This is a genomic window from Streptomyces sp. Inha503 (assembly GCF_047215865.1).
Lineage (GTDB): Bacteria > Actinomycetota > Actinomycetes > Streptomycetales > Streptomycetaceae > Streptomyces > Streptomyces lycopersici.
Window position 1 is genome coordinate 9,983,419 of record NZ_CP178360.1, and the last position, 56,269, is coordinate 10,039,687.

Annotated in this window: 55 protein-coding genes (2 of these 55 running past the window's edge); 41 read left to right on the forward strand and 14 right to left on the reverse strand. The window is 70.8% G+C overall.

Annotation, left to right across the window (positions count from 1 at the left end; genetic code table 11):
• A protein-coding gene (locus tag ACJX2R_RS41815) for a glycoside hydrolase family 172 protein (RefSeq protein ID WP_413104314.1) crosses the window boundary here: on the reverse strand, positions 1–124 show its start. Its footprint begins 968 nt before the window's first position; the window shows 124 of its 1,092 coding nt (coding positions 1–124); the start codon lies at positions 122–124; its stop codon lies beyond the left edge, outside the window.
• Between the two features lie 276 nt (positions 125–400).
• Between ACJX2R_RS41815 and ACJX2R_RS41820 the strand changes: the two genes are divergently transcribed.
• From ACJX2R_RS41820 to ACJX2R_RS41840, 5 genes are all read left to right on the forward strand, one after another.
• Positions 401–1,879 carry an FGGY-family carbohydrate kinase gene (locus ACJX2R_RS41820; protein WP_413104315.1) on the forward strand — a complete coding sequence of 493 codons (1,479 nt, stop codon included), beginning with the start codon at positions 401–403 and terminating at the stop codon, positions 1,877–1,879.
• A 149-nt stretch (positions 1,880–2,028) separates the two neighbouring features.
• On the forward strand, positions 2,029–3,666 hold the full coding sequence (locus tag ACJX2R_RS41825) for a fucose isomerase (protein ID WP_413104316.1): 1,638 nt from the start codon (positions 2,029–2,031) through the stop codon (positions 3,664–3,666).
• Positions 3,667–3,824: 158 nt separating this feature from the next.
• On the forward strand, positions 3,825–4,934 hold the full coding sequence (locus ACJX2R_RS41830; RefSeq protein WP_413104317.1) for a DUF4185 domain-containing protein: 1,110 nt from the start codon (positions 3,825–3,827) through the stop codon (positions 4,932–4,934).
• 34 nt (positions 4,935–4,968) lie between these two features.
• The gene (locus ACJX2R_RS41835) at positions 4,969–6,675 is read left to right on the forward strand and encodes a hypothetical protein (RefSeq protein ID WP_413104318.1); all 1,707 of its coding nucleotides are present in this window, start codon (positions 4,969–4,971) and stop codon (positions 6,673–6,675) included.
• A gap of 133 nt (positions 6,676–6,808) precedes the next feature.
• A complete protein-coding gene (locus ACJX2R_RS41840; protein WP_413104319.1) occupies positions 6,809–8,161 on the forward strand; it encodes an FAD-binding protein in 1,353 nt (450 codons plus the stop codon).
• Between the two features lie 81 nt (positions 8,162–8,242).
• On the opposite strand, the gene ACJX2R_RS41845 is transcribed toward ACJX2R_RS41840, so the two are convergent.
• Genes ACJX2R_RS41845 through ACJX2R_RS41855 form a run of 3 tightly spaced genes read right to left on the reverse strand, consistent with a single transcriptional unit; the run spans position 8,243 to position 11,286 of the window.
• The gene (locus ACJX2R_RS41845) at positions 8,243–9,013 is read right to left on the reverse strand and encodes an SDR family NAD(P)-dependent oxidoreductase (protein ID WP_413104320.1); all 771 of its coding nucleotides are present in this window, start codon (positions 9,011–9,013) and stop codon (positions 8,243–8,245) included.
• Between the two features lie 45 nt (positions 9,014–9,058).
• On the reverse strand, positions 9,059–10,087 hold the full coding sequence (locus ACJX2R_RS41850; RefSeq protein WP_413104321.1) for a phosphotransferase family protein: 1,029 nt from the start codon (positions 10,085–10,087) through the stop codon (positions 9,059–9,061).
• Entirely contained in the window at positions 10,084–11,286 is a 1,203-nt protein-coding gene (locus ACJX2R_RS41855) for an acyl-CoA dehydrogenase family protein (RefSeq protein ID WP_413104322.1), read from the reverse strand. Before ACJX2R_RS41855 ends, ACJX2R_RS41850 begins: the two co-directional genes overlap by 4 nt.
• A 221-nt stretch (positions 11,287–11,507) precedes the next feature.
• Here ACJX2R_RS41855 and ACJX2R_RS41860 point away from each other — a divergent pair, with 221 nt between their 5' ends.
• A complete protein-coding gene (locus ACJX2R_RS41860; RefSeq protein ID WP_413104323.1) occupies positions 11,508–12,809 on the forward strand; it encodes an MFS transporter in 1,302 nt (433 codons plus the stop codon).
• Between the two features lie 39 nt (positions 12,810–12,848).
• On the opposite strand, the gene ACJX2R_RS41865 is transcribed toward ACJX2R_RS41860, so the two are convergent.
• Both ACJX2R_RS41865 and ACJX2R_RS41870 read right to left on the reverse strand, forming a co-directional pair.
• The gene (locus tag ACJX2R_RS41865) at positions 12,849–13,592 is read right to left on the reverse strand and encodes an SDR family oxidoreductase (RefSeq protein ID WP_413104324.1); all 744 of its coding nucleotides are present in this window, start codon (positions 13,590–13,592) and stop codon (positions 12,849–12,851) included.
• Positions 13,593–13,663: 71 nt separating this feature from the next.
• Positions 13,664–14,704: an NAD(P)-dependent alcohol dehydrogenase gene (locus ACJX2R_RS41870; protein WP_413104325.1), complete on the reverse strand. Its 1,041-nt coding sequence runs from the start codon at positions 14,702–14,704 to the stop codon at positions 13,664–13,666.
• A gap of 95 nt (positions 14,705–14,799) precedes the next feature.
• Here ACJX2R_RS41870 and ACJX2R_RS41875 point away from each other — a divergent pair, with 95 nt between their 5' ends.
• From ACJX2R_RS41875 to ACJX2R_RS41965, 19 genes are all read left to right on the forward strand, one after another.
• Entirely contained in the window at positions 14,800–15,603 is an 804-nt protein-coding gene (locus ACJX2R_RS41875; protein WP_413104326.1) for an SDR family NAD(P)-dependent oxidoreductase, read from the forward strand.
• A 130-nt stretch (positions 15,604–15,733) separates the two neighbouring features.
• Complete coding sequence (locus tag ACJX2R_RS41880) at positions 15,734–16,882, forward strand: acyl-CoA dehydrogenase family protein (RefSeq protein WP_413104327.1); 1,149 nt, start codon at positions 15,734–15,736, stop codon at positions 16,880–16,882.
• A gap of 141 nt (positions 16,883–17,023) precedes the next feature.
• A complete protein-coding gene (locus ACJX2R_RS41885) occupies positions 17,024–17,812 on the forward strand; it encodes an enoyl-CoA hydratase/isomerase family protein (RefSeq protein ID WP_044568256.1) in 789 nt (262 codons plus the stop codon).
• 5 nt (positions 17,813–17,817) lie between these two features.
• Complete coding sequence (locus tag ACJX2R_RS41890) at positions 17,818–18,210, forward strand: Zn-ribbon domain-containing OB-fold protein (RefSeq protein ID WP_413104328.1); 393 nt, start codon at positions 17,818–17,820, stop codon at positions 18,208–18,210.
• Positions 18,207–19,355, forward strand: a complete 1,149-nt coding sequence (locus ACJX2R_RS41895; RefSeq protein WP_413104329.1) for a thiolase family protein — start codon at positions 18,207–18,209, stop codon at positions 19,353–19,355. The genes ACJX2R_RS41890 and ACJX2R_RS41895 overlap by 4 nt, the downstream gene beginning before the upstream one ends.
• Before the next feature lie 67 nt (positions 19,356–19,422).
• Positions 19,423–20,625: an acyl-CoA dehydrogenase family protein gene (locus ACJX2R_RS41900; RefSeq protein WP_413104330.1), complete on the forward strand. Its 1,203-nt coding sequence runs from the start codon at positions 19,423–19,425 to the stop codon at positions 20,623–20,625.
• Entirely contained in the window at positions 20,622–21,596 is a 975-nt protein-coding gene (locus ACJX2R_RS41905; protein ID WP_413104331.1) for a phosphotransferase family protein, read from the forward strand. Before ACJX2R_RS41900 ends, ACJX2R_RS41905 begins: the two co-directional genes overlap by 4 nt.
• Positions 21,597–21,634: 38 nt before the next feature.
• Positions 21,635–22,867 (forward strand): acyl-CoA dehydrogenase family protein, encoded by a 1,233-nt coding sequence (locus ACJX2R_RS41910; RefSeq protein WP_413104332.1) that lies wholly within the window; start codon positions 21,635–21,637, stop codon positions 22,865–22,867.
• On the forward strand, positions 22,864–23,640 hold the full coding sequence (locus ACJX2R_RS41915) for an SDR family oxidoreductase (protein ID WP_413104333.1): 777 nt from the start codon (positions 22,864–22,866) through the stop codon (positions 23,638–23,640). Before ACJX2R_RS41910 ends, ACJX2R_RS41915 begins: the two co-directional genes overlap by 4 nt.
• Positions 23,637–24,464 carry an SDR family NAD(P)-dependent oxidoreductase gene (locus ACJX2R_RS41920; RefSeq protein WP_413104334.1) on the forward strand — a complete coding sequence of 276 codons (828 nt, stop codon included), beginning with the start codon at positions 23,637–23,639 and terminating at the stop codon, positions 24,462–24,464. The genes ACJX2R_RS41915 and ACJX2R_RS41920 overlap by 4 nt, the downstream gene beginning before the upstream one ends.
• Positions 24,461–25,252: an enoyl-CoA hydratase/isomerase family protein gene (locus tag ACJX2R_RS41925; protein WP_413104335.1), complete on the forward strand. Its 792-nt coding sequence runs from the start codon at positions 24,461–24,463 to the stop codon at positions 25,250–25,252. Before ACJX2R_RS41920 ends, ACJX2R_RS41925 begins: the two co-directional genes overlap by 4 nt.
• 29 nt (positions 25,253–25,281) lie before the next feature.
• Positions 25,282–26,430 carry an acetyl-CoA C-acetyltransferase gene (locus ACJX2R_RS41930; protein ID WP_413104336.1) on the forward strand — a complete coding sequence of 383 codons (1,149 nt, stop codon included), beginning with the start codon at positions 25,282–25,284 and terminating at the stop codon, positions 26,428–26,430.
• 90 nt (positions 26,431–26,520) lie between these two features.
• Positions 26,521–27,144: a TetR family transcriptional regulator gene (locus ACJX2R_RS41935; RefSeq protein WP_413104337.1), complete on the forward strand. Its 624-nt coding sequence runs from the start codon at positions 26,521–26,523 to the stop codon at positions 27,142–27,144.
• 168 nt (positions 27,145–27,312) lie between these two features.
• Positions 27,313–27,699, forward strand: coding sequence for a nuclear transport factor 2 family protein (locus tag ACJX2R_RS41940; protein WP_413104338.1), 387 nt, complete (start codon positions 27,313–27,315; stop codon positions 27,697–27,699).
• Positions 27,696–28,073, forward strand: a complete 378-nt coding sequence (locus tag ACJX2R_RS41945; RefSeq protein ID WP_262702490.1) for a nuclear transport factor 2 family protein — start codon at positions 27,696–27,698, stop codon at positions 28,071–28,073. Before ACJX2R_RS41940 ends, ACJX2R_RS41945 begins: the two co-directional genes overlap by 4 nt.
• Before the next feature lie 26 nt (positions 28,074–28,099).
• The gene (locus ACJX2R_RS41950) at positions 28,100–28,420 is read left to right on the forward strand and encodes an EthD family reductase (protein WP_317259575.1); all 321 of its coding nucleotides are present in this window, start codon (positions 28,100–28,102) and stop codon (positions 28,418–28,420) included.
• A 56-nt stretch (positions 28,421–28,476) separates the two neighbouring features.
• A complete protein-coding gene (locus ACJX2R_RS41955) occupies positions 28,477–29,997 on the forward strand; it encodes a class I adenylate-forming enzyme family protein (protein WP_413104339.1) in 1,521 nt (506 codons plus the stop codon).
• Positions 29,994–31,034 (forward strand): MBL fold metallo-hydrolase, encoded by a 1,041-nt coding sequence (locus ACJX2R_RS41960; protein ID WP_413104340.1) that lies wholly within the window; start codon positions 29,994–29,996, stop codon positions 31,032–31,034. Before ACJX2R_RS41955 ends, ACJX2R_RS41960 begins: the two co-directional genes overlap by 4 nt.
• A gap of 157 nt (positions 31,035–31,191) precedes the next feature.
• Positions 31,192–32,439: an SGNH/GDSL hydrolase family protein gene (locus ACJX2R_RS41965; RefSeq protein WP_413104341.1), complete on the forward strand. Its 1,248-nt coding sequence runs from the start codon at positions 31,192–31,194 to the stop codon at positions 32,437–32,439.
• 78 nt (positions 32,440–32,517) lie between these two features.
• Here the strand turns inward: ACJX2R_RS41965 and ACJX2R_RS41970 are convergent, their stop codons facing one another.
• On the reverse strand, positions 32,518–33,255 hold the full coding sequence (locus tag ACJX2R_RS41970) for an SDR family oxidoreductase (RefSeq protein ID WP_413106085.1): 738 nt from the start codon (positions 33,253–33,255) through the stop codon (positions 32,518–32,520).
• Between the two features lie 93 nt (positions 33,256–33,348).
• Here ACJX2R_RS41970 and ACJX2R_RS41975 point away from each other — a divergent pair, with 93 nt between their 5' ends.
• From ACJX2R_RS41975 to ACJX2R_RS41995, 5 genes are all read left to right on the forward strand, one after another.
• Positions 33,349–34,188: a LysR family transcriptional regulator gene (locus ACJX2R_RS41975; RefSeq protein ID WP_413104342.1), complete on the forward strand. Its 840-nt coding sequence runs from the start codon at positions 33,349–33,351 to the stop codon at positions 34,186–34,188.
• Between the two features lie 59 nt (positions 34,189–34,247).
• Entirely contained in the window at positions 34,248–34,961 is a 714-nt protein-coding gene (locus ACJX2R_RS41980) for a GntR family transcriptional regulator (protein ID WP_413104343.1), read from the forward strand.
• Between the two features lie 39 nt (positions 34,962–35,000).
• Positions 35,001–35,522: an aminotransferase class I/II-fold pyridoxal phosphate-dependent enzyme gene (locus ACJX2R_RS41985; RefSeq protein ID WP_413104344.1), complete on the forward strand. Its 522-nt coding sequence runs from the start codon at positions 35,001–35,003 to the stop codon at positions 35,520–35,522.
• Positions 35,523–35,845: 323 nt separating this feature from the next.
• Complete coding sequence (locus tag ACJX2R_RS41990; RefSeq protein ID WP_413104345.1) at positions 35,846–37,213, forward strand: hydantoinase/oxoprolinase family protein; 1,368 nt, start codon at positions 35,846–35,848, stop codon at positions 37,211–37,213.
• Positions 37,131–38,450: an MFS transporter gene (locus tag ACJX2R_RS41995; RefSeq protein ID WP_413106086.1), complete on the forward strand. Its 1,320-nt coding sequence runs from the start codon at positions 37,131–37,133 to the stop codon at positions 38,448–38,450. The genes ACJX2R_RS41990 and ACJX2R_RS41995 overlap by 83 nt, the downstream gene beginning before the upstream one ends.
• On the opposite strand, the gene ACJX2R_RS42000 is transcribed toward ACJX2R_RS41995, so the two are convergent.
• Both ACJX2R_RS42000 and ACJX2R_RS42005 read right to left on the reverse strand, forming a co-directional pair.
• Complete coding sequence (locus tag ACJX2R_RS42000) at positions 38,369–39,484, reverse strand: AI-2E family transporter (protein ID WP_413104346.1); 1,116 nt, start codon at positions 39,482–39,484, stop codon at positions 38,369–38,371. The two genes, ACJX2R_RS41995 and ACJX2R_RS42000, sit on opposite strands and share 82 nt — an antisense overlap.
• A gap of 73 nt (positions 39,485–39,557) precedes the next feature.
• On the reverse strand, positions 39,558–40,499 hold the full coding sequence (locus ACJX2R_RS42005) for an EamA family transporter (RefSeq protein WP_413104347.1): 942 nt from the start codon (positions 40,497–40,499) through the stop codon (positions 39,558–39,560).
• A 42-nt stretch (positions 40,500–40,541) separates the two neighbouring features.
• Between ACJX2R_RS42005 and ACJX2R_RS42010 the strand changes: the two genes are divergently transcribed.
• The gene (locus tag ACJX2R_RS42010) at positions 40,542–41,057 is read left to right on the forward strand and encodes a MarR family winged helix-turn-helix transcriptional regulator (protein WP_413104348.1); all 516 of its coding nucleotides are present in this window, start codon (positions 40,542–40,544) and stop codon (positions 41,055–41,057) included.
• 45 nt (positions 41,058–41,102) lie between these two features.
• Here ACJX2R_RS42010 and ACJX2R_RS42015 read toward each other — a convergent pair whose 3' ends face one another.
• Both ACJX2R_RS42015 and ACJX2R_RS42020 read right to left on the reverse strand, forming a co-directional pair.
• On the reverse strand, positions 41,103–41,525 hold the full coding sequence (locus ACJX2R_RS42015; RefSeq protein ID WP_413104349.1) for a RidA family protein: 423 nt from the start codon (positions 41,523–41,525) through the stop codon (positions 41,103–41,105).
• Positions 41,526–41,598: 73 nt separating this feature from the next.
• Entirely contained in the window at positions 41,599–42,273 is a 675-nt protein-coding gene (locus ACJX2R_RS42020) for an HD domain-containing protein (RefSeq protein ID WP_413104350.1), read from the reverse strand.
• A gap of 71 nt (positions 42,274–42,344) precedes the next feature.
• Here ACJX2R_RS42020 and ACJX2R_RS42025 point away from each other — a divergent pair, with 71 nt between their 5' ends.
• Complete coding sequence (locus tag ACJX2R_RS42025) at positions 42,345–43,322, forward strand: GlxA family transcriptional regulator (RefSeq protein ID WP_413104351.1); 978 nt, start codon at positions 42,345–42,347, stop codon at positions 43,320–43,322.
• Positions 43,323–43,410: 88 nt separating this feature from the next.
• Entirely contained in the window at positions 43,411–43,629 is a 219-nt protein-coding gene (locus tag ACJX2R_RS42030) for an EF-hand domain-containing protein (protein WP_317259574.1), read from the forward strand.
• 14 nt (positions 43,630–43,643) lie between these two features.
• Here the strand turns inward: ACJX2R_RS42030 and ACJX2R_RS42035 are convergent, their stop codons facing one another.
• A complete protein-coding gene (locus tag ACJX2R_RS42035) occupies positions 43,644–45,344 on the reverse strand; it encodes a GntR family transcriptional regulator (RefSeq protein ID WP_413104352.1) in 1,701 nt (566 codons plus the stop codon).
• 134 nt (positions 45,345–45,478) lie between these two features.
• On the opposite strand from ACJX2R_RS42035, the gene ACJX2R_RS42040 reads away from it, so the two are divergent.
• The 7 genes from ACJX2R_RS42040 (at position 45,479) to ACJX2R_RS42070 (ending at position 52,626) form a co-directional block, all read left to right on the forward strand.
• Positions 45,479–46,870, forward strand: coding sequence for an MFS transporter (locus ACJX2R_RS42040; RefSeq protein ID WP_413104353.1), 1,392 nt, complete (start codon positions 45,479–45,481; stop codon positions 46,868–46,870).
• A gap of 1 nt (position 46,871) precedes the next feature.
• Complete coding sequence (locus tag ACJX2R_RS42045; RefSeq protein ID WP_413104354.1) at positions 46,872–48,053, forward strand: mandelate racemase/muconate lactonizing enzyme family protein; 1,182 nt, start codon at positions 46,872–46,874, stop codon at positions 48,051–48,053.
• The gene (locus ACJX2R_RS42050) at positions 48,050–50,023 is read left to right on the forward strand and encodes an NAD(P)-binding protein (RefSeq protein ID WP_413104355.1); all 1,974 of its coding nucleotides are present in this window, start codon (positions 48,050–48,052) and stop codon (positions 50,021–50,023) included. The genes ACJX2R_RS42045 and ACJX2R_RS42050 overlap by 4 nt, the downstream gene beginning before the upstream one ends.
• Positions 50,024–50,102: 79 nt before the next feature.
• The gene (locus tag ACJX2R_RS42055) at positions 50,103–51,068 is read left to right on the forward strand and encodes a MerR family transcriptional regulator (protein ID WP_413104356.1); all 966 of its coding nucleotides are present in this window, start codon (positions 50,103–50,105) and stop codon (positions 51,066–51,068) included.
• 26 nt (positions 51,069–51,094) lie between these two features.
• Positions 51,095–51,373 carry an FMN-binding negative transcriptional regulator gene (locus ACJX2R_RS42060; protein WP_413106087.1) on the forward strand — a complete coding sequence of 93 codons (279 nt, stop codon included), beginning with the start codon at positions 51,095–51,097 and terminating at the stop codon, positions 51,371–51,373.
• Positions 51,316–51,936, forward strand: a complete 621-nt coding sequence (locus ACJX2R_RS42065; RefSeq protein WP_413104357.1) for a flavin reductase family protein — start codon at positions 51,316–51,318, stop codon at positions 51,934–51,936. The genes ACJX2R_RS42060 and ACJX2R_RS42065 overlap by 58 nt, the downstream gene beginning before the upstream one ends.
• A gap of 27 nt (positions 51,937–51,963) precedes the next feature.
• On the forward strand, positions 51,964–52,626 hold the full coding sequence (locus ACJX2R_RS42070) for an HAD family hydrolase (protein ID WP_413106088.1): 663 nt from the start codon (positions 51,964–51,966) through the stop codon (positions 52,624–52,626).
• A gap of 221 nt (positions 52,627–52,847) precedes the next feature.
• On the opposite strand, the gene ACJX2R_RS42075 is transcribed toward ACJX2R_RS42070, so the two are convergent.
• On the reverse strand, positions 52,848–53,720 hold the full coding sequence (locus ACJX2R_RS42075; protein ID WP_164431385.1) for an undecaprenyl-diphosphate phosphatase: 873 nt from the start codon (positions 53,718–53,720) through the stop codon (positions 52,848–52,850).
• 318 nt (positions 53,721–54,038) lie between these two features.
• Here ACJX2R_RS42075 and ACJX2R_RS42080 point away from each other — a divergent pair, with 318 nt between their 5' ends.
• A complete protein-coding gene (locus tag ACJX2R_RS42080; protein ID WP_413104358.1) occupies positions 54,039–55,583 on the forward strand; it encodes an MFS transporter in 1,545 nt (514 codons plus the stop codon).
• On the opposite strand, the gene ACJX2R_RS42085 is transcribed toward ACJX2R_RS42080, so the two are convergent.
• A protein-coding gene (locus tag ACJX2R_RS42085) for a TVP38/TMEM64 family protein (protein ID WP_413104359.1) crosses the window boundary here: on the reverse strand, positions 55,561–56,269 show its 3' portion. Its footprint extends 32 nt past the window's final position; only the last 709 of its 741 coding nucleotides appear in the window; its start codon lies off the right edge, out of view; the stop codon is at positions 55,561–55,563. The genes ACJX2R_RS42080 and ACJX2R_RS42085 overlap by 23 nt on opposite strands.

Sequence of the window (56,269 nt, forward strand, 5' to 3'; positions counted from 1 at the left end):
CCGCTCCGGTGCCCTCCGTGGCGCGGCCGCCACCCGACTTGGCGCCGGTGGTGTTCTCGGCGCTGATGGAACGGCTCACGGCACGCGTCCTGCGGGAGATGCCGTCGAGTCCAAAGGTCGTCATCGTGTCTTGCCCTCATGGGTGGGGTACGGGACGCGCGCCGACGGGCCGGAAGAGGCGCCGTGGCGCGCGGAAAACGGCGTCACCGGCGGTGCGGCACAGCACGTCTGAAATCCATTTCACCGCAACGTAGAGCGGGCTCCAAGGAGTGTCAAGGGGTGAGACCTGCGGTCGATCGCGGGGTGTCGATGCGCGCCGCTGATATGGCTTTTCGCCAGGGCAAGGCCATTCGCGTGGCCTCCCTTGACGCTGAAATCGTTTTCTGCCAGCGTGCTCGCCATGCCTCGCAACGCAGTCATCGGAGTGGACATCGGCACTTCGAGCACCAAGGGCGTCCTCGTCGGTCTGGATGGCGCACTGATCCGCTCGGCCACCCGGGAGCACACTCCGGCGAGACCGGGTCCCGGCCACTTCGAGATGGACGCCGCCGTCTGGTGGCGCGAGTTCACCGAACTGGCCCGCGAGCTGACCGCCGCGGAGGACACCACCGTGGTCGCCGTCGGGGTCAGCGGCATGGGGCCCTGCGTCCTGCTGACCGATGAACACGCCGCCCCGCTGCGCCCCGCCGTGCTCTACGGTGTGGACACCCGCTCGGTCCACCAGATCCAGCGCATCGAGGCGCGGCTCGGCGCCGACGAGATCATCCGTCGCGGCGGCTCCGCCCTGACCACCCAGGCCGCCGGGCCCAAGATCGCGTGGATCGCCGAGGAGGAGCCCGAGCTCTACGCGCGGGCCAAGCGCCTGTACATGCCGAGCTCATGGCTGGTCGACAAGCTCACCGGGAACTACGTCCTGGACCACCACTCGGCCAGCCAGTGCACTCCGCTGTACGACACGCTCGCCGGCGAGTGGTACGCCCCCTGGGCCGCCGAGGTGGCCCCCGGGATCGAACTGCCGCCGCTGCGCTGGCCCGGCGAGGCGGCCGGCACCCTCACCCCCGAGGCCGCCACGGCGACCGGTCTGCCCGCCGGAATCCCCGTCACCACCGGCACCATCGACGCCTGGGCCGAGGCCCTGAGCGTGGGTGCGCAGAACATCGGCGATCTGATGCTGATGTACGGCACCACCATGTTCCTCATCCACACCGTGCCCAAGCCGCTGACCAGCCCGTCCCTGTGGGGCACCGTCGGCGCCCTGCCCGGCACCCGGAATCTGGCCGGTGGCATGGCCACTTCCGGCGCGGTCGCCAACTGGCTCAAGGACCTGTTCGCCGACGGCGGCCACGCCGAACTCACCGCGCTGGCCACCGAGTCGGGCGTCGGCGCCAACGGCCTGCTGATGCTGCCGTACTTCTCCGGCGAGCGCACCCCGATCATGGACCCCGACGCCCGTGGAGTGATCGCCGGGCTGACCCTGTCCCACACCCGTGGCGACCTCTACCGGGCCGCACTCGAAGCCACCGGGTTCGCCGTCCGCCAGAACATCGAGGTCATCGAGGCGGCCGGCGGCGACATCCGCAGAGTGGTCGCCGTCGGTGGCGGCACCCAGGGCTCGTTGTGGACACAGATCGTCTCCGACATCACCGGCCGCCCACAGGAGTTGCGCACCATCACCATCGGCGCGGGCTACGGCGACGCGCTGCTGGCCGCCCAGCTCGTCGGGGACGCCTCCATCGACGACTGGAACCCGGTGCGCGAGACGGTGACGCCGCGCGCCGGGCACACCGGGCGCTACGACGAGCTGTACGCCCTCTACCGGCGGCTGTACCCGGACACCGCCGCGACCGTCCACGCGCTGGCCGCACTCCAGGAGCGCTGAGAGCCCACGCGCTTCCAGTGCCCCAGCGCTCCCAGCGCCTTGAGCGCCACCGCGCCCGCAGCCACCCCCAGCACCCCAGCACCCCCCAGTGCCTTCAGCGCTACCCGCGCCCCTCAACACCCCACCGACGCACCACCAACGGAGACCGCATGACCGCGTACACCCTGCCCGAGCTCCACCGGCCGCCCGCCGCCGAGCCTGCCACCGTCCACACCGTGGCCAGCGGCGACCTGCGTCCCGCCGCCAACGTCACCTGCTGGCCCACCCAGGAGAAGCTGGAGAGCGACCTCGCCGCGGCCCTCACGGACCTCGGCTGGCAGGTCCGCCGAGGCCACGCCGTGGACGAGGCCAAGGGGCACGGGTTCATCGACAGCCAGCGCGCCGGTATCGAGGTCTTCAAGCACATACCCAGGGACGCCCCGCTCATCGTCGTCGAGGCCGTCTGGCAGTACAGCCACCACGTCCTCGCCGGATTGCGCGACCACCAGGGCCCGATCCTGGTGGTGGCCAACTGGAGTGGCGAATTCCCCGGTCTGGTGGGCCTGCTGAACCTCGCCGGGAGCCTCACCAAGGCGGGGCGCGACTACTCGGTGCTGTGGAGTGCCGACTTCACCGACGAGTGGGCACGCGAGTCATTGCGCACCTGGCTGGAGACCGGCACGCTCACCCACGACACCAGCCATGTCCGGCCCCTGCCGCCCCTGCCGGGCGCGGACCCCGAGACCGAACTGGGCGTGGCCCTCGCCCGGCAGCTGCGCGAGGAGAAGGCGATCATCGGCGTCTTCGACGAGGGCTGCATGGGCATGTACAACGCCATCATCGACGACGAGTTCCTCAACCCGCTCGGCATCTACAAGGAGCGCCTGTCGCAGAGCGCCCTGGTGGCCGAGATGAGGAACGTGTCCGACGCGGAGGCCCAGGAGGTCCGGGCCTGGCTCGACCGCGCCGGGATGACCTTCCACACCGGCACCGACGAGGCCACCGAACTCACCGACGCCCAGCTGCTCAGCCAGTTCAAGATGTACATCGCCGCGGTGCGCATCGCCGACGACTTCGGGCTCGACGCGGTCGGCATCCAGTACCAGCAGGGCCTGAAGGACACCGTCCCGGCGAGCGACCTCGCCGAGGGCCTGCTCAACAACGTCCAGCGCCCGCCGGTACGGAGCCGCGACGGCGCCCGCGAGCTGTACGCGGGCGCGCCGCTGCCGCACTTCAACGAGGTGGACGAGGGCGTCGCCGTCGACTCCCTGGTCACCAACCGCATCTGGACCGCGATGGGCCTCGACCCGGCCACCACACTGCACGACATCCGCTGGGGCGAGGAGTACGACGGCCGGTTCGTCTGGGTCTTCGAGATCTCCGGCTCGGTGCCCGCCTCGCACAACGGCGGCTACGACAAGTCGTACAGCATGCGCCAGCCCCCGATGTTCTTCCCGCTCGGCGGCGGCACCCTCAGCGGTGTCTCCAAGCCGGGCGAGATCGTCTGGTCGCGGGTGTTCCTGATGGACGGCAGGCTGCACGTCGACCTCGGCCGCGCCACCTCGGTCGAGCTGCCCGAGGAGGAGACCCGGCGCCGGCTCGACGCCACCAACCACCAGTGGCCGATCATGCACGCGGTCCTGCACGGCGTCACCCGCGACCAGTTCATGGCCCGCCACCGCGCCAACCACCTCAACGTGGCCTACGCCCCCGACGCGGCGACCGCCGACAAGGCGCTGCGCGCCAAGGCCGCGCTCTTCGCCGAGCTGGGCGTCGAGGTGCATCTGTGCGGAGACGTGGCGCTGTAGCCGCCTCCGCGGGCCCGGGTGCCGTATGCCCAACCTGTGTGCCCGCACCGGAACTTCGCGGTGTTCCGCCCATCCCCGGCACGGGCGGAGCACCGCGAACCAGCAAATGAACGACTGAGCAGGCGAACCAGGAGCCCCACGATCCCGAGGAGTTCAGCATGGCCCGTTCACAACCACCCACTCCCGCCGACGCGGCCGACGGCCCCCGCCGCCGCGTGCTGCTGGCCGCAGGCGCGGGCCTGGCGGCGGCGGCCGTCGTGCCGAGTGCGGGGGCGGCGCGGGCGAACGCCGTCACCGCCCGGGCCGCCGCCGTCACCGGTACGAAGGTCAGAAACCTCACCGGCCCGGCCGAGACGGGCCAGTTCGCCGCGCCCTGGACCGACCTCGGCATCCCCGCCCGCTGCCCCGACGGCACGATGCTGTTCGTATGCGGCGACACCTTCGACGGCGATGGCGTGGGCGGCCCCAACTGGCGGGCCCCGGTGGGCCTGCGGGCACGCCACCCCGATCTGAACGCCCTCGTCATCGACGACAGCGTGGGCGGTTCACAGGCCGTGGGCCTGGTTCCGGAGAGCCACGAGAACAACACCACCGCCATACCGTCGGACGTCTTCACCGTCGGCAACACGATGTACATGCACCTGATGCGGGGTGTCCTCTACCAGACCCACCACTCCGACTTCTGGCGCTCGACGGACAACGGCCAGACGTGGCAGTACCTGTGCCAGTGGCCCGGGGACCAGTACGGCGGCCAGTTCCAGCAGAAGACCTACGCGGTGGCGGACGACGGCTACGCTTACGTTCTGTCCAGCGTGTTCAACCGGGATGTGCCCTCCGACCTGCTGCTGCACCGCGTCCCGCAGGACCGGCTGGGCGACCCGGCGGCGTACCAGCCGTGGGGCTACGCGAACGGCGCCTGGGCCTGGGGCAACTACCCGACCACCATCACCGCCCGGCGCCGGTTCGGTGAGATCTGCTTCCGCGCGATGGCCGGGAAGTACGCCCTGACCTGGCTGAACATGGAACCCGTGGACATCCGCGCCCAGGTCTTCCCCCTGCCGACGAGCGACTTGTTCGCCACCCCGGAGCAGACCCTCATCGTCCCCACCACTCCCGGCAACGAGTCCGGCAACGCGGTGGCCAATCCCTACGGCGGCTTCATCGTCCCCGGCTCGACCTTCGGCGACTTCCACATCGCCGTGAGCCAGTGGTACGACGACCAGAACTACCGGGTGATGCAGTACCGGATCAACGGCCTGACCGCCTGAGCCCGCCGCCACCGACACCCGCGAGGAGCACACCGTGCGACGATCCAGACTCCTGATCACCCTGGCGGCCGGGCTGGCCGTCGTGACGATGGCGACCGTACCCGCCGTCCAGGCGGACACCACCGGCACCCGCCACACCGAGCGCGAATCCGCCGCGGCCGCCACGGCCACCGAGGCCGCGAACGCCCCGGAGAGCGACTACTTCTCCACCGTGGACATCGCCCCCGGCGCCACCATCGGCGCCCCCGCGATCGGCGACAACAAGGAGCACGGCGACCTGTGGCCGTCGTGCTGGTCCAACGACGACAACGTGTACGCCGCGTACGGCGACGGCGTGGGCTTCGGCGACACCTGGCAGGACATCGGCGTGGCCCGGATCAGCGGCTCACCCGGCAACCTGGCGGGCGCCCAGCGGGCGTCGGGCGACGGCATCGGCCGGATCTGGGGCGCCCCCCAGGACTACTACCGCAAGCCCACCGGCATGGTCTGTGTGAACGGGGATCTCTATCTCGCCGTTCAGGACCTCAAGAAGGGCACGCTGGACAACGCGCCCAGCGCGACGGTCGTGAAGTCCACCGACAAGGGCGAGACCTGGACATCGGACAAGGTCAAGCCGATGTTCTCGGACCAGAAGTTCACCACGGTCATGTTCCTGGACTACGGCAAGGACAACGCGAACAGCCCTGACGGATACGTCTACGCCTACGGCCTGGACTACAACTGGCGCGACACCTTCGACCCCGACCCGGACCCCACCGACCTCTATCTGGCCCGGGTGCCCGCCACGTCCATCATGGACCGCTCCACCTGGCAGTTCTACGCCGGTGACAGCGGCGGCACCCCGCAGTGGTCCTCCAGCATCGACCAACGGGTGTCGGTGCTCCACGACGACCACCGCGTCTACCAGAACGTGGGAACCGCGGGCCGGGTCAAGGACCTCAGCGTGATCAGCCAGGGTGGCGTGGTCTACAACAAGGCACTGAAGCGCTACATCTACACGTCCTGGACGGAGTACACCTACGAGTTCTACGAGGCGCCCACGCCGTGGGGCCCGTGGAAGCACTTCACGCCCAAGGACTTCGGCGGCTACCCCTGGACCCACACCAAGCACGGCGGCTACGCCACCACCATCCCGTCGAAGTACATCAGCGCGGACGGCAAGTCGATGTGGCTCCAGTCCAACGTCTGCCCCTGCGGCGGCGGTTACCCGGCCGGCGACTTCTGGGCGTACACCTTCTCACTGCGCAAGATGTCCCTGACCCCCTCGGTCCCCACCACCCCGGACAACCCACCGGACGCCTCCCGCAACCTCGCCCGCGAACCCGGCACCGTGCCCATCGAACGCGCCACCCACTTCGGCCGCGCGATCTACAACGACGGCGACACGACCCAGAACGAGGACGACTGGAACGACGAGCGCAAGCCGACCAGCTGGTGGGGCTACACCTGGCCACGTACCTACCGTCTCAACCAGGTGGCCTACACCACCGGCACCATGTTCGGCGACGGCGGCTGGTTCAGCGACCCACCCAAGATCCAGGTCCGCCGCGACGGCACCTGGACCGATGTCACCGGCCAGCGCGTCACACCGTCCTACCCGACCTCCTCGGCCGCCGGCTCGAACAAGACCTACGTCTTCGACTTCGACACCACAACCGGTGACGGCGTCCGCGTCATCGGCGGCAGCGGCGGAACGCAGACCTTCACCTCGATCGCCGAACTGGCGGCCCACTACCGCTGACGCGCTCATCAAGCGAATCCACTTCGGTCATGGTGATAACGGTTCTCGCAGGAAGAACCCGTTCCAGGTGCTTGCTCTTTGAACTGGATTCGGTTTTCCTAGGAGGGCCGTCCCAGGACCGGAGGGGAGTCGCGTGCGCGCGGAAGAAGTCGATCTGCTCATCATCGGCGCGGGCATGGCGGGATTGACCGCCGGTGCCCGCGCGGTTCGCAACGGTCTGTCCGTCACGGTCGTGGAGATCGGTGAGGACGTCGGCGGTTCCGCGCTCTTCGCGGGTTACGCATGGACCGCGCCGAGCCACGAGATCATGGACCAGCACAATCCGCGTGGAGACACCGCGCTCAAGCGCGCCCTCGTGGATCGGTTCCCCGAGGGCATCTCATGGATCCGTTCCCTCGGCGTGGACATCAAGGACGCGCAGCGCGTTCTCAGTTTCGGTCGCGGGCACCAGTTCGACACCCATCAGTACGTCGCCACCTGTCGACAGGTCATCCGCCGGGGCGGTGGCGCGCTGCTGTTGGAAACGCGCACCGAAAGGCTGGTGGCCGAGGACGGTGTCGTGACGGGGGCGGAGCTGCGACTGGCCGATGGCACCCGCACACAGGTGCGCGCCGGGTCCACGCTCATCGCGACCGGCGGGTTCCAGGGCGATGCCGAACTCCGCGCCACGCATGTGCACCCCCGCGCCGGGGGCATGCAGCTCCGCTCCAACCCCTTCAGCCGCGGTGGTGGCTACCGTCTGGCCACCGGGGCCGGTGCCGCCACCGGCCACGATGACGCGGGCTTCTACGGCCATCTCATCCCCAGTGGCATCCCCTTCGCCGACCCGGCGGACTTCGTCGACCTGTCGCTCTACTACAGCGAGCACGCCCTCCTGTTCAACGTGGACAACGACCGGTTCGTCGACGAGACGCTGGGCGACCACCTCACGGCCATGGCCCTGCTGGAGCAGCCCGAAAGCCGGGGCCTTCTCATCGCCGACGCCCGGGTGTTCCGGGACTGGATCGTCGGCAGCTACGTCGAGGGCGCGGTCGCCGTGGACAAGTTCGCTCTGGCCGGTAAGCGGGGCGGCCGTGTGGGACTGGCCGAAGACCTCGACGAACTGGCCTACCTCCCGGAGGAATGGGGTTACCGGGGCGATGCCGTGCGCGACGCGGTCAAGCTGTTCAACGAACACGCCGCGGCGGGGCTGGAGCCGGTGCCCGGCCGGAAGCTGGACCGCCTCCCGCTCGACGAACCGCCGTACTACGTGATCGAGACGGTACCGGCCATCACCTTTCCCTTTCACGGGATCCGCGTCGACGACCGGGCCCGCGTGCTGCGCGGGGACGGTGAACCGCTCCCCGGGCTGCTCGCGGCCGGGTCGGACACCGGTGGCCTGTGGCACCGCGCCTACGCCGGTGGCATCGCCTCGGCCCTGGTGTTCGGACTGACCGCCGCGGACACCGCCACCGCCACCGCGACCGCGTCACACGCGACGGACTGAGCATGTGGCGGCCGGGCACCCGGCTCGTCCGCCCTGCGCTCGTCCGCCCTGTGTTCGTCCGCCACCGCGGGTGGTGCCCCGTCAGCGTGCCGTCCAGCCGCCGTCCACGTACAGCTCGGAGCCGGTCACGAAGCTCGCGTCCTGGGACGCGAGGAAGGCGACGGCCCCCGCCACCTCTTCCGGCCTGCCGAGCCGCCCCATGGGGGTGCCCTCGACCATCGCGGTGTGCCGGGGCGTGCCCTGCCACAGTTCCCGCGAGAGCGGGGTCTCGATGAAGCCGGGGTGGATCGAATTGACCCGGACGCCGCGCGTGGCCCAGTGCAGCGCGGCGTTCTTCGTCATCAGCCGGACCGCGCCCTTCGCCGCGTGATACGAGAACTGGCTGCCGAAGCCGCCCACCGTGCCGAAGATCGACGCGATGTTGACGATCGAACCGCCACCGGAGCGTTCGATCGCGGGGCCACCGTGCTTCATACCGAGCCAGACACCGCCCTGGGTCACCGCGATGACCTTGTCCCAGGACTCCTGGGTCTCCGTCTCCACGGTGCGCATCTGGGCGACCCCCGCGTTGTTGACGAGCACGGACAGGCCGCCCAGTTCGGAGACCACGCGCTCGACCGCGCCGCGCCACGCCTCCTCGTCGCTCACGTCCAGCGCGAGGCCGAGTGCCCGCGCTCCGTCGGCCGCCGACTCCTTCGTCAGCTCCTCCGCCAGGTGGCCGCAGCGATCGGCGTCCACGTCGGTCACCACCACCGTGGCGCCCTCGGCGGCCAGCCGCCGTGAGACGGCGGTTCCTATGCCGCCGGTGGCGCCGGTGACCAGGGCGATCCGTCCGGACAGTCGGTCTCGCACGGGCACTCCTTCGTCTCGTTTGTCAGTGGTCACGTGTGTCGGTGGTCACGGCAGGAGCTCCAGCCCCGAGCGCAGCAGCGCGGGCACCGCGGATCCGACCCGTTCGAATCCCGCCCCGACCGTCTGCCCCGCCGAAAAGCGGGCGTGGATGCCCTCCGCGATGACGGCGAGCTTGAAACAGCCCAGGGCCTGGTAATACGGCAGGGCGCCGATGTCCCGTCCGGACTTCTCGGCGTATCGCTCGGCCAGTTCGCGCCCCGATCGAAAACCGGGGTTGGCCGTCGGGACATGCCGCGCCGCGAGGACCGGTTCGCAGGTCCGGTCCCAGTACATGAGCAGCATCCCGAGGTCGGCGAGGGGATCGCCGAGCGTGGCCATCTCCCAGTCGAGGACCGCGGCGATCCGCCCGAAGTCGCCGGGTGCCAGGATGACGTTGTCCAGGCGGTAGTCGCCGTGCACGATGGCCGGGGGGCCGCTCGCGGGCAGCGAGCGGGCCAGTCTGCCGTGCAGTTCGTCGAGGTCGGGCAGGTTCCGCGTGGCGACCTTGTCCCACTGCCCACGCCATCGCCGCACCTGGCGCTCCAGATAGCCGTCGGGCCGGCCGAAATCGCCGAGCCCGACGCCGGCGGCGTCCACCGAATGCAGCGTGACCAGGGCGTCCACCAGCGTGTCAGCTGCGCGCCGCGCGTCGTCCGGCGGGAGTACGGCGGCCTCGTCGCCGTCGCGCAACACCGTGCCCGCCACGAAGCCGACGACGCAGAACGGCGCTCCGATCACCTCCGGGTCCGTGCACGACAGCACGGCCCGGGCGACCGGCACCGCGGTGTCGGCGAGCGCGGCGACGACGCGGTATTCGCGGTCCATGTCGTGCGCGGTCGGTGTCAGCACCCCCAGCGGCGGTCGGCGCAGCACCCACCGGTGCGTCCCGTCGGTCACCGCGTAGGTGAGATTGGAGCGCCCGCCCTCCAGGAGCGTGACCTGGAGCGGGCCCGCGCACTCGGGCACGTGGCGTGCGAAATAGCGCTCCAGCGCGGCCACGTCGACCCCGGCCGGCGTCGTCCCGGGGCGGGTCACCGAGCGGCCCCCCGCTCCCGCGCCGCCCGCACCGCGCGCTTGGCGATGGCCCAGCGATGGGTTTCGGAAGGGCCGTCGTAGATACGGAACGGACGCACCTCGCGGTACAGCCGCGACAGCGGGGCGTCCCCCGAGATGCCGAGCGCACCGCATATCTGGACGGCCCGGTCGACCACCCGGTGCACCGCCTCGGAGACGTATGTCTTGGCGATGGAGGTGTGCTGGGCGGCCGGGCGGCCCTGGTCCAGCTCCCAGCAGGCCCGCCAGAGCACCGCCCGGCTGGTCTCGATGTCGATCTCGGAGTCGGCCAGCATCTGCTGCACCATGCCCAGTTCGGCCAGCGGCTTGCCGAAGGCCGAACGGTCCGCCGCGCGTTCCAGGGCGATGTCCTGTGCCCGCCGAGCCACTCCGAGCCAGCGCATGCAGTGGGTCATCCGCGCGGGCCCCAGGCGTACCTGGGCGTACGCGAAGCCCTGGTCCACCTCGCCCAGCACGGCCTCGTCCGCGACCTCGCAGCCTTCGAAGGCGACTTCGCTGTGGCCGCCGAAGAGGCCCCGGTCCAGGGTGTCGATATTCCGGACGATCTTCATGCCGGGGTTGTCGGCGGCGACGAGGAACATCGTCGCGCCGCCCGGGTCGCCGGGGCCGCCGCTGGTGCGGGCCATGCAGATGGCGAAGGCCGCCCCGTCGGCGCCGCTGATGAACCACTTGCGGCCGTCGATCCGCCAGCCGCCGTCGATCCGCGTCGCGGTCGTGGTGAGCGCCCGCGGGTCGGAGCCGGCGCCCGGCGCCGGCTCGGTCATCGCGAAACACGAGCGCGTCTCACCGGCCGCCAGCGGACGCAGATACCGCTCCTTCTGCTCCTTGGTGGCCACCACCTCGAGCAGGTGGGTGTTGCCCTCGTCGGGAGCCGCGCAGTTGAGCGCGAGCGGCCCCAGCAGCGAGTATCCGGCGGCTTCGAACACCACCGCCTGCCCGCGCAGATCCAGTCCGAGTCCGCCCCATTCGGCGTCGATATGCGGGGCGAACACCCCCGCCTCGCGGGCCGCGTCCTGAAGTCGGCGGCGCAGCGGCTCCGGCCCGGCATGGACATCGCCGTCACACGCCCGTTCCTCGGGTATCACCACGTCCCGTACGAACTCGGTGGTGCGCCGCGCGATCTCCGCGACTCTTTCCTCGATCTCGAACCCGATGGGCACGTTGCACTCCCGAACTCGGTACTGCCGACCAGTGCGGCGCCATGGCGCTCCGCCTGCTACGAGTAAACCGAATCGAATTCAGATCCTCAACCCGTGTCCACGGCCTTCGCGGTGCTTCGTGAGAAAACCCTGTTCGATGGCTAGCTGTACTGAGTTCAGTTCTGTAGCGTCCCGGGCGTCGGCAGGGGACCGGACCATGCCGCCAGGAAGGGAGCCGGATCATGAGCACCACACACCAGCCCGCGCCGCCGGGGGAGGAGTCGGCGTCGTACGATCCACGTACGGTGCGCCGCGCGATGCTCGCCGGGAGCATCGGCACCTTGATCGAGTACTTCGACTTCAGCGTCTACGGCTATCTCGCCGTGGCGATCGCTCCGCAGTTCTTCCCGGGTGACGATCCGGCGGCCTCGACGCTGGCGGCGCTCGCGGTGTTCGCCACGGGCCTCGTGGTGCGGCCGGTCGGCGGTATCTTCTTCGGATGGATCGGCGACCGCTGGGGGCGCCGCAAGGCGCTGGTCTCCTCGGTGCTGTGCATGGGGGTGGCCAGCAGCCTCACCGGACTGCTGCCGACCTACAGCCAGATCGGCGTGTTCGCCGCGGTGCTCCTGTTCATCACCCGGCTGGCGCAGGGCGTCTCCTCGGGCGGCGAGTCGGTCGGCGCCTACACCTATATCTACGAGTCGGCGCCGCCCAAGCGCAGGGCGTTCCTCGGTTCTGTCACGCCCATCGGGTCCAATCTCGGGTTCATGTTCGCGGCCGCCACGGCCGGGGCGATCTCGGCCCTCACCACCAAGGACCAGATGGCCGACTGGGGCTGGCGGCTGCCCTTCCTGATGGCCGTGCCGCTCACCCTGATCTGTCTGTGGGCCCGGCTGCGGATCGAGGACACCCCGGAATTCAAGGAGGCCGCACAGCGCGCCGACATCCCCGCGGCTCCGATCCGAGAGGTCCTGGCCACTCACCGTACGGCGCTGCTGCAATCTGTCGGCCTGGCCATGGCACAGGGCGGCGCCATCTTCCTCGGGCTGACGTACATCGGCATCTATCTGACCACCAACCTGGGATACGACACCACGCTGGTGTACTGGCTGTCCGCGGGTGTCGTGCTCTTCACCGTGCTGCTCATGGTGCCTGCCGGGCGGCTCGCCGCCCGATTCGGCTGCCGGCGCGTCCTGATGGGCGGGCTGCTGGGCTTCCTGGTGACCGCCTACCCCGCGATGATGCTGATGGGCCAGAAGAGCCTGGCACTGGCCGGTCTGGCGTATCTGCTCCTGATGCTGAGCAGTGCGTTCGTGCAGGTCCCGGCGGCGAGTTTGTGGCCGCATCTGTTCGAACGCCGGGTCCGCTACACCGGTATGGCGATCGGGTACAACATCGGCACCGTCCTCGCGGGCGGTACGGCTCCGTACATCGCGGCCTTCCTGGTCGACCGGACCGGGAACCTGCTCTCCCCGGCGTTCTTCGTCATGCTGGTCTGTCTGATCGGGATCGGTTCCCTGCTCACCGTCCGCAAGGACGTGTAGGGGCGTCGGCGTGGTGGCCGTAGGCCTCCACGCCGCGCTCTAATCCGCGGAGGAATGGCCGCCGAGGCCGATGGTCTGGCCGCCGTCGATGAGGAACTCCCCACCGGTGGTGTAGGAGGCGTCGTCGCTCGCGAGGAAGAGCACCATGCGGGTGACCTCCTCGGGCTCCCCGATGCGCGTCACGGGCTGATGGGCGAAGAGTTCGGGTGGGGCGGTCTCACCCATGGGCGTGCGGATGACTCCGGGGTGTACGGAGTTGACGCGTACCCCCGTGCCGGCCATGTCCAGCGCGGCGGCTTTGGTCATCCCGCGCACCCCCCACTTGCTCGCCACATAGCCGATGCCATTGGCGAAACCCGTCATACCGGCGGCCGAGGAGACGTTGACGACGGCCCCGTGGCCGCGCTCGCGCATACCGGGGAGGACGGTGTGCATGCCGAGGAAGGCGCCCACCAGATTGACGTCGACGATCCGGCGGAAGTGCTCGGGCGACTGCTCCTCCACCCCGCCGTAAGTCATGATCCCCGCGTTGTTGACCAGGACGTCCACGGGGCCGAGGGTGTCCTCCACCGTGCGCACGACGGACCGCCACTCCGCTTCGTCGGTGACGTCGAGGTGGCAGTAGCGCGCCTGGGGGAGTTCCCCGGCCAGGGCCTCCCCCTCGTCGTCCAGCAGGTCGCAGACGGCGACCCGGGCGCCCTCCGCGACCAGCCCCCGTACATGCGTGGCACCCATGCCCCGGGCGCCGCCGGTGACGATCGCCACTCTTCCGTCGAAGCGCATGCTGAACTTCCCTTCCGCATCCATGGGCCCGGCGTCCATGAGCCGGAGCCGTCAGTTCACCGCGAACGTGATCAGTCGGGGACGAGCACGGTCCGGCCCCGGGCCGCGCCCCGGCGAAGCCGGTCGATCGCCTCCGGAGCGGCGGACAGCGGCAAGCTTTCCGTCTCGACGCGCAGCGCTCCCGAACGTGCCAGCGTGACGACCCCGGCCAATTCGTGGCGCGTTCCCCAGAAGGGCAGCGAGAGCCGGAAGCCGGCCGGGAGGACACCCGGCTTGGACACCGTCAGGCTGCCGCCCCCGCTTCCGACGAGGGCGAGTTCGCCACCGGGGCGCAGGACGCCGATCGCGAGCTCCAGTGTCTGTGCGGTGCCGACGAAGTCGAGCACGGCGTCCGCCCCCACGTCACCGCTTCGCGCCCGCAGCGCGCGGGCGGTGTCCGGCCGCATCAGGGTGGAGAAGTCCGCGCCGGAGCGGTCCGCGAGAGCCAGGGCGTCCTCCCGGACGTCGACCGCCAGCACCCGGCTCTCGGTGGTGGCGCGGAGGATTTGGACGGCCAGGTGGCCGAGCCCGCCGACACCGATGACGACGGCGGTGGTGCCCTCGCCGAGTGCGGACCGCAGCCCGGACACGGCGTGGTAGGAGGTCAGGCCCGCGTCGGAGAGCGGAGCGGCCTGGTCGGCCGGCAGATCGCCGATCGGCACCAGGGGGCGGGCGGACGGGACGAGTAGATATTCGGCCATTCCGCCGTCCCGGCCCAGTCCCGCCCCGTGCCAGGCGAGGGTGTCACGCCGGTCGCAGTAGTTGTCGGAGCCCGCGGCACAACGTGCGCAGGAGCCGCAGCCCCACGGCCCGTAGACCACCACGCGGTCACCTTCCGCCACCCCGGCGGCGTCCGGCCCCAGGGCCGTGACCCGCCCGGCGACCTCATGGCCGAGGGTGAACGGAAGCCGGTAGGGGAGCGCCCCCGGAGGAGCGTCGATGACGTGCAGATCGGAGCGGCACAGCCCGGCGGCTTCGACCCGCACCAGCACCTCGGTGCCGTGGGGGACGGGCCGCTCGGCCTCAGCCGGCGCCGGAGCCTCGCCCCAGGCCGTCAGTCGCAGTGCCCTCATCTTCCCCGTCCCGGGTCTTGTCAGCGCCACGGCTGCCACGGTAACAGAGGTGAAGTCGGTTCAATAGATGTCCTGGGCAACTGAAAGGAGCCGATATGGCACGCGAGGATGTACGCACCGGGAGGTTCGCCGGCCGGGTCGCGATGGTGACGGGAGCCGCCTCCGGTATGGGCGCGGCGGTCGCCCGGCAGCTGGCCGCGGAAGGGGCTGAGGCCGTCGTCCTGGCGGACGTGAACGGCGAGGGCGCCGCGGCGGTCGCCGAGGAGCTGCCCGGCGCCGGGGCGATCGCGCTCGACGTGACGGACGCGGCGGCCGTCGACGGCGCCTTCCGGGACGTACTGCGCCGGTACGGGCGGCTCGACGTCCTGGTGCACGCGGCGGGGGTCGACGATCCGGAGGCGAAGCGGCGCATCGCGGACGCGACGGCCGAGGGGCGGCCGGTCGAGCTGACCGACTCCCTCGACGACGCCTCCTGGCGGCGGGTCATGGGCGTGAACCTGGACGGGACCTTCCATGTGCTGCGCGCCGCGGTGCGGGTCATGCGGCCCGCGGGGGCCGGGGCGATCGCGGTGATCGGATCGTCGTCGGTCTTCGACGCGCCCGTCGGCTATCCCCATTACGCGGCCTCCAAGGCGGGTGTGCACGCGCTGGCCCAGGCCGTGGCCAAGGAGGTCATCGCGTCCGGGATCCGCGTGAACGTGGTGGCGCCGGGGCCGACCGAGACGGGGATGGCGGCCCGCACCCCCGAGGCGCTGCGGGCCGGTTTCGCCGACCCGCGGGTGCGCCCGTACGCGACGGCCGAGGAGATATCCGAGATCGCCCTCTTTCTCGTGAGCGACGCCGCGGCGAACCTGGTCGGCGCGGTGCTGCTCGCCAACGGCGGCCGGTTCACCGCCTGAGCGGGTGTCCGTCCGGAGCGGCGCGGGATGCGGGGCTTGCCCGCCCGGAGTTCGATGTCTACCGTCTTGAACTGAGTTCAATTCTCACATTTCCCGCCACCGTCCGCCGTACGAGCACGATGGAGATCCCATGCACCCTCGCCGTCCCGAGATCGACCCCCAGCTGCTGTCCGAAACGGATGAACAGCGACAGCTGCGCGCCGTCCTGCGGGACCTCTACGCCGAGGCGAGTGGCGTCGAGGACGTACGCGGACACCTGGCCGGCCCGCGCGGATACGACGAAGCGCTCTGGGCGCGGCTCGCGGGCGAGATCGGGGTCCATGGACTGGCCGTCCCGGAGGAGTACGGCGGGTCGGGCTTCACCTTCGCCGAACTGGCCGTGGCCCTGGAGGAATCCGGGCGCGCCCTGTACTGCGCGCCACTGCTGCCCACGGTGGTCCTGGCCGCCCACGCGCTGCTGCTCAGCGGCGACCGTACGGCATGCGAGCGCTATCTGCCCCGGATCGCCGACGGCACGCTCACCGCCACCGTGGCCGGTTTCGACGCCGACGAGCCCGGCGTCGTCGCGGAACGGGAGAGCCGCGACGGCTGGGTGCTGCGTGGACGCGCGGACTTCGTGCTCGACGGGGCCGGCGCGGATCTGCTCCTGGTACGGGCCGGAACGCCCGCCGGGCCCCGGCTCTTCGCCTGCGAGCCCGCCCCCGGCACCACCCTGCGTACTCCGCGCCGCGTCCTGGACGAGACGCGGCGCCAGGCGCTGGTGGAGTTCCGGGGCGCCCCGGCCATCGCCGTGGGTACGGCGGAGGAGGCCGAGGGCACGGTTTCGGCGACGCTGGACACGGGACGGGCCGCGCTGGCGGCCGAACAGCTCGGCGGCAGCGGGCACGCGCTTGACGCGACGGTTGAATTCGTGGCGCAGCGCCACCAGTTCGGGCGTCCCATCGGGTCCTTCCAGGCCGTCAAGCACCGGCTGGCCGATGCGCTGGTGGCGCTGGAGGCGGCGCGCTCGGCGTCCGCGTACGCGACCGCCTGCGTGGCCGTCGCCTCACCGCAGCTGCCGGTGGCCGCCTGTGCCGCCGCCGTGGTCTGTTCCGAGACCTTCCGCCTGGTGACGGCCGAGTATGTCCAGCTGCACGGCGGTATCGGCTTCACCTGGGAGCACCCGGCCCATCTGTACGTACGCCGGGCGCGCGCCGCCGAGGTGCTGTTCGGCACGGCGGACCAGCACCGGGCCCGGCTCGCCGAGCGCGTCGGCCTCACCGCCCCTGGCGCTGCCTGAGCGCGGCCAAGGGGCCTTGGCCGATTCGGTAACGGCCACAGGACTGAATCAGATTCGATTGGCTCGATCAAGGGGTTGACAGGGAGGTATCCGGGATTCCAAAGTTGTAGTGAATTCAGTTCAGTTTCTGAGGGGTGAGGGATGACAACGGAAGACGAGATCCAGTTCGAGCGCGACGGCCACGTCGCCCGGGTGTGGCTCAACCGTCCGTGGAAGAAGAACTGCGTCACCGTGCCGATCCTGGACCGGCTCGACGAGATCATCACCGAGGTGGACGAGGATCCCGACCTGCGGGTCCTGGTGGTGCGCGGCCGTGGCGGCACCTTCTGCTCGGGGTTCGACCTCGACAGCCTGAAGGCCGAGTACGTCGGCAAGTCGAACGCGATCGACGTCGCGGTGAAGTCCGCGAAGGTGTGCGACCGGCTTTACTCGATGAAGACGCCCTCGGTCGCGGTCCTTGAGGGCCATGTCACCGCCGGTGGCTTCGAGATCATGATCTCCTGCGACTTCGCCATCTCCGCCGACGACGCGAAGATCGGCGACTTCCACATCCGCCGCGCGCTGTTCGGCGGGGCCGGACCGATCTACCGGGTGCCGCGCATGATCGGCATCCGTAAGACCAAGGAGCTGATGCTCACCGGCAAGCTCCTCTCCGGTGTGGAGGCCGCCGAGTTCGGGCTGATCAACAAGTCCGCCCCGGCCGAGGAGCTGGACGCGACGGTCGAGGAGTTCATCAGCCACCTCGCCGACAAGAGCCCCTTCACCATGTGGCTCACCAAGATGACGATCGACCGCAGCCTGGACGCCGACACCCAGTCGCTGATGGTGATGGAGCACCTCGCCGTGGGCGTCGCGCTCAACTCCGAGGACGCCAACGAGGGTGTCTCGGCCTTCCTGGAGAAGCGCGAACCCAAGTGGCAGGGGCGCTGATCCCGATGACCACGGATCCGCGGAGCCAGGCCACCGCCGGGCTCCAGGGCGCACGCTGCTCCGGCTGCCCGGTGACGGTCTACCCCGCGGAGGACGCCTGCCCGCGCTGCGGAGGGCCCGCCGATCCGGTGGCCCTCCAGGGCACGGGCACGCTGTGGACCTGGACCGTGCAGCGGTACGCGCCCAAGTCGCCGCCGTACGAGCCCCCGCCCGGAGGCTTCGTGCCGTTCGCCCTCGGCTATGTCGAGCTGGCGGACGGCGTGCGGGTGGCCGCCGTCCTGGACCTCGACGACCTCGACGACCTCGACGGCATCCGCATCGGCATGCCCCTCTCCGTGACCGCCGGTCCCGGGGTGCCCCGGGCCAGGCCCATGACCCCGAGCGAGGAGGGCTCTTGAGCACCGATGTGCTGATCTGCGGCGCGGGGCGCACCCCGTTCGGGAGGTGGTCGGAGACGACCGGCCGGCAGCTGGCCGTCTCGGCCGTGAACGCCGCGCTGGCGGACGCCGGAATCGAGTGGTCGCGGGTGCGGGCCGCGTTCGGCGGCAGCGACAGCGCGGGCCTCGCCGACACCCTGGTGGCCCAACTCGGGCTGACGGGGCTGCCGTTCGTCAATGTCAAGAACGGCTGTGCCACCGGTGGCAGTGCGCTGGTCTCGGCCGTGAACGCCATCCGCTCCGGCATGGCGGACGTCGTCCTCGCCGTCGGCTTCGACAAACACCCGCGCGGCGCCTTCGACCCGAGGCCCGAGGACTGGGGCCTGGGAGCGGAGTACGGCAGCGACGGGCTGATGGTGACCACCCAGTTCTTCGGCATGAAGATCCAGCGCTATATGCACGACCACGGGATCACCCCGCGGACCCTCGCCCTCGTGGCCGAGAAGGCGTATCGCAATGGCGCTCTGACCCCCGAGGCATGGCGCCGGAAGCCGATGTCCGCCCAGGAGATCCTGGAGTCCGGCATGGTCAGCGATCCGCTGACCCGCTATATGTTCTGCTCCCCGGGAGCGGGCGCGGCGGCGCTGGTCCTCTGCTCGCCCGAGGCCGCCCGCGCGCTGGACGGCCCGCCGGTCACCCTGCGCTCGGCGGCCGTACGCACCCGGCGCTTCGGCTCGTTCGAGGTGTTCAGCCCGTGGATCCCCGGGGGCGAACTGACCAGCGTCAGCCGTGACGCCTCGGCCGCCGCCTTCGAGGAGGCGGGACTCGGCCCCGGCGACGTGGACGTCTGCCAGCTACAGGACACCGAGAGCGGTGCCGAGGTGATGCACCTGGCCGAGTGCGGCTTCTGCGAGGACGGCGAACAGGAGCGGCTGGTCGCCTCCGGTGCCACCGGAATCGGCGGAACGCTGCCGGTCAACACCGACGGCGGCTGTATCGCCAACGGCGAACCCATCGGCGCCTCGGGCCTGCGCCAGGTGTACGAAGTCGTCCAGCAGCTGCGCGGACGGGCCGGGGACCGGCAGGTCCCGGACCGTCCCAGGATCGGCTTCACCCATGTGTACGGCGCCCCCGGCGTGAGCGCCTGCACGGTCCTGTCCCGTTGAACGGTCCGTTGACCGGCCCGCTGAAACGTCCCGCCGAACGGCCCGCCGATCGGGGGTGGAGGAAGAGATGAGCGATATCCCGGGACCCGAGGAGTTCCGCGAGAGGGCCCGGACGTGGCTCGCCGGAGCCGCCCGGCCCCGTGCCGCCGACGGGGAGTGGGGCAGTGGCTCCGACTCCGTCGCCGTGTTCGACAACTGGACCGAGGAGCAGGAGCGCGAGCACACCGCCCGCGTCCAGGAGTGGGAGCGCACCCGCTACGACCAGGGCTGGTCCGCGTTCAACTGGCCTCGGGAGTACGGAGGACGGGAGCTGCCCGCGTACTACGAGCAGCTCTACCGCGCCGAGGAGGCGGCCTTCGACGTACCCCACCGCCCCGAGATCTTCCCCGTGACACAGGCGCTCGTCGCCCCCGCCATCGGCCTGTGGGGCACCGAGGAGCAGAAGAGCCGCTGGCTCGTCCCCCTGCTGCGCACCGACGAGCTGGCCTGCCAGCTGTTCTCGGAGACCGAGGCGGGCTCCGACCTCGCCGCGGTGCGCACCAGAGCGGTGCGCGAGGGCGAGGGCTGGGTGCTGACCGGCCACAAGGTGTGGACCTCCGGTGCCCGCGTCGCGACCTGGGGCGTGGCGGTGTGCCGCACCGATCCGGACGTCCGCAAGCACGCCGGCATCACGGTCTTCATGGTGCGCATGGACGCGCCGGGCGTCACCGTACGGCCCATCCGGCAGATGACCGGTGGCATCAGCTTCAACGAGGTCTACCTGGACGGTGTGCGGGTGCCGGACACCGATCGGCTCGGGCCGGTCGGCGAGGGCTGGCGGGTCACGCTCAGCGTGCTGGCCGCCGAACGGCTCGACTCCGGCGGCCTCGGCCTGGACAACGCCGACCGGGCGCTGGACCTGGCCGGTCATCTGCCGCGCCCCCTCACCGGCGCCGAGCGGCAGCGCGCCGCCGACCTCCACATCCGCACCCTCGTCCAGCGGCTCATGGGGCTGCGGGTGACCGCCGCCCTCGTCGCGGGGCGCGAACCCGGCGCGGAGGCGTCGGTCGGCAAGCTGTACGCCACCGAGACCATGCGGCGCACCAGCGATCTGGTCTCCGAGCTGCTGGGGCCGAGCCTGGTGGCGGACACCGGGGAGTGGGGCACGTACGCCTGGACGGAGCATCTGCTGGGCGCCCCCGGCTACAGCATCGCGGGCGGCACCGACGAGATCCAGCGCACCATCCTCGCCGAACGCGTCCTCGGCCTGCCCAAGGAGCCCGTCCGATGAGCATGGCCACCGAGGTGCCGGAGCTGGCGGCCCGGGTCCGCGACCGGCTCGCCCGCCTCCACCCGGGCGCGGCCATAGGGGAGTTGGAGGTGCTGCCGGGCGGCCACTCCGGGCTGACGTACGAGGTCGCGGCCGGGGACGCCCGGTACGTCGTCAAGGCCGTGCCACCGGGGCAGCGGCCCGTCGGGCGCAACGACGTCCTGCGCCAGGCACGGGTGCTGGGCGCGCTGGCCGGGTCCGCGGTACCGGTACCGGGCGTGGTGGCCGTCGACGAGACGCAACCCGCCTGGTTCGCGATGGACTTCGCGGACGGTGAGGCCGTCGAGCCGGTACTGGACGACCACGAGGTACCCGCCGCGACGGCCCGCGCCCGGATGCTGGAGATCGCGTCCGTTCTGCGGCGGCTGCACGGCACCGATGTGCACACGCCCGGGCTCGACGCGCCCGCACCGCTCGACCCCTCCGGCGAGCTGGACCGATGGAGCCGCACCCTGCGTGCCGTTCCCCCCGAACTGCGGCCCGGCGGGGAGGAGTTGCTGGTGCGTCTCGCCGATGGCGTACCGCGCGGCCTGCCGCCGGTGCTGCTGCACGGGGACTTCCGGCTCGGCAATGTGCTGTGCGCGGACGAGCGGGCGGTGGCCGTGGTGGACTGGGAGATCTGGAGCGTCGGCGATCCCCGCATCGACCTGGGCTGGTTCCTGCTCTTCGCCGACCACCGCAACTTCCCCCGGCTGGGACACGCGGTGCCCGGCCTGCCCGGCGAGGCGGAACTGCTCGACGGCTACGGCGACGGCGGGCCCACGCTGCCCGCGATGGACTGGTTCCGGGCGCTCGGCCGGATGAAGATGGCCGCGATCATGGGCCACAACCTGCGCCGCCACCGCGAGGGCAAACACCACGACCCGGACCAGGAACGCCTGCCACCCACCATCGCCGCGATGATCCGCACCGCACGCGACATCCTCGGCTGACCCGGCAGCGGTAACGCCCCCACCGAACAGGAGCACTCGTGGATTTCGGATACTCGCCACGGGCGAGTGAACTCCAAGGCCGCATGCGGTCGTTCATGGACGAGCACGTCTTCCCCGCGGAAGCCACGTACGACCGGCAGCTGGCCGAAGGGGACGATCCGCACGCCCTGCCGCCGGTGATGGCCGAGCTGAAGGCGAAGGCCCGCGCCGAGGGCCTGTGGAACCTCTTCATGGCGCACGGCGACTGGGGCGCGGGGCTCAGCAACCTCGAATACGCGCCGCTCGCCGAGCTGGCGGGCCAGTCCATCATCGGCCCCGAGGTGTTCAACTGCTCGGCGCCCGACACCGGCAACATGGAGCTGCTCGCGCTGTACGGCACCCCCGAGCAGCGGGAACGCTGGCTGCGCCCGCTGCTCGACGCCCGGATCCGCTCATGTTTCGCCATGACCGAGCCGGAGGTCGCCAGCTCCGACGCGCGCAACATCCGCACCCGTATCACCCGCGACGGCGACACATATGTGGTCAACGGCCGGAAGTGGTACACCTCGGGGATCCTCGACCCCGACTGCGAGCTGATCATCCTGATGGGCAAGACCGATCCGGAGGCGCCCACCTACCGGCAGCAGTCCATGCTGCTCGTCCCCCGGAACACCCCGGGCGTCACGGTCCTGCGCGACCTGCCGATGTTCGGCTACACCGACCGGCTCGGACACGGCGATGTGCTCTTCGAGGACGTCCGGGTACCGGTCGCGAACATCCTCGGCGGTGAGGGCGAGGGCTTCGCGCTCGCCCAGGGGCGGCTCGGTCCCGGCCGTATGCACTACGCGATGCGCGCCGTGGGCTTCGCCGAGCGCGCACTGCGGCTGATGTGCGAGCGGGCCACCGAACGCACCGCCTTCGGCGGGCCGCTCGCCGACCGGGGTGTGGTCAGGGAGTGGATCGCCCGCAGCCGCATCGAGATCGAGCAGGTGCGTCTCCTCGTCCTCAAGTCGGCCTGGCTGATGGACACCGTCGGCAACGCCGCCGCCCGTATGGAGGTGGCCGCCATCAAGGTCGCGGCGCTGGAGGTCGCGCACAAGGTGGTCGACCGGGCGGTGCAGGCGCATGGCGCGGCGGGGGTCAGCGACGACACCGTACTGGCCCGGCTGTACGCCATCACCCGGGCGCTGCGCATCGCCGACGGCCCCGACGAAGTCCATCTGCGGACGGTGGCCCGCCAGGAACTCGCGCGATACAAGAAGAAGACCGAGTCGACAACGGGGGCAGTGTGAGCGCCAACGGCCTCGACGGCAAGGTGGCCGTCATCACGGGCGGATCCCGGGGCATCGGCCTCGGCATCGCCACCGCCTACCGGGCGGCCGGTGCCCATGTGGTGATCGCGGCCCGCAAACCGGCCGGACTCGCCGAGGCGCGCGAGGAGTTGCTGCGCGTCAAGGGCGACGGCGATGTGCACACGGTGGTGGCGAACGCCGGTGAACCGGACCAGGCCGAGCGGTGCGTCGAGGAGACCATGGCCCGCCTCGGCCGGGTCGACGTCCTCGTCAACAACGCGGCGACCAACCCGTACCACGGAGATCTGCTCGACCTGGACCTGCCGCGCGCGGAGAAGACCGCCCGGGTCAACCAGTACGGCATGATCGCCTGGACCCGGTGCGCCTGGCGGGCCTGGATGGCCGAGCACGGGGGAGCGGTGGTCAACATCGCCTCCGTCGGCGGGCTCGTCGTCGATCCGCACATCGGCTACTACAACGCCACCAAGGCCGCCATGCTGCACATGACCCGGCAGCTCGCCTATGAACTCGGGCCGCGCGCCCGCGTCAACGCCATCGCCCCCGGACTGATCAAGACGGAGCTGGCACGGGCGGTGTGGGAGGTCCGTGAGCCGATCCTCACCGCCAAGCTGCCACTGCGGCGCCTCGGCACGGTCGAGGACGTGGCACACGCGGCGCTGTTCCTGGCTACCGACGCCTCCTCCTGGATGACCGGCCAGACCCTGGTGCTCGACGGTGGCGCGACCGCCCTGCCGATCGGGGTGGAGGGATGACCGCGCCAGGACTCGCCGATGGGGGCGGAGGGACGACCGCGCCGCGGAGCGCGCCCCGGCCCGCCGCCGAGCTGTTCTCGCTCCGGGGCAGGACGGCCCTGGTCACCGGCGCCTCCGCGGGGCTCGGCGCACGCTTCGCGGCCGTCCTCGCACAGGCCGGGGCCACCGTGTTCGCCGCCGCCCGGCGGGTCGAGAAGCTGAACGAACTCGCCGACTCCGACACCCGCATCCACCCGGTCGCCTGCGATGTCTCGCTCGCCGCCGACCGCGCGCGGCTGGCCGGGACGGCGCGGGCCGCCACCGGCCGCATCGACATCCTGGTCAACAACGCGGCCACATCAGGGGAGACCCGCGCCGAGGACGAATCCCCCGACGCCTTCGGCGATGTCCTCGGCGTCAACCTCACCGCCCCCTTCCACCTGGCGCGCCTGGTGGCGGAGGCACCCGCCGTGGACGGCGACCCGCCCCGGAGCGTCATCAACGTCTCCTCCATCCTCGGCCTGGTCACCGCCGCCCCGCTGGGCGGCGCGAGCTACGCGGCGTCCAAGGCCGGGCTGATCGGGCTGACCCGGGAGCTGGCCGGGCAGTGGGGCGGGACCGGAACCCGCGTCAACGCGCTCGCCCCGGGCTGGTTCCGCACCGAGATGACCGCGGACCTCTTCGGCGACGAGCGCTCCAGCCGCTGGGTCGAGCGCAACACCCTGCTGCGGCGCGGCGGCGGGGGCCATGAACTGGACGGCGCGCTGCTGTTCCTCGCCTCGGACGCCTCCTCGTACTGCACCGGCCAAGTCCTCACCGTCGACGGCGGATGGACCGCGCGATGAGCGTCTCCATCGAGATCGACGACGGTCTGGCCCGTGTCACCCTGCGCCGGGGCGAGGCGGGCAACGCCATCGGCCTGGAGACGGCACACGGGCTGCTGCACGCGGCGCGGGTCTGCGCCACCGAGTCCGTACGGGCCGTACTGCTGACCGGCGAGGGGAAGTCCTTCTGCGTCGGCGGCGACCTCGGGGAGTTCTCCCGGCTCTCCGGAGAGCGACTGGAGCGGCACCTCATCGCGGTGACCGGCGCGCTCCACGACGCGCTGCGTACGTTCGCGGCGGGCGACGCGCCCGTGGTGGCCGCCGTGCGGGGAGCCGTCGCCGGTGCGGGAATCGGCCTGGCCGCGTCCGCCGATGTGACCCTGGCCGCCGACGACGCCTCGTTCACCGCCGCGTACACCCGGATCGGCTACTCACCGGACGCCGGAGTGAGCTGGTTCCTGCCCCGGCTGGTCGGCCCCAAGCGGGCCCTGGACCTGCTGCTGACCAACCGCCGAATCGCGGCGGCGGAAGCCGAGGCCATCGGACTGGTGAGCCGGGTCGTCCCCGCCGACCGGCTGGCCGCCGAGGCACTGCGCACGGCCGAGGCGCTGCGCGACGGGCCCACCGCCGCCTTCGGCGCCACCCGCCGTCTCGTCGCCGCCGGGCAGACCTCCGACCTCGGCACCCATCTGGACCGCGAGGCCCGTGCGATCGCCGCCGCGGCCGCCTCCGCCGAGGGCCGTGAGGGTGTCGCCGCCTTCCTGAGCAAGCGGACGCCCGACTTCACACCCGCCGTCCCCAGCACCTGACTCCACCCCGAAACCCCTGGAGCCCCACCGTGTCGGAAGCATTCATCGTCGGAGCCGTACGGACCCCCGTCGGCCGCCGCAAGGGCGCGCTCAGCGGAGTGCACCCCGCCGATCTCGGCGCCCATGCGCTGCGCGCCCTGCTGGAGCGCACCGGGGCCGACCCGGGCGCCGTCGACGACGTGTACTTCGGCTGCGTCAGCCAGCTCGGCGCGCAGACCGGCAACGTCGCCCGTACCGCATGGCTGTCGGCCGGACTGCCCCAGCACGTCCCCGGCACCACCATCGACCGCCAGTGCGGCTCGTCCCAGCAGGCCGTGCACTTCGCCGCCCAGGCGGTCGGCTCCGGGACCGCGGATCTGGTGGTCGCCGGCGGGGTGGAGGTGATGAGCCTGGTGCCCATCGCCAGTCCCATGTACGTCGGAGAACAGGCCGGTATGGGCAGCCCGTATGCGGGGGACGGCTGGCGCGAGCGCTTCGGGGACCAGGAGGTCTCCCAGTTCCGGGGGGCCGAGCTGATCGCCGAGAAATGGGGCATCTCCCGCTCGGAGATGGAGGGGTTCGCGCTCACCAGCCACCAGCGGGCCCTCGCCGCCCAGGCCGACGGCGCCTTCGACGACGAGATCACCCCGGCCTTCGGGCTCACCGCCGACGAGGGGCCGCGCGCCGACACCACCCTGGAGAAGATGGCCGGGCTGAAGAGCCTCACCGAGGACGGCCGGCTGACCGCCGCCGTCTCCAGCCAGATCTCCGACGGCGCCGCCGCCCTGCTGATCGCCTCCGAGGAGGCGGTGCGCCGCCACGGCCTGACCCCGCTCGCGCGGGTGCACACCATGGCCGTCGTCGGCTCCGATCCGATCCACATGCTGACCGGTCCGATCCCCGCCACCGAGAAGGTCCTGGACAGGGCCGGGCTGGCGATCGGCGACATCGATCTGGTGGAGATCAACGAGGCGTTCGCCTCCGTCGTCCTCGCCTGGCAGAAGGAGATCGGCGCCGACCCGGAGCGGGTCAACGCCTTCGGCGGCGCCATCGCGCTCGGGCATCCGCTCGGCGCCACCGGCGCCCGGCTGATGACCACGCTCGTCCACCAACTGCGCAGGACCGGCGGACGCTACGGCCTACAGACGATGTGCGAGGGCGGCGGCATGGCGAACGCGACGGTATTGGAACGCCTTTGAGCACGGCCCATTCACGTCGATTGGCAACTGAGTTCAGCTTGGGGCTACTCTCGGGTACGGACAAGGTGGACTTCGGCCAGGAGACGAGGCATGGCGACGAGAATCGTTGAACCGGAAGCGGGACCGAGGTCCAAGCGCGCCGCCATCCTGGCGGCCGCCGTCGACTGCTTCGGCGAGACGGGGTTCGAGGCCACCAAGTGGTCCACCGTGGCCGAGCGGGTCGGCATCGGGCAGACGGCGCTGTACCACTACTTCGAGTCCAAGACCCACTGCCTGCTCACCATCATGCGGCTGGAGCTCCAGCGCTCCCACGACAAGTTCATGGAGGCGACCGAGGGCGTCGAGGAGCCGACCGAGGCGCTCCGGGCGGCCGTCCGCGCGGCCTATGACGTCTCGGACCACGAGGTGCTCCAGATGCGGATCCTCCACAACCACATGGATCTGCTCTCCGGCACGCGCAAGTCCAAGCGGGAGGAGGCCGAGCGCGTCGAGGCCCGCAAGCTGGTCCAGCTCGTCGAGCGGAACTGGACGAACCTGCTGGTGAAGGGCATGTCCATGGGTGCGTTTCCGCTCCGGGACGCGCAACTGCTGGGCTCGGGGGTGCTCGGCCTGATCGTCAGCGTCTGGCGGTGGTATCGGCCCTCGGGGCCGACGCCGCTGTCGGAGGTCAGTGAACTGATCGAGGGCGCGTGTGTGCGGATGGTCGCCACATGACGCCGCGCTGAGGCACCCCCGTACGACCCCTGCCGCTTCCGGCCCCCGGTGAACTCCGCCGGGGGCCGTTTCGCGTTCGTACGGACTCTTGTCAGCCGCGTTTCCCCGGGATTACGATCCAGATCACTGAATTGAACTGAACTCAGGTTGATCTGGGAGTCCCGTCTCATGGCGTTGCGCACATACATGGCCAGTATGGACAGCCCGCATCCGGAACGGACGCTGGACCTGCTGGAACCCGACTTCCGCTTTCTCATCGCCCTGCCGGGCAGTGAGGTCACCGGCGAGTCCAAGGAGGACTTCGCCGCGTACATCGCCGGCCGGAATCCCAAGGAACGGTCGCATGAGATCCTGCGCCACAGCCGGGACGGCGACGTCGAGACCGTGTACGGAGTGGTGACGGAGGGCGGGCGGTACACCGGCTCCTTCCTCTCCGCCGCGGTGATCTCGCCCGGCGGGCTCATCGCGCGCTACCAGTCCTTCTTCACCACCTCCTTCGAGCTGGTCGACTGGGCCCGGCAGGACACCGCACAGGGCGACGGGAGCCGGGCATGACGGACACCCCGGCCACGGCCCCCTTCCTCACCGCGTGGTTCGAGATCCTCGACGGCGACGAGCCGTCCCGTATCCTCGACCTGATCAGCGACGACTTCTCGCTCTCGATCCTGTTCTCCACCGGCGACGGCAACGCCACCGACTTCGCCGGGGACCGTGCCGCCCTGGTGGGCTACCTCGAACAGCGCGAGAAGGGCACCCGCACCCACCATCTGCTGTCGGCGACCACCCTTGGCCAGGAAGAGCTCTTCCTGGGCGAGGTACGGCGCGGGGGCGTCCCCGAGGCCAGCTTCGTCGCCGCCGGGCAGGTGAACGGCGAAGGCCGGTTGCGGCGCCTGCTGATCGGGCGCTCGTCCGAGATCCGCTTCACCTGACCCTCGACCCCATGGAGAGCACCGTCATGTACAACCTCGTCCTGCTGGCGGCCCGGCCCCCGGAGTGGACCCACGAGCGGTTCATCACCTGGTGGCGCGGCGACCACGCGGAGCTGACCCGCCGCCTGCCCGGGCTGCGCTCGTGGCGTCACACCGAGATCGACGCCGCCCTGGAGCCGCGCTCCGAAGGCTGGGACGGGATGTCCGTGCTCGGCTTCGACTCGCCCGAGGACCTGAGCAAGGCCCTCGCGAGCCCCGAGTGGGCCGATGCCGTCGCCCAGGTCGGCGACATGAAGGGCCGCAGGATCGCGGTCATGGGGCACGAGGCGGAGATGTTCACCGCCTGAGGATCACCGGCCATCCGGGCAAACGGCGTACGGAGCACAGGGCGACAAGGGGCCAGATGCGACAGGTAGTGCGGGAGTTCCAGCAGCAGGCGGACGAAGCCAACTTCATCGCCGTGATCGACGACACGGGCAGCCATACGGCCAGGGAACTGCTCGAGGAGGCCGTACGGCTGGCAGAAGCGCTGTCCGCCGACGCGCCCGACGGACCGGCGGGCGGCGGGCCGGTGGGCACCGTCCTGGTCCAGGCCGACAACTCATGGCGCACCATCGCCGCCACCCTCGCCGTGGGCCTGCGGGGCGGGGTCCTCGCGGTGGTCAATCGGCACACCACACCCGCCGAGTTCGCCGCCGCATGGGAGGACATCCGCCCCGACGCGGTCGTCGCCGAGCCCTCGGCGATGGACGAGTGGGCCGTCCACACCCGGCTCCCCGGCCCGGCCCGGACCGTCCTCGACGGCTGGGCCTGCCGGTCCGCACCCCACCAGCGTGAGGTGGCGCGGTGGTCGGGCGGCGTCCTCATCGGCCTGACCTCCGGCTCCACCGGGCGGCCCAAGGGCGTCGTACAGTCCGAGCCGGCCCTGCGGTACGCCGCCACCAGCACCATCGCCGCCAACGGCCTGGCGCCGGGCGACGCGATCGCCGCGATCGTGCCGCTGTCGTCCACGGCGGCGTACTGCTTCGGGGTCTATCTCTCCCTCGTGCTGCGCGGGCCGCTCGTCCTCACGGGCAAGTGGGACCGGGCGGTCGCACTGCGGCGGATGGCCGACGCGGGCGTCCGCTGGACCATGTGCGTACCGACCATGGCGTTGCAGATGGGCGCCGAAGCGGCCGGCTCCGGCATCCTCCGGGGCGTCCGGTCGATCACCGTGGGCGGCGGGCCCATGGACCGTGGGGCGCTGGCCCGGGCCGAACGGTCCCTGGGCACGAGGATCCTCCGTGTCTTCGGCATGTCCGAGTGCCTGGGCCACACCACGCCGAGCCCCGACGACCCCGAGGAGATCCGGCTCGGCAGGGACGGCCGCCCCTTCCCGGGTACGGACGTGCGCGCGCTGACCCCCGAAGGGGAGGTGGCCGGTCCGGGGGTGATCGGCCGGGCGCAGGTCCGCGGCCCCTCCCTCTTCCTCGGATACGCCCGCGAGGGCAGAACCGATCCACCGGCGCTGACGGAGGACGGCTATCTGCCCACCGGCGACCTGCTGATGGCTCACGAGGACGGCACCATCACCATCATGGGCCGCGAGAAGGACATCATCATCCGGGGCGGCCGCAACATCGACATCACCGAGATAGAGCGCGCGGTCGCCAGCCATCCGCGCGTGGCCAGGGCCTGTGTCACGCCGGTCCCCGACGATGTCCTCGGCGAACGCGTGGCGCTGCTCGTCGTCGCCGAGGACGGTGGCGGTGTCGAACTGGCCGAGGTGACCGGCCATCTGGAGAGCGTGGGTCTGTCCAAGACCAAGTGGCCCGAGTACGTCTACGACGTCGAGGAACTGCCCCAGACGAAGGTCGGCAAGCTCGACCGGGGCGGGGCCCGGGACCTGGCCGTCAGGCTGCACACCCGCGAAGGAGGATCATGACAGCGCGGTTCGACCAGGCCCCATGGGCGACGGCCGGGATCCAGACCGTACAGCCCGGGGTGCACCGCGTGCCGCTGCCACTGCCCAACGACGGCCTGCACGCCGTGAACGTCTACCTCCTGGAGGATCTGGACGACGACGGCGGCATCGTCATGATCGACGGGGGCTGGGCGATCCCCGAGGCGCGCAAGACGCTCGAGGAGGCCCTGGCCGCCATCGACCGCGACCCCGGCGAGATCAGCCACATCCTGGTCACCCATATCCACCGCGACCACTACACCCAGGCGGTGGAACTGCGCCGGCTGCTCGGCTCGCGCGTCTACCTCGGCGCCGGGGAGCGCCCGGGCCTGGAGATGCTCGACCGACTGCGCAGCGACCAGCCCGTGGGTTCGCTGCGGACCCTGCGCGCGGCGGGCGCCGGGGAACTCGCCGACCGCATCGAGGCGATGGAGCACGGCGGCTACGACCCGAGTGTCTGGGAGGCCCCCGATCACTGGCTCGGCGCGGAGACGCTGCGCTTCGGCGAGCGCGAACTGCGTGTCGTGCCCACTCCCGGACACACCAGGGGCCATGTGGTCTTCCTGGACGAACAGCGGGGGCTGGTGTTCTCCGGGGACCACGTCCTGCCGCACATCACCCCGTCCATCGGCTTCGAACTCGCCGAGCCGGGCGGCCATCCGCTCGCCGACTACCTGGACTCGCTGCGGCTGATGACCCGCTACGCCGACGCCCGTCTGCTGCCCGCCCACGGACCGGTCGCCGACTCCACCCACACCCGGGTCGCCGAACTGCTCGCCCACCACGACGACCGGCTGGGCAGGAGTCTGGCGGCGCTGGGCGAGGACACGCTCGACGCCCACGCGGTGGCGCGGAAGCTCGCCTGGACGCGCCGGGCGGTGCCGTTCGGGGAGTTGAGCGCCTTCAACCAGATGCTGGCGATCAACGAGACGGCCGCACACCTGGATGTCCTCGTGCTGCGGGGGAGGGTGACGGCGGCCCGCGCCGACGGTGTGCATCGGTATACGCGCGTGCGATGACGACACCGTACGCACGCCCATCGAATAGATCCGATGACAGTGGGGTAACGAGCGGCTGATCCCGGGCAGTTTGGCGTTCTCTCTCGACAGCAAGGTCGGAATTGCGTATCAATTCATCCGATCACTGAACCCTGTCGAGAGAAGGAAAGGCCATATCATGCAGAGACCGGGCTTAGCCGCGCGCGCCCTCGGCCTCCTGGCCGCGACCGCCGCCGCCCTCGGGGCCTTCGTGGCCACCGGCACCGAGTCCTACGCCGCCCAGTCCACCGCCCAGCCCGCGACGCCCCCCGCCCCCCGCTCCTCCGTCGTCACCTGGGCCTCCAGCGCCTACCCGGCGGGAACCGCCACCCAGGACCTGACCTACCGGTTCGTCGTCCACACCAGCGTCGGCGGCCGGGACCTGCGCATCCGGCTCTCCAACGCCTACGGCGACCAGCCGGTGACCTTCGGCCACGCCTACGCCGGCGTACGCGAGTCCGGGGCGGCGGTCGTGCCCGGCAGCAACGGGCGGCTGACCTTCCGCGGCGCGTCGTCGGTGACCGTACCGGCGGGCGGCGTCGTCTACAGCGATCCGCTGCCGGGCCTCGTCCGGCCCCAGTCCGACCTCGCGATCAGCCTCTACGTGCGCAGCGCGGGCACCCTCGCGACCGGCCACAAGGGGGCCCGCGCGACCCAGTACGTCGCACCGGCCGGCGACCACGCCGCGGAGGAGGGCGCCGCCGCCTACTCCCAGCAGATCACGTCCTGGTACTACCTGGACGCCGCCGTCGTACGGCCCCCGCGCGGCACCGGCGCCGTCGTCGCCTTCGGCGACTCGATCACCGACGGCTCCGCCTCCACCCAGGACACCAACCGCCGCTGGCCGGACTTCCTCGCCCGACGGCTGCTCGCCGACCCCCGCTCCCGGCTCAAGGGCGTCGCCAACGAAGGGATCTCCGGCAACAAGATCCTCGCCGACGGCTCGGCCGAGAGCGCGCTGAAGCGACTCGACCGGGATGTGCTCTCCCAGGCCGGAGTGCGCACGACGATCCTGCTGGAGGGCATCAACGACATCAAGGCCACGCCGGGCCCCACGGCCGACGACCTCATCGCCGGCTACCGGGAGATCATCGCCAGGTCCCACGCGCGTGGCAGGTGCGTGGTCGGGGCGACCGTCATGCCGTACGAGGGCTGGCGGGAGTACGAGGCCGTCGACGAGACGGTCCGCCAACAGGTCAACGCCTACATCCGCACCAGCGGCGAGTTCGACGCGGTCGTCGATTTCGACAAGGCCGTCAGGGACCCCGCGGCGCCCACCCGGATGCTCCCCGCCTACGACGGCGGCGACCACCTCCACCCCAACGACACCGGTATGCGCGTGATGAGCGACGCCATCCCCCTCCGCGCCCTCAACTGCGACCGCTGACCCCCTGACCGCCTGACCCCCTTCACCCCGGGCCGCGGCCTTGCGGTACCGGTCCGGGGTGGAACCGAACTCCCGACATCACCACGGCACGACTCCCTTGTCGTCGAACAGCTGACCGGTGGGGCCGTCGTCGGGCAGAGTCGCCAGTCGGATGGCGATCACCGCGCCCTGCTCAGGGGTCTGAGTACCGCTGAATCCATTGAGGTCGGTGGCCACGTAGCCGGGGCAGGCGTTGTTGATCAGAATGTTGGTGCGGCTCAGCTCCTTGGCGTATTGGATGGTGACGGCGTTGAGGTAGGTCTTCGTCGGCGCGTAGGCCCCGCTGATCCCTCCGAGATCGACATCGGGCGCGGTCTGTAGGGCCAGGGAGCCGACATGGCTGGACTGATTGACGATCCGCGGATGCGCCGAGCGGCACAGCAGCGGCAGCATCGCGTTGGTGACCCGGATGACGCCGATGACGTTGGTCTCCACCAGCCGCCGCACGGTCTCCAGGTCGATGGTCGAAGGCTCCTCCGGCCAACCGCCCGCGACACCGGCGTTGTTGACGAGCACGTCAAGGCGGCCCGCTCGATCCTCGATCAGCCGCACCGCGGCGGTCACGCTCTCGTCGTCGGTGACGTCCAAGGGCACGCCGAACGCGTCGGCGCCCGCCGCGCGCAGTTTCGCCACGGCGTCCATCCCGCGCCGCTCGTCCCGAGCGCCGACACCGACGCTCCAGCCCAATGCGCCCAGCCCGGCCGCGATCTCGTACCCGATTCCCTTGTTCGCGCCGGTGACCAGCGCGATGGTCTTCTCACTCATGACAGCGAGCATGGCCGCGCTCCGGCGGGGCACCAACACCATCTCGGTCATGCAGCGATACCCGGGCGACATCGATCGACCGTCCGCCGCAGTTACTGTGCACGCATGGAAATACGCGAGCTGCGGTACTTCGTCGCCCTTGCCGAGGAACTGCACTTCGGCAAGGCCGCCGAGCGTCTGGAGATAGCCCAGCCGCCCCTGTCCCGTGCCATCGCCGGGCTCGAACGACGGCTCGGCGTCACGCTGCTGGAGCGCACCAGCCGCAAGGTCACGCTCACCGAGGCCGGGGCCGTGCTGCTGTCCGAGGGGCGCGCCATCCTCCGCGCGGTGGCCGCGGCTGAGCGGCGTACCCAGCAGGCCGCGCGGCGGTGCCCCCGCCTGGTCCTCGCCGTCAAATCCGGCACCGCCGACGAGTTGCTGGCCAAGCTCCTCGATGCCTACCGCGCGGAGCCCGGCGCGGCCACCGTCGACCTGTTGCTCTGCGAGGCGCATCAGCAACAGAAACTGCTGCGGAATGGGCAAGCCGATGTTGCCCTGCTGCACCTGCCCTTCGATTCGGCGGTCGGACTCGACACCGAAATCCTGTGTACCGAGCGACAGGTGGCGATCCTGCCCACCTCTCACTCACTCGCCGGCCGCTCACAGCTCCGGGTGGCCGAGGTCGCCGGGTTGTCGGAACCCCCGATGGCTCGCTGGCCCGGCCCGGATGGCACCTATCCGAAGGGACCAGGAGCGGAGGTACGGAACCTGACCCAGCTCTTCCAGCTGATCGCACTCGGCCGGGCCACCGTGATCATCCCCGAGTCCGCCGCCACCGGCCTGCGCCCGGATCTCGCCGCCGTGCCGGTCCTGGACGCTCCGCCCGTGACAACGGTGATCGCCTGGCCCTCGCAGAGTCGGCTTCGCGCGGTCGCCGACCTGATCCGCGTAGCGACGCGTCTTTGACGGCGAGCTGAGATCTCCGGGTGGGCAATCTGAGATCGCAATTGCGCTAAGGTGGGGGTGTGAAGTATCTGCCGGCCATCCTGAGCGAAGATCATCCGAGCCTCAGCGCCACCGAGCGCGCATACGCCACCATCAAGCGCCAGATCATCGAACTCGAACTGGAGCCCGGCGCTCATGTCACCAAGTCGACCCTTGCGCGCCGGGCCGGTGCCAGTACGATGCCCGCCCGGGAGGCCCTGACCCGGCTGCAAAGGGACGGTCTGGTGCAGGCGCTGCCCCGCTCGGGCTACCGCATCCTGCCGGTCACCCTCAAGGGGACCCGTGATCTCTGTGCGTTCCGTCGGCTGCTGGAGGTCGAGGCGGCGGGGCTCGCGGCGGAGATCGGCTGCCCCGAGCGCGATCTCGCCCGGATGGCGGAGCTCCTGTCGGTCACGTACGAGACGGGGGACCCGGCCGGCCTCGACGCGTTCCTCCGCGCCAACCTCGAATTCGACGCGATCATCGCCAACCGATGCGGCAATGACATGCTGGCTCAGGCGGTCGTCCGGGTCTTCGACGAGTTGGAGCGAGTCCTGCGGATCACGCTGAAGTCCCTGCCCTTCTCGGAACCGGCCGCGCACCAGCGGCGGGAGATCCTCGACGCCATCCGGGACCGTGACCCGGCCGCGGCCCGCGCGGCCATGGGCGCCAGAACGCGGGCCGCCCAGGAGCAGATCATCGACCAGCTGGTGTCCCATGCGTCGCTCGCCGAGGTCAGCATCAGCGTCACCTGAGCTCCGCTGAGGGCTCTGCTGTCGCCGGGCGACGAGGTCGTGGTCCCCGCTCCGAGCTATTTCTTCGACGGCATGATCCGCCTGGCGGGAGCCCGCCCGGTGTACGTACCGTCCGACGAGAGCCGCGGCTGGGACCATGTCCCGACGGCCGTCGAGGCCGCGATCACTCCCGCCACCCGAGCGCTGCTGATCTGCAACCCCAACAATCCGACCGGTTATGTGCCCAGCCGGGAGCGGCTGCGTCAGCTTCTGATCGTCGCCGCGCGTCACGGTCTGATCGTCTTCTCCGACGAGTCGTACGAGCGATATGTGTGGGACGGGCCCGGCTATGTGCCCCAAATGCTGCTGCGCGATCACCATCCGGACCTGGTCACCGTGACCAGCCTCAGCAAGAACTACGCCTTCACCAGCTGGCGGGTCGGATATGTGCACGCTCCCGCCCATCTGCTGGAGCCGGTACACCATGCCTTCGAATGGGACGCCATCACGTCTTCGTCGACTGCGCCCCGCTCGGATTCCGCGGGCGCCGGCTGGAGCGGCTGCTGCTGGGCCACGGCCTGACGGCCATCGCGGGAGACGCTTTCGCGGGGCCGGACACCCACGTCCGCATGGTGTACGGGGGATCCGCCGCCGACCTCGATGAAGTGGGGCGGCGGCTCGGGGAGTTGAGGCGGGGGAGCGGGGGCGGCTCGGCGGCCCGCCCGCCCGTCGTGGAATAGCGGGAACGGAAGTCGACGCACGCGGTACGGCAAGGCATCGCACGGGCGATAAAGAGATCTCATGCATTCATTGCTGAGATCTCAGATTTGGCTTATGGTCATCGCAACTGCACGGAGGGGCGGCACGAGGGAGCCCCTTCAGGGCCGCCTTTCAAGGAGCCGAACATGTCAGGACCCGCTTTGACCGATCTCGACGGAAGCTGGCGAGTCGCCGCCGACATCGGCGGGACCTTCACCGATGTCATCGCCCTGGGCCCGGGCGGCCGGGTCGTCCCCGTGAAGGTCCTCTCCACACCGCCGGACTTCGGCAGCGGCGTCCTCGGCGGCACCCGGGCCGCGCTCTCCGCGGCGGACGCGCTCCCGCACCAGGTCACCGCGATGCTGCACGCCACCACGGTGGCCACCAACGCCATCCTGGAGATGCGGGGAGCACGTACCGCCCTGGTGACCACGCGGGGATTCCGGGACGTGCTGGAACTCGGGCGCCTGCGCCGCCCCCTGCTGTACGACCTCTCCTGGCAGCGGCCGACCCCGCTGGTTCCCCGGCGCCACCGCTACGAGATCGACCAGCGCATCACCGCCGACGGTCGCCTCGACCCTCCGGCGGACTCCGCTGAACTGGCGCGGGTGGCAGACGAGATCCGGGCCGCGGGCATCGAGGCGGTGGCGGTGTGCCTGATCAACTCCTATGTCCGTCCAGAGGAGGAGCGCCGGGTCGCCGCCGAACTGCGGGCCCTCCTGCCCGGCACATATGTGACCGCCTCCGTCGACATCACGCCTCAGATGCAGGAGTACGAGCGCACCAGTACCGCGGTCGTCAACAGCTATGTGGGCCCCCAGGTCCATGACTATGTGACGGCGCTCGGCGAGGATCTGCGGGAAGCGGGCGTCTCCGCGCGCTTGATGATCATGCAGTCCAGCGGCGGTCTCCTCGACGCCCCCTCAGTGGTGGGGCGCCCGGTACAGATCATCGAGTCGGGGCCCGCCGCCGGCGTCATCGCCGTACGGAAACTCGCCCAGCTCATGGGGATCGACTCGGTGGTCGCCTTCGACATGGGCGGCACCACGGCCAAGGCATCCCTCATCGAGAACGGGGAACCGTTCGTCGCCGGTGACTACGAGGTCGGCGGGGGCATGAACATCACCAGCGGCATGGGCAAGGGGGCGGGATATGCGCTGCGCGTGCCCTCCATCGACATCGCCGAAGTGGGTGCGGGCGGGGGCAGCGTCATCTCCACCGACGTCGCCGGATCCCTGCGGGTCGGACCGGAGAGCGCCGGGTCCCGGCCCGGTCCCGCCTGCTACGGCAACGGAGGGACCAGCCCCACGCTGACCGACGCCAACGTGGTGCTGGGCTACCTCAGCCCGCGGGCCCTGGCCGGCGGACGGGGTGGCCATCGAGCCGGACCTCGCCCGGCGGGCCATCGCCCCGGTGGCCCACGACCTCGGCGTGGACATCCCGGCGGCCGCGCGCGGAGCCTACGAAGTCGCCGTGTCCAGCATGACCAAGGCCGTCAAGGCCGTCACCAGTGAACGCGGCCGCGATCCGCGGGAGGCGGTCATGGTGGCCTTCGGCGGTGCCGGGCCCCTCTACGGCGCGGCCATCGCCCGGGAACTCGGTATCGACACCGTCATCGTCCCCGTGCACACCGGGCTGTTCAGCAGTCTGGGACTCCTCGTCGCCGACACCGAACGGCAGGCGGTGGCGCCCCACCGGGCGGACCTCGACGCGCTCGACCTGCTCGGCGCGGAGTTCGACCGGATGGCCAAGGAAGTCACCGAGGCCCTGCGGGAGGCCGCCCCCTCGGCGCACACCGAGGTACAGAGGGTCCTCGACATGCGCTACCGCGGCCAGCGGTTCGAGCTGTCCGTCACCGTCCCCGACGGGAAGCCGGCCCCCGGCCTGATGGCCTCCGTACGGCGGCGGTTCCACGCCGAGCACCACCGCACCTACGGCCGCGCCGGGTGGCGGTCGTTGTTCTTCACCGAGGGCCTGTTCACCGTCCTGTCCGGAACCCTGATCTACGGCCTGCTGCCGGACCGGCCCGCCGACGCGAAGTGGCTGACACCCCAGGAGAAGGACGCCATCCAGCGTCGGCTCACCCTGGAAACCGCCCAGCAGAACGCACACGGCGCGCTCACCGGGATGCGTCAGGCGCTTTCCAGCGGACGCGTGTGGATGCTGTCCTTCGCCTTCTTCGCCATCGTCTTCGGGCTGTACCCCATCGCCTTCTTCCTACCGACGATGATCGCCACCCCTACCGGGAACGCCTCCACGATCTCGGACGTCAGCAGTGTGCTGCTCGCGGGCATTCCCTCGGCCATCGCCATCGTCGCCATGCTCGCCCGGGCCAAGGTGGCGGCGCGCCGGTCCGTGGTGTTCTCCACGGCGGTACCCCTGGCCTTCGGCGTCGTGGGCCTGCTGCTGGCCACCTTCACCCACGACGACGTCCTGTTCATCGGGGCGTTCTGCGTCAGCGTCTCCGGCGTCTTCACCTACGCCCTCTTGGCCATCGCCCTCATGCTTGCCGCCGGATTGGTGATCCTGCTGACGGCCGGGCGAAAGGCGGAACAGTCAACCGCCAGGCCCCCTTGCCCCAGCCCCACGACACCGGGAAGACCGGGTGACCGGCCGCACGCTCGGCGTCGTGCGCCGGGGCCTTGCTCCCGGCGCACGACGGTGAGGGGCTATGACACGACGGCGCCACCGGCGGGCTGTTCGTCGCTCTCCGGCTCCTGCGGCGGATGGCTGAGCTGTTCGCGCGTGTAGTTCCAGGCCACCGCGATCAGCGCGGCCACCGGTACGGCGAGCAGACTGCCCACGATCCCGGCCAGACTGCTGCCCAGTGTCACCGCCAGCAGGACGACCGCCGCGTGCAGGCCGAGGCCGCGGCTTTGGATCATGGGCTGGAACACATTGCCCTCCAGCTGCTGCACCGCGATGATGATCGCCAGCGCGATCAGCGCGTCCGTCGGACCGTTGAACACCAGCGCGATGAGCACCGCGACCACACCCGCGAACAAGGCCCCCACGACGGGAATGAACGCGGAGATGAAGGTCAGCACCGCCAGCGGCAGCACCAGCGGTACTCCCAGAGCCCAGAGCCCGAGTCCGATGAGGACGGCGTCGAGCAGACCGACCAGCGCCTGGGAGCGCACGAAGGCGCCGAGGGTGTCCCAGCTGCGCTCGGCCACGGCGGGGATGTCGGTGGCGAGCCGGCCGGGGAGCTGACGGGCGAGCCACGGCAGGAACCGCGGACCGTCCTTGAGGAAGAAGAACATCAAGAAGAGCGCCAGGACGGCGGTGATCACACCGTCGACCACCGTGCTCACACCCGCGACGACAGCGCTGACCAAGCTGCCGGCACTGCTCTGCAACCGGGCGGCCGCGGTGTCGGTGGCCTGAGCGATCTGGGCGTCGTCGATGTTGAGCGGCGGCCCGGCGGCCCATTCGCGCACCCGCTGGATGCCTTCGGTCACACCGTCGGCCAGCTCACCGGACTGGGATGCCACGGGCACCGCGATCAGCGCCACGATACCCGTGGCGACCAGGAGGAACAGCAGGGTCACCACCGAGGCGGCCAGCGCGGGAGGCCACCCCCACCCGCGCAGAAGGCGGGCCAGGGGCCAGGTCAGCGTCGTGAGGAGCAGGCCGACGACGAGCGGCCAGATGACCGACCACATCTGGCCCAGGGCCCACAGGACCGCCGTGGCCATGACGAGGATCAGAAGCAATTCGAGAGAGATGCGCGCCGATACGCGGAGCGCGGCGCGGGTTTTCGTTGAACTCAACGTGCGTGGCATGGGGCCACCCGTACCTCATGAGTGCTGCCCCGCGCTGCCTTTCGGGAGCACCCTAGCCAAAGTCCCAGTGTCCTCACCGGTGTTGGGGGCGGGAGGGCGAGGGGTCCGGTGCGGGGCGCGGGTGCGTATCAGGTTGGGCGGGCGTCCGGCCGGTGCCACGTCGGCCCGCGCGGGTGGGCCGGCCGAGGACGACTCCGGCCAGGACCAGGACCAGTCCGCACAGTTGCTGAACGGTCAGCACCTCCGTGGCGACCGTGGTGCCGAGCAGCACGCCCGTGACGGGGTTGAGCAGCCCGATCAGACCCACGGTGCCCGCGGGCAGGTGGCGCAGCCCGGTGAACCAGACGGTGAAGGCCAGCGCGGTGGCGACCAGGGAGACATAGCCGAAGGCGACGAGCGCCGGTGTGGAGAGGGCGGGCGGAGGGCCCTCCGCCACCGCGGCCGCCGGAAGCAGGAACAGCCCTCCGGCGGTCAGCTGCCAGGCGGTCGAGGCGAGCACATCGGTATCGGCGCTCCACCGCTTGGTCAGGATGTGGCCGAAGGACGACACCAGCATGGCGGCCGTTGAGGCGAGAACTCCCGGTACGCTCACCCCTTCCCTGCCCCTGAGCAGCATGAGGCACACCCCGGCGAGCCCGACCACGGCCCCGGACAGGTGCGCGGTCCGGGGCCGTTCGGACACCAGGGGCCAGGCGATGAGCGTCATCGTCAGCGGGGACACCGCCATGACGGTCGACGCGACGCTCGTCGGCAGCAGCTGGGAGGCGACGTAGACGAGGACGAAGAACACACTCACGTTGAGCGATCCCAGTACCGCGGACCGCCACCACCACGCGCCGTGCGGCCGACGCCACCGGCACAACGCCAGCAGGACGAGCCCCGCGGGCAGCGCCCGCAGAGCGGCTCCGTACAGCGGGCTCCCGGCGGGGAGGAACTCGTGGGTGACGAAGTAGTTGGCTCCCCACGCCACCGGCGCGACCGCGGTCAGCGCCACCCAACGCGCATTAGCTTCCATGGAAGACAAATATAGCTTCCTGGGAAGCTATATTTGTCTTCCATGGAACATCGGCAACCGCAGGACCGCGTGGCCCGCATCCAGGCCGACTGGCGCCGCGAACGGCCCGACGTCGACACCTCTCCGCAGGGAGTGATCGGCCGACTGCACCGCCTGGCGGGCCAACTCACCGAAGAACTCTGCCGCGTATACGGCCGCTACGACCTCACCGAGGGAGAGTTCGACGTCCTGTGCGCACTGCGCCGCGCAGGCGAACCCTATGAACGCGCTCCTGGCGAACTCGCCGCGCACACCATGGTCACCACCGGTGCGATGACCAAGAGGATCGACCGCCTCGAGCGAGCCGGACTCGTCACCCGCCGCCGCTCGGACGACGACCAGCGTGGCAGGATCGTCGCCCTCACCACCCCCGGACGCGAACTGATCGACCAGGCGTTCACCGACCACATGCGCAACGAACGCCACCTGCTGGATCTGCTGACGCCCGCGGAGGCCGAGACGCTCGAAGCACTGCTCACGACCTGGCTCTCCCGCCTGGAAGACGGCCGGCCCGCGTAGGGACGCGCCGCTTCTGGGCCCGGGAGCGGGCCCAGAAGCGGCGGCCTACCGGGATGCCTCGGGATACGCGGCGGTCGCGCGGATTTCGACGAGGAGCCCCGGGCTGGCGAGGCCGCTGACCCCGATGATCGTCCAGGTCGGGTAGGGCGCCTTGACCAGGCGCTGCTTGGCCTCGACGAAGCCGGGCAGATGCCGGCGGATGTCGACGTGGTAGCTGGTGACGTCGACGAGTGCGGACAGATCGAGGTTCTCCAGCCGAAGGATCTCTTCGATCTTCCGGATGGCGATCTCGGTCTGTTCCTCGATGGTGTCCGGGATGGTTCCGTCGGCGCGGCGACCGATCGTTCCGGCGATGAACAGGAGGCCTTGCGCGCGGACCGCGGCGGAGTAGCCGAAGCTCGCGAAGGCGCTGGTGGTCTGCCCGAAGACCGCGTTGTCCTCGGGGATCTCGACGGGGTGGACGGTCATTGTGGTGGTTCCTCTTCCTTGTTGACGGGGCCGTGGGGTCCGTGGGGTCCGTGTGGTCCGTGGGTCCGTGGGGTCAGTCGCCCCAGCGGGACGAACGGCAGGCGTGCTCCAGCCGGGTCCGGCCGAAGGTCTCGCGTTCCCGGAGGAATTCGCCGGGGATCGCGTACCGGGGTGCGTTCTTCGGGTTCTTCGCGGCCTGCGCGACGATCGCGTCGGTGAGCGAGCGGATCATGTCCAGTCGTGGATAGGCGGCGTGCACGGCGTCGGCCTGCTCATCGGTGACCGCTTCCATGTGGTCGGCGCCCAGTGGGCCGCCGAAGTCGAGGGCGACCCCTTCGCGGACGAGCACGCACAGCGTGCCGTGGCGTTCCGCGATACCGGGCGAGGTGTGCAGGGCGATGGCCTGCCAGACCTGGTCGGCGTCGGCCGTGGGCACGCCGCGTTCGACGAGGAACGCGGCGGCCCGGTCGGCGCCTTCGATCTCGAACCGCTGGCTGTGCGGGCCGTCCGGCGCCACGCCGAGGTCGTGCATCGCGCACGCGGCGAACAGCAGGTCGTCGTGGTAGTCGTGGCCGACGGCCAGGCCGAGGCGGCCGGCCACCAGCCGGGCGAACAGGTAACTGCGGATGCTGTGGTTGAACACGGACGGCGTTTCCACCGGCCGGATGAGTTCCATGACGGCGTCGGCAAGCGGTGTGCCGGGCAGCGTGATCAGGTCGGCGGTCGCCTCGCGGGTAGGTCCGGTCATGTCTTCAGCCTGACCGCGACCGCCCTGACCTGGCGAGAGGCAAAATTTCCTCACTTCGCTAGGATCTTGCCATGACAGTGCATCGAGTCGCGGTCCTGGCGCTGGACGGGGTCACCCCGCTCGACCTGGCGATCCCGACGCAGATCTTCACCACCCGGCCGGAAACCCCCTACGAGATGACCCTGTGCGCGCTGGAGCCGAGGGTGACCACCACCGCGGGTTTCGCTCTGGTCGCGGACGGCGGGCTGGAGCAGGTGCGCGGCGCCGACACCGTGATCGTGCCGGGATTCGAACCGATCCACCGGCTGCCGGACGCCGTGCTCGGCATGCTGGCCGAGGCCCGCGACCAAGGCAGACGTGTGGTGTCGATCTGCACGGGCGCCTTCGCGCTGGCCGCGGCGGGCGTGCTGGACGGGCTGCACGCCACGACCCACTGGAAGCACATCGACGACTTCGAGCGGGACTTCCCGGCCGTCACGGTCGACCGCGATGTGCTCTACGTCGACGAGGGCGAGGTGCTCACCTCGGCCGGGGTGTGTTGCGGCATCGACCTGTGTCTGCACCTCGTACGCCGCGACCTGGGGGCGGTGGTGGCGAACGAGATCGCCCGCGGCCTGGTGGCCGCCCCGCACCGGGACGGTGGGCAGGCCCAGTACGTGCCGGCTCCCATCGCGGTGGCCGGGGAGGCGTCGCTGTCCGCTACCCGGGGATGGGCCCTGGACCGGCTCGGCGAGCCGCTCACGCTGCGCGTGCTCGCCCGGCACGCGGGTCTCTCGCAGCGTACTTTCATGCGCCGGTTCACCGAGGAGACGGGCACGACCCCGTTGCGGTGGCTGCTCAACGCCCGCCTCGGCAGGGCGCGTGAACTGCTGGAAACCACGGACCACTCGGTGGATCGGGTGGCACGGGACTGCGGACTGGGCACGGCGGCCAACCTGCGGCTGCACTTCCGGCGCGCACTGGGCACCACCCCCACCGCCTATCGCCGCGCCTTCGGGCGCTCGACGTCGCCCGGTCCGGCCTGCTCACAAGCAGGCCCGCGCGGTTGAGTGCCCGCAGCCGTAGCGGGCGGGACCGTGGACACCCGCTGACCGCTAATCTGGGCCCGTCAGCGAAGATCGCAGAAGGGCGGAGAAGATGGCAGACATCATGGAGACGGCGGCGCGGAAGGTCTTCGACCGCTACGACCTGGACGGGGACGGCCTGGTCACCGCGGACGAATACCGTAAGGTCGTGGCGGAGTTGGAGGGTTCGGAGATCACCGAATCGCAGGCCCAGGAGCTGATCGATTCGCTCGACACCAACGGCGATCGCCAGATGTCCTTCGAGGAGTTCTGGGCGGCCATGAACGGCTGACACCGCCGGGTCGCTCAGCGGGGCCTTTTCGGATGGTCCCGGTGCTCGGTGGCGGTGGAGATCGTGAGCCACAGTTCGGGGTCGAAGTTCTCCGTCGGAAGCTGGGCGACCATGTAGCGGACAGCGATGTCCATCTTGGCCCGCCACACGTGTACCGCCTGGTGGCCGTGGCGCTCCCGTAGCGCGGTGAAGATCGCATGGTTCCAGCGTTCGATGCGGCTGGGGACGTCGGCGTAGTCGAGCCCCAGGATGGAGATGAACATCCGTAGCTGCATCGTCAGCCGCGTGAAGAACAGCGAGGTGTGCCGGAGCCGGGCGGCACGGGCGATCGCATCCTGGAAGCGGAGGTCCGCGTCGGCGATTCGGCTCCGGTCCCGGTGCTGAACCGCCCGGTGTACGTCCGCGAGCGCGATCCGCACGGGCTCCAGCGACTCCGGTTCGAGGGTGGCGAGCCGTCGGAGGAGCACACCGCCGAGTGCGCCTCGCACGGCGTAGACCTCCAGCACCCGCTCCGCTGTCACCATGGGGATGGTGGTGCCCTTGTTGGGCATCAGCTCGACCAGGCCGTCCTCGGCGAGGATGCGCAGGGCGTCCCGGACCGGCCCGCGCGAGAGACCGAGCCGTGCCGCCAGCGGTGCCTCCTTGATCCGCTCGCCGGGTGGGAAGTGACCACTGGCGATCTGCTCCCGCAGTGCGTCCGCCACCCGGTCGGCCGGCCGCGGGCTGCCGGGGCCGTCCACCGCCCGGAGAGCCGGACCGTCCGGGGCGTGGAGGTGAGCGGCTTCGCTCGTCGAGTCGTAAGTAATGTGAGGCACCCACACCAGTGGCCCGGACGGGCTTGCCACCCAGGTCCGTAGCTGGTTCCGGAGATCGCGCAGTACCTCCGGCGCGGGGGCGGCGCCGCCCAGCAGCGCCGCCAACTCGCTCACCCAACCGCGTCGGGCGGGCACGGGATGCAGGTGGAACCGGGGGTGGTCGCGCAACCAGCGGACGAGACGGCTGTCGGTGTGCACCGGTGCGCCCGCCACGATGACATGCGTCTCGCCGTTCGGAGGGGCGAGCCCGTGGAGCCGGTCGAGGAAGTCGAGCAAGTGGGGAAGGTCGGTCGGGTGGTACGGGCGTTCGCCCGGGGCGTTGAGGAGAGTGTCGGCGGCGGCGAGGACCGGGGCCACTTCGGGTCTCCGCCTGCCGCGGTGGCCGGCCGTCGGCCGTGAGCGGCCGGACACCGCGACGGCGCAGGCCCGCAGGGGCGGGGCGAGCAGGAGCCCGGTGAGCTCGCGGTCCCGGCCGGGGAGCCAGTCGCCGGTGGCGGGGCCGGGCTTCAGCGAGCGCAGTATCCGGCTGACCGCGGTCTGGCTCAGGCCGGTCGCCGTGGCGAGGGAGCGGGTGGACCAGGCGGCGGAAGGCACCGGCGGCTCGCTCAGCAGTTGCTTCGCGACGCGGTCGCGGTGTGCCTCGGTGACCGTGCGCGGCCGGCCCGTGCGTTGCCGGTCGGCGAGCCCGTCGAGCCCCTCGGCCAGGAAGCGTGCGCGCCACCTGCCGACCATCTGGGCCGAGACGCCCAGCCGCCGTGCCACCGCCCGGTCGGTCGGTTCCTCGGCGCACGCCAGCACGATCCGGGCCCGAAGCCCTTCGGCTTGGGAGGAATTCCGGCTGTGCGCCCGGGCTTCGAGCGTTCGCCGCTGCGCGCCGGTCAGGGGCACCGGTGTGGCCATCGCCGAAAGGTAACAGAACTTTCGACTCGATTTCATCAACGGCGCTGCTGGCGGGACAGAAACGTTGTTGACAACCCAGGCGCTTCGCATACTTCCTGGCCACTGGCCACGACCACCGCGAGGTGTTGTTCCTGATGACAGTGGAGAAGCCGGTGCTCGACGAGGCACCAGTCAATACGTTTCACAAGCGCATCGTCCTGGTCGCGATGGGCGGGCCATTCTGCGACGGCTATCTGCTCGGCATCATCGCCGTAGCCCTGCCCCAGCTGACCACGCGGCTCGGGCTCGACACGATCGGTTCCGGGCTGGTGGCGGCCTCGGCACTGTTGGGAGTCTTCCTCGGCGGCCTGATCTTCGGGCCGGTCACCGACCGCGTGGGCCGCCGGCTGATGTACGTGCTCAACCTGGTCGTCTTCGTGGTGTGCTCGGTGCTCCAGTTCTGGATCGCCGAGACCTGGCAACTGGTCGCGCTGCGGCTGATCACCGGCATCGCCATCGGCGCGGACTATCCGATCGCGTCGGCGCTGACCGCGGAGCTGGTGCCGCGGAAACTCCGCGGGCCCGCGCTGAGCGGGCTGGTGCTGGCGTGGTGGCTCGGCTACGGGATGAGCTTCTGGGCCGGCTGGGCCATGCGGGGCATCGGCCCGGAGGCGTGGCGGTGGATGCTGGTCAGCGCCGCGGTGCCCGCCGCGCTCTTCCTGGTGTTGCGATCGGGCATTCCCGAGTCACCGCTGTGGCTGGCCTCCCGGGGGCGGCTGGTGGAGGCCCAGAGGATCCTGCTGATGTGTTTCGGCCAGGAGGCCACCTCCGATGAGCTCAACCGGGAGCGGGGGAACAGGCACAACGAGCGCGGTATCGGACTGGGCAACCTGGTGGAGATCTTCCGCCGCGGGTATGGCGTCCCGTTGCTGTTCTGCTCGGTGTTCTGGTTCTGCCAGGTCGCCCCGGCCTATTCGATCCGCACCTTCCAGCCGCAGTTGCTCGAGTCGCTGGGCGTTGGCGACACCTACGCCAGTTCGGCCCTCATCATGGCCATCGCGGTGGTCGGCATCGCGGTGGGCATGGTGTTGGTCAACCGGATGGGGCGGCGGCCATTGCTGATCGCCAGCTTCGTCGGTGCCGTCGCCGCCTTGGTCGCGCTCGGAGTCGTGCCGCACAGTGTCGCGTTCCTGATCGTCGTGTTGTTCGTGCTCTACAACTTCTCCGAAGCCGCGGGCAGCGGGCTCCAGTTCGTGTATCCGAGCGAGCTGTTCCCCACCGATCTGCGCGCCACCGGAGTCGGCTTCGCCACCGCGATGAGCCGGCTCGGGTCGATGGCCAGCACCTTCGTACTGCCCCTCACCACCGACGCGCTGGGCACCGCGGGCACCCTGCTCCTCGGCGCCGGGATCACCGCCGTCGGCCTGCTGGTCACCCTGCTGCTCGCGCCGGAGACGAAGACGCTGTCCCTCGGCCAGAGCAGCACCCGGCCACGGCCTGGCCACCGGGCGCCGGAGCCCGAGGCGACGCCGGGAGGCGGGTCCTGACATGGGACTGAGCGAACGGATCACATCGGCGGAGGTGTACCGGATACTCAATCCGTCGCTCCGCCCCACGGTCGTCCGCCTCCGGACGGACGCCGGGACCGTAGGGCTGGGCGACACGGGCGTCTCCTACGGTGCGGGCACCGAGGCGATGCCCCCGCTGCTCGCCGAACTGCTCCGGACCGCCGTGCTCGGCCGCCCGCTGTCAGCCCGGCACGAGATCCTGCTGGAGCTGACCTACGGGACGTTCTGGGCGAAGCGTGCGGGCTCGCTGTTCGCCGGCGCGGTGAGCGCGATCGATCAGGCACTGCACGACGCGGCCGCGCGGGCGCTCGGTGTCCCGCTGCACGAGCTGCTCGGCGGCCGGGTGCACACGCGGCTGCCCGTCTACGCCAACGGCTGGTACTTCGGGCAGCACTCGGAGGAAGACCGGCTGACCGCCGCGCGGCGTGTGGTCGCCGACGGGCACCGGGCACTGAAGACCTACCCCCTCGTCCGGCAGGACGAGGAGCAGAGGCTGCGTCATCCCAGCCCGGCGCGGTGGGATTCCGCGCTGCTCCGCTCGGCCATCGACCATGTGCGGCGACTGCGCGAACGTGTGGGGGACGATGTACGCCTGATGGTGGACCTCGGCGGTTGCGTGCCGCGGGACCACGCACCGGAGCTGCTCGGCGCGCTGCGCGACCTCGGCGTCGAGTTCGCGGAGGAGCCGTTCGACCCGGCCGACGAGTCGAGTTTGCACTGGCTGCCGACTCCGGCGCCGGTGCCGGTGGCCACCGGGGAACGGCTGACCGGGCTCGCCGCGTTCGACCGTGTGCTGCGCACCGGGGCGGTGAGCATTATCCAGCCGGACGTGTGTCTGGCGGGCGGACACGGCGTCTTCCAGTCCGTGGCGGCACTGGCCCGCGGCCACTCGATCCGCGTCTCCCCGCACAACTGCTCATCCGGCATCGGAACGGCACACACGGTGCAGGCCGCGGCCGCGGTCCCCAACCTCCACTCGGTCGAGACCTTTCCCTATCTGTCGGCGGTCCCCGGATACCGGGAGATCCTCACCGACCCCCTCGAACCCCGAATCGAAGCCGGCCTCCTGACGGTGCCCGACCGCCCGGGGATCGGAGTCGATCTCGACGACACGGTGGCCTCGGCCTTTCTCGTCAAACGGCTCAAGGAGCGGCACATATGAAGCTCATGACCCCCTTCCGCCTGGCACATCTGACGCTGGGCAATCGCATCGTGTCCACCGCCCATTCCGAACAGCTCGCCGTGAACGGGCTGATCACTCCCCATCTGGAGGACTACCACCTCCGCAGGGCCCGCGGCGGAGCCGGGCTGATCATCGCCTTCGGCTCCGCCTCGGTGAGCCCGATGGCGGCGAACAGGTTCAACCCGGCCCTCTGGAACGCCGAGAACGAGCCCGCGCTGCGCCGGATGGCAGACGCCGCACACGCGGCCGGAACCGCGCTCATCGCCCAGGCGACACACCGTGGCGCCCGGGAGGAGATGGAGGACCCGGATCTGGCACACGTCGCGCCCTCCGCCGGAGCCGGGTTCCTCCCCAAGGGCACGCCCCGAGTCCTCTCCGAAGAGGACATCAGGGACCTGGTCCGCGACTACGCGGACGTCGCCGCGCGACTGTACCGCTGTGGCTGGGACGGCATCGAGGTGACGTCGTACGGCACCCATCTGCTCGAACAGTTCTGGAGCCCCGTGCTCAACCAGCGCGATGACCGCTACGGCGGCACGCCCGAGAGGCGTCTGCGGTTCGGCACCGAGGTGCTGCGGGCCGTGCGGGACGCGGTGCCCGGGGACTTCGTGGTGGCGCTGCGCATGTCCCTGGACACCAGGACGAAGCGGCTGGGACTGAGTCGCGAGGACCTGCTCCACATCGCCACCCACTACGACGCGCTCGGTGTCGTCGACCTGTTCGACATCGTCGGCAGCAGCGCGGTGACCGCCGACGGCGCGGTCGGGACGGTGCCGACCGCGGACTATCCCCGGGGGGTGTACCGGGAACTGGCCGCGCGGGCGAAGGCACGTCTGCGCGCGCCCGTACTGGTGGCGGGACGGATCCTGGACGCCCGGGAGGCCGACGACGTGATCGAAGCCGGGGAAGCCGACCTCGTCGGCATGACCCGCGCGATGATCGCCGACCCGCGGCTGGCCGGCAAGGTCGCCGCCGGTGAGCCCGGACTGGTGCGCCCATGCATCTCGATCAACGAGGGATGCCGCCGGGTGGGCGCGTCACTCACGCTCGCGTGCTCGGTCAACCCCGAAGTCGCGCACCCCGAGCTGGCCACGGTGCCCTCGTCGGCGAGGACCGGCACGGCGGTCGTCGTGGGCGCGGGACCGGCGGGTCTGGAAGCGGCCCGCCTCCTGGCGCAGGGCGGGCGGCGCGTCGTACTGCTGGAGCGGGACGAGCGCATCGGCGGCCGCATCGACTGCGCACTGCTCGCCGACCCGGACCAGATCCACCGATACCGGCAGTGGGCAGAGCGGGCACTGGCAGAGCACGGCGTCGGCGTCCGGCTCGGCACCCCGGCCACGCCGTCCGTGCTGGCCGGGCTCTCGCCGGAGCACGTCGTGCACGCGGGCGGCGCCAAGCCCGTACTCCCCGCGTGGCTGGACTCCGCACAGTACGAGGCACACTCCGACGTCGACTGCCTCACCGGAGCGTGGACACCGGGACCGGGTGAGGACGTGGTCGTGTACGACCCGGAGGGCTACAGCGCGGGCACGGTCATCGCGTTGCGGCTCGCCGGGGACATCGCCCGCCGGGTCACCCTGGTCACCCCACTGCCCGCCGCGGCCGGCCGCGTGGAGGGGCCGAACCAGGTCCGCCTCACCAAGCAATTGCTCCGCTCGCCCGTGCGCGTGCTGCCCCACACCGAGCTGGTGCGGAACGACGACGGGACACTGTTCTCGCGCAACGTGATCACGCGGGACGCCGCTGAACTAGGCCGGGACGCTCCGCTGGTCGTGTGCGGATACCGTGCGCCGGAGGACGGGCAACTCCCGGCATGGCGCGCGGCGTGCCCCGACGCGCGCTGGCACGTCGTCGGCGACGCCTCCTCACCCGGACTGATCCGCCACGCGATCACCTCCGGCGCCCGGCTCGCCCATGAAATCCTGCGCCCGCCTCACCGGCCTCGATGACGGGGACCCGGACCGGTGCCCGGGCGGCGCTTGACCTTGCCCCTGAGGGCAAGGTTTAGCGTAAGACGAGGTGAACGGCATGAAGATCAGTGAGCTGGCCCGCCGGGCCGACGTGACGACCAAGGCTGTGCGGTACTACGAGTCGCTGGGGTTGATCACCCCCGAGCGCCTCGCCAACGGCTACCGGGACTACGACGAGACCGACGTACGCCTCGTGCGTGAGATCAAGGCCCTCCACCGGCTGGGAATCCCTGTCGAGGGCACCCGGCCGTTCCTCGAGTGCCTGGCCGCCGGACGTCCGCACGCGGACGACTGCCCGGCCTCCCTGGCCGGCTACCGACAGGCGGTCGACGAGCTCACCGAGCGCATCGAGGCCCTGACCGCGCGCCGCGCGACGCTGATCACCAACCTGAACGCCGCCGCCCACCGGGGCAGCGGCGTCACACCGCCTACGCGCCCCGAAACCGGAGGTGAGACCTATCTGACGCTACCCGCCGACCTGCCCGCACCCACGGACAACGGCGCCGCGGACCACCTGCCCGGCACGCAGGTACCGCCGGTCTCCTTGCTCAACACGGCGGGCAAGGCGATCAGGCTGGACGCACTCGGCCCCCGCCGCACGGTGATCTACATCTACCCCCTCACCGGCCGCCCCGGCACCGATCTGCCCGAGGGCTGGAACTCCATCCCCGGAGCCCGCGGCTGCACCCCCGAGGCATGCGGCTTCCGCGACCACTTCCAAGACCTCCTCGAAGCCGGAGCGGGACGGGTGTACGGGCTGTCCAGCCAGGACACCGACTACCAGAACGAGGTCGTGGAACGGCTCGGACTGCCCTTCGACATGCTCTCCGACCCCGCCCTCGGCCTGGCCGACACCCTCGGCCTGCCCACCTTCGAGGCCGGTGGGACGCGGCTGTTCACACGGCTCACACTGGTCATCCGCCACGGCGAGATCGAGCACGCCTTCTACCCGGTCTTCCCGCCGGACGAACACGCTCAGCAGGTCCTGACCTGGCTGCGGGAGAACCCCTGTAGGTCACCCTGACCCCGCAGGGCCTCCTCGCCACCCCGCTGCCCTTCGAGTACGACCCGGACGCCGGGGAACACGGTGCCCTCATCGGGCACATGGCACGCGGCAACGACCACTGGCGGCAGCCGGCCCAGGGCGAGGCCATGATCGCCCATGTGTACGGAGAGCTCGTCGTGCACGACGATCCGGTCTGGACCGAGGCGCGGATCCGCCGCCTGACCGACCACTGCCGCGCCGCCGCGGCCAGCGGATACTGGGGCGCATGCGTATCGACTTCGATCCCGAGACCATGGGCTCCACCCCCTTCTACAAGCTGCTGACCTCGGTCGTCGTGCCCCGGCCGATCGCTTGGGTGTCGACCGTCGGCCAGGACGGTGCCGCGAACCTCGCCCCGCATTCGTTCTTCACCGTCGCGGCCGTGGCCCCGCCCGTCGTGCAGTTCACCTCCGTGGGGCGTAAGGATTCGCTGCGGAATGTCGAGGACACCGGGGAGTTCGTGGTGAACCTCGCCCCCGAGGGGTTGTTCGAGCAGGTCAACGCGACCGCTACGGACTTTCCGCACGGGGTGAGCGAGTTCGAGGCGGTGGGGGTGGAGCAGGAGGCGAGCTTGCGGGTGAAGCCGCCTCGGGTGGCGGGGTCGCCGGTGGCGCTGGAGTGTGTGGTGCACAGCACGATGGGGTTCGGGAACTCGACGGTGGTCTTCGGGCGGGTGGTGCATGCCGCGATCGACGAGGAGGCGATGGTCGACGGGCATGCCGAGGTCACCAGGTTGCGGCCGCTGTCCCGGCTGGGGAAGAACGAATGGGGCACGGTCGGTGAGGTGCTGGATCTCGCCCGGATCCGTTACGCGGACTGGGAGGGCCAGGCGCCGGAGAAGGCGTGAGGTCACGGGCCACAGGAAGGGGCCGTGGTGGTGGAGAGCGTGGTGTTCGACATCGGCTCGACCCTCGTCCGTGAGGACCGCTACTGGGGCTCCTGGGCCGACTGGCTCGGGGTGCCCCGGCACACTCTGTCCGCGCTGGTGGGGGCCGTCGTGGCGCAGGGGCGGGACGACGGGGACGCCATCCGGCTGCTGCGGCCGGGCGGCGTGGACATCGACGCCGAGCGCCGGGCGCGGGAGGCGGCGGGGCGGGGGGAGTGGCTGGACGAGTCCGATCTGTACCCGGACGTACGGTCCGCGCTCGGCGCGCTGCGGCAGTCCGGGCTGCGGGTGGTCCTGGCCGGGAACCAGTCGCTGCGGATGGGGGAGCTGCTGCGGGGAATGGGGCTGCCGGTCGACGCCGTGGCGACGTCCAGTGGATGGGGGGTCGTCAAGCCCGATCCGGAGTTCTTCCGGCGGGTGCTGGAGCTCGGCGGCGCCGCGCCGGGGGACACGGTGTACGTGGGGGACTACCCGGCCTTCGACATCCGCCCGGCGAAGGCCGCCGGGCTGCGGGCCGCGCATATCCGCCGGGGGCCGTGGGCCTATCTGTGGGCCGATACGGCCGACGCGGCGATGGCGGACTGGCGGATCGACTCGTTGAGCGAGCTGGTGGAGATCGTCACCGGACCGTCGGGGTCATCGTCCCCGTAAGGCCGCGGCTCAGGGCAGGGGTGTGCGCTGGGTGAGGAATTCACACCCGGTGTGATGCGAATGCTTGCATATATCTACCGCACACCCTTCCCCGCTGCCCGGCATGGCGCTTGACTCGTCCCATGCCGCTCAGGGGCGCCAGACCTGAGCGAAGGGGCCGCCGGACTCCTCCCTCCTCGGCCGGCGGCCCATCTCCCTGCCCATGCTGGGGACGGGGCGGGTCAGCCTGCCGACTCGGCCGCGTGCGCGCTCAGCACACTGAAGCCGACCAGCGCGAACAGCGCGATGCCCAGCAGGATCCGGTAGATCACAAACGGCATAAAGCTCTTACTTGAAATAAATTTCATGAACCACGCGATCACCACATAGCCGACGACGAAGGCGATGACCGTCGCGAAGATCGTCGGGCCCCACTCCGTATGGCCCTCGGAGGCGTCCTTCAGCTCGAAGGCGCCCGAGGCCAGCACGGCCGGCACCGCGAGCAGGAAGGAGTAGCGGGCCGCGGCCTCTCGGGTGTAGCCCATCAGCAGTCCGCCGCTGATCGTGGCGCCCGACCGGGAGACGCCCGGCACCAGCGCCATCGCCTGGCAGACCCCGAATATGAGCCCGTCCCGGATGCTCAGCTCCTGGAGCGTCTTGCGCTGGTTGGCGACGCGATGCCGGCCGCCCGTCTCATCGCGGGCCGCCCGCCGGTCCGCGAAGCCCAGCACGACGCCCATGACCACGAGGGTCGTGGCTATGAGCCGCAGATCGCGGAACGGGCCCTCGATGGCGTCCTGGAGGGTGAGGCCGAGCACACCGATGGGCAGCGAGCCGACGATCACCAGCCAGCCCATCTGGGCATCGTGGTTGCCGCGCCACTCCTTGCTGAAGAGCGAGCGGAACCAGGCCGACACGATGTTGACGATGTCCTTGCGGAAGTAGATGAGTACCGCGAGCTCCGTGCCGATCTGGGTGATCGCGGTGAAGGCGGGCCCAGGGTCGTTCCAGCCGGCGAACGCGGCCGTGAGCCGCAGATGGGCGCTGGAGGAGATCGGAAGAAACTCAGTCAACCCCTGGACCAGCCCGAGGATGAATGATTCAAACCACGACATTGAGTCTTCGCTATCCAAGGCTGATCGTGCGCTGCTCGGTCCCTGGTCTCAGATGTCCAGGCATGACCGATTCAGGCGGGGCGGTCAGTGGGAAGCCGACCGTCGAGGATCAACGGCCGGTTGTGGGGGCAGCGTAGCGTCCCCGGGTGCGCGGCCCATCAAGGGCCTGGTCGGACCCTGGTCGGACCATCGGTTCAGCTCTTTGACCTTGGGTACTCGGGGCCCGGCCGCGGGCGCCTGGTGAGGATCAGCCGTGGACAGCCGTGGACAGCCGTGGACAGCCATGGGCAGTCGTGGACAGCCGAGGAGCCGAACCGTATGACCGCGATCGGGCACGACGGGGAACAGGGCGGCCGACGGGACGGGGCCGGTGGCGGCGCCGGAAAGGGGCCGGGCGGGACGATCACCACCGAGGTCCCGGCGCGGCTGGACCGGCTGCCCTGGTCACGCTGGCACTGGATGATCGTGATCGGCCTCGGCACCGTATGGATCCTGGACGGTCTCGAGGTGACCGTCGTCGGCAATATCGCCAGCCGTCTCTCCGAGCCCGGCAGCGGGCTGCCCATCACCGACGCGCAGGTCACCGGGATGGCGGCGGCCCTCTATGTGGCCGGGGCCTGCACCGGGGCGCTGGTCTTCGGCTGGCTCACCGACCGCTACGGCCGCAAGAAACTCTTCCTCATCACGCTCGGGGTCTATCTCGCCGCCACCGCGCTCACCGCCATCTCCTTCTCCGCCTGGTGGTTCTTCCTCTTCCGCTTCCTCACCGGCTTTGGCATCGGCGGCGAGTACGCGGCCATCAACTCCGCGATCGACGAGCTGATCCCGGGCAAGTACCGGGGCCGCGTCGACCTGGTCATCAACGGGAGCTTCTGGCTCGGCGCGATGGGCGGCTCGCTGCTCTCCGTGCTGATGCTCAACACGAACTTCTTCGCGCTGAACATCGGCTGGCGGCTCACCTTCGCCCTCGGCGTCGTCCTCGGCCTGGTCATCCTGCTGGTCCGGCGGAACGTCCCCGAAAGCCCGCGCTGGATGTTCATCCACGGCCGGGCGGAGGGCGCCGAGGAACTGGTCACGGCGGCCGAACGGCGGATCGAGGACGAGACCGGGCGGCGCCTCCCCGAGCCGGACAAGGCCATCACCATCCGCACGCGGAAGAGCACCGGCTTCATCGAGATCGCCCGGACGCTCTTCCGGGCGTACCCCCGGCGCGCCTTCCTGGGGCTGGCCCTCTTCATCGGGCAGGCGTTCCTCTACAACGCCATCACCTTCGGCTTCGGCTCGATCCTGGTGAAGTTCTTCGGCGTGCCCAGCGGCGAGACCGGCTACTACTTCGCGGTCATCGCCTTCGGCAACTTCCTCGGGCCATTGCTGTTGAGCAGGCTCTTCGACACGGTCGGCCGCCGGCCGATGATCTCGGGGACGTACGTCCTCTCCGGTGTGCTGCTGTTCATCACGGCCTGGATGTTCGGCAACGGCTGGCTCAACGCGACCACGCTGACCGCCTGCTGGTGCGTGGTCCTCTTCTTCGCCTCGGCCGGTGCGAGCTCGGCGTATCTGACGGTCAGCGAGGTCTTCCCGATGGAGACGCGCGCCCTGGCCATCGCCTTCTTCTACGCCATCGGCACGGCGGCCGGGGGCGTCAGCGGACCGCTGATCTTCTCGGATCTGACGGCGAGCGGAGTCGTGGCCGACACCGCGCTGGCCTTCTCCATCGGGGCGTCGCTCATGGTCGTCGCCGGGCTGGTCGCCGTCTTCCTCGCGATTCCGGCGGAGCGGCGTCCGCTGGAGGACATCGCCGAGCCGCTGTCCGCCCGCGCCGCGGCCACATCGGCCTCCGCTACCGGACCGTCCGGCGGCTGACGGCCTCCGGCTCCATCCGTACGGGACGGATGCGGCCGCGTTTGCGCCAGGCCACCAGCGCCCCCGCGACGGCGGGCACCGTGATGAAGGCCAGCGCGAGGAGGAAGACGGGCGAGGTGGGGGTGGTGGCGCGGCTGCCCGCCACCACGTACGCGGCGGTGTTCGGCACACTGCCCAGCCCCGTGGCCAGCAGGAACGACGGCCAGCCCATCCGGGAGACGGCCGCGCAGTAGTTGGCGGCGGCGAACGGTACGCCGGGGAACAGCCGGATCGCCAGCATCGACCGGAACCCGTGGTGGCTCAACTGCCGGTCCGCCGCGGTGAGCCAGCGGCCCCGCAGCAGCGGCCGCAGCGCGTCCTGCCCCAGCAGCCGTCCGAGGCCGAAGGCGATCCCGGCGCCGATCACCGTGCCGCCGATGGCCGTTGCCAGCCCGGCCTGGATGCCGAAGAGCGCACCGGCCGCCAGGTTCAGCAGCGGCCGGGGCACCAGCGCGGCGGTGCCCACCCCATAAGCGGCCGTGAACAGCAGCACGGCCGTCCCGCCCGTCAACTCCGGCCAGCCGTGGGTCAGCAGCCGCTGCGGCTGCCACAGCCACACCGCGATCGCGGAACCGGTGAGCAGCGCGGCGAGCAACCCCAGCCGCGACCACGGCGAGAGGAGCACGGCGCGGGCGCGGCGGGTGGCC

Coding starts and splice junctions, on each gene's coding strand:
- ACJX2R_RS41820 (WP_413104315.1), top strand. CDS start 401: ATGCCTCGCAACGCAGTCATCGGAGTGGACATCGGCACTTCGAGCACC.
- ACJX2R_RS41825 (WP_413104316.1), top strand. CDS start 2,029: ATGACCGCGTACACCCTGCCCGAGCTCCACCGGCCGCCCGCCGCCGAG.
- ACJX2R_RS41830 (WP_413104317.1), top strand. CDS start 3,825: ATGGCCCGTTCACAACCACCCACTCCCGCCGACGCGGCCGACGGCCCC.
- ACJX2R_RS41860 (WP_413104323.1), top strand. CDS start 11,508: ATGAGCACCACACACCAGCCCGCGCCGCCGGGGGAGGAGTCGGCGTCG.
- ACJX2R_RS41865 (WP_413104324.1), bottom strand. CDS start 13,592: ATGCGCTTCGACGGAAGAGTGGCGATCGTCACCGGCGGCGCCCGGGGC.
- ACJX2R_RS41870 (WP_413104325.1), bottom strand. CDS start 14,704: ATGAGGGCACTGCGACTGACGGCCTGGGGCGAGGCTCCGGCGCCGGCT.
- ACJX2R_RS41875 (WP_413104326.1), top strand. CDS start 14,800: ATGGCACGCGAGGATGTACGCACCGGGAGGTTCGCCGGCCGGGTCGCG.
- ACJX2R_RS41880 (WP_413104327.1), top strand. CDS start 15,734: ATGCACCCTCGCCGTCCCGAGATCGACCCCCAGCTGCTGTCCGAAACG.
- ACJX2R_RS41885 (WP_044568256.1), top strand. CDS start 17,024: ATGACAACGGAAGACGAGATCCAGTTCGAGCGCGACGGCCACGTCGCC.
- ACJX2R_RS41890 (WP_413104328.1), top strand. CDS start 17,818: ATGACCACGGATCCGCGGAGCCAGGCCACCGCCGGGCTCCAGGGCGCA.
- ACJX2R_RS41900 (WP_413104330.1), top strand. CDS start 19,423: ATGAGCGATATCCCGGGACCCGAGGAGTTCCGCGAGAGGGCCCGGACG.
- ACJX2R_RS41905 (WP_413104331.1), top strand. CDS start 20,622: ATGAGCATGGCCACCGAGGTGCCGGAGCTGGCGGCCCGGGTCCGCGAC.
- ACJX2R_RS41920 (WP_413104334.1), top strand. CDS start 23,637: ATGACCGCGCCAGGACTCGCCGATGGGGGCGGAGGGACGACCGCGCCG.
- ACJX2R_RS41925 (WP_413104335.1), top strand. CDS start 24,461: ATGAGCGTCTCCATCGAGATCGACGACGGTCTGGCCCGTGTCACCCTG.
- ACJX2R_RS41935 (WP_413104337.1), top strand. CDS start 26,521: ATGGCGACGAGAATCGTTGAACCGGAAGCGGGACCGAGGTCCAAGCGC.
- ACJX2R_RS41940 (WP_413104338.1), top strand. CDS start 27,313: ATGGCGTTGCGCACATACATGGCCAGTATGGACAGCCCGCATCCGGAA.
- ACJX2R_RS41945 (WP_262702490.1), top strand. CDS start 27,696: ATGACGGACACCCCGGCCACGGCCCCCTTCCTCACCGCGTGGTTCGAG.
- ACJX2R_RS41950 (WP_317259575.1), top strand. CDS start 28,100: ATGTACAACCTCGTCCTGCTGGCGGCCCGGCCCCCGGAGTGGACCCAC.
- ACJX2R_RS41955 (WP_413104339.1), top strand. CDS start 28,477: ATGCGACAGGTAGTGCGGGAGTTCCAGCAGCAGGCGGACGAAGCCAAC.
- ACJX2R_RS41960 (WP_413104340.1), top strand. CDS start 29,994: ATGACAGCGCGGTTCGACCAGGCCCCATGGGCGACGGCCGGGATCCAG.
- ACJX2R_RS41965 (WP_413104341.1), top strand. CDS start 31,192: ATGCAGAGACCGGGCTTAGCCGCGCGCGCCCTCGGCCTCCTGGCCGCG.
- ACJX2R_RS41970 (WP_413106085.1), bottom strand. CDS start 33,255: ATGCTCGCTGTCATGAGTGAGAAGACCATCGCGCTGGTCACCGGCGCG.
- ACJX2R_RS41975 (WP_413104342.1), top strand. CDS start 33,349: ATGGAAATACGCGAGCTGCGGTACTTCGTCGCCCTTGCCGAGGAACTG.
- ACJX2R_RS41990 (WP_413104345.1), top strand. CDS start 35,846: ATGTCAGGACCCGCTTTGACCGATCTCGACGGAAGCTGGCGAGTCGCC.
- ACJX2R_RS42000 (WP_413104346.1), bottom strand. CDS start 39,484: ATGCCACGCACGTTGAGTTCAACGAAAACCCGCGCCGCGCTCCGCGTA.
- ACJX2R_RS42005 (WP_413104347.1), bottom strand. CDS start 40,499: ATGGAAGCTAATGCGCGTTGGGTGGCGCTGACCGCGGTCGCGCCGGTG.
- ACJX2R_RS42010 (WP_413104348.1), top strand. CDS start 40,542: ATGGAACATCGGCAACCGCAGGACCGCGTGGCCCGCATCCAGGCCGAC.
- ACJX2R_RS42015 (WP_413104349.1), bottom strand. CDS start 41,525: ATGACCGTCCACCCCGTCGAGATCCCCGAGGACAACGCGGTCTTCGGG.
- ACJX2R_RS42020 (WP_413104350.1), bottom strand. CDS start 42,273: ATGACCGGACCTACCCGCGAGGCGACCGCCGACCTGATCACGCTGCCC.
- ACJX2R_RS42025 (WP_413104351.1), top strand. CDS start 42,345: ATGACAGTGCATCGAGTCGCGGTCCTGGCGCTGGACGGGGTCACCCCG.
- ACJX2R_RS42030 (WP_317259574.1), top strand. CDS start 43,411: ATGGCAGACATCATGGAGACGGCGGCGCGGAAGGTCTTCGACCGCTAC.
- ACJX2R_RS42035 (WP_413104352.1), bottom strand. CDS start 45,344: ATGGCCACACCGGTGCCCCTGACCGGCGCGCAGCGGCGAACGCTCGAA.
- ACJX2R_RS42040 (WP_413104353.1), top strand. CDS start 45,479: ATGACAGTGGAGAAGCCGGTGCTCGACGAGGCACCAGTCAATACGTTT.
- ACJX2R_RS42045 (WP_413104354.1), top strand. CDS start 46,872: ATGGGACTGAGCGAACGGATCACATCGGCGGAGGTGTACCGGATACTC.
- ACJX2R_RS42050 (WP_413104355.1), top strand. CDS start 48,050: ATGAAGCTCATGACCCCCTTCCGCCTGGCACATCTGACGCTGGGCAAT.
- ACJX2R_RS42055 (WP_413104356.1), top strand. CDS start 50,103: ATGAAGATCAGTGAGCTGGCCCGCCGGGCCGACGTGACGACCAAGGCT.
- ACJX2R_RS42065 (WP_413104357.1), top strand. CDS start 51,316: ATGCGTATCGACTTCGATCCCGAGACCATGGGCTCCACCCCCTTCTAC.
- ACJX2R_RS42075 (WP_164431385.1), bottom strand. CDS start 53,720: ATGTCGTGGTTTGAATCATTCATCCTCGGGCTGGTCCAGGGGTTGACT.
- ACJX2R_RS42080 (WP_413104358.1), top strand. CDS start 54,039: ATGACCGCGATCGGGCACGACGGGGAACAGGGCGGCCGACGGGACGGG.